This is a genomic window from Subtercola boreus (assembly GCF_006716115.1).
Classification (GTDB): Bacteria; Actinomycetota; Actinomycetes; order Actinomycetales; family Microbacteriaceae; genus Subtercola; species Subtercola boreus.
In genome coordinates, this window is sequence record NZ_VFOO01000001.1 from 2,514,311 (window position 1) to 2,571,322 (window position 57,012).

Genomic DNA, 57,012 nt, shown 5'->3' on the forward strand with positions numbered 1-57,012 from the left:
CGCCGCCGACGAAGGCGAAAGCCCCGAGCACGGCGAGAGCGCCGAGGGCCCGTCGGCCGAAACCGGACAAAGAGGTGTGGGCGCGCAGGGTCATCGTTTCTCAGCTCTCGTAGAGGTAGTGATCACCCTCAGATTAGCCAATAGTCGATAAAAACTCAAACATGACCGCACGGGTCAGACCGCGCGGTCCTCCAGCCCCCAGGGCTGGCCGTAGCCGCCCTCCTCGACCGGCAGCGCCATCAGCTCGAGGAACGGCAGCGCGTCGAACGCCTCCGGGCCGAGCACGCCCACCCCGCCCCACACCCCGAGCGACAGCAGCTCCAGCGCGATCACGGGGTTCAGCGCCGTCTGCCAGACGACGCACTGGGACTCGTATTCGCGCATCGTCCACTCATTGTCGGCCACGTGGTAGAGGTACACCTCCCGCGGGAACCCGTCGAGCCCCGTACCGGTGACCCAGACTCCCGCGCAGGTCTTGCCGGTCATCCGGGGACCGAGCGTTGCAGGGTCGGGCAGCCCGGCCGCCACGACGTCGCGTGGTGCAACTGCCACAGGGCCGGCAGCCGACCGCACCGTCAGCGGCGCGGTCTTGTCGAGGCCGAGCTGGTGCAGCGTCTTCAGGATGGAGATGAACTCGTTGCCGAGCCCGTACTTGAAGGTCACCCGCTTCGCGTCGACCCAGCGCGGCATCAGCAGCACCTCTTCGTGCTCCACGTTCACGCACTCGACGGGCCCGATGCCGTCGGGGAAGTCGAAGACCTCCGGTTCACTGAACGGCGCGGTCGTGAACCAGCCACGCTCCTTCTCCCACACCACGGGCGGGTTCAGGCACTCCTCGATGGTCGTCCAGATGCTGAACGAGGGCGCGAAGATCTCGGCTCCCGACTCGTCGCGCACAACGAGGTTGGCCCCGTCGCGGGTGCCGAGTTCGTCGATCTCACTGAACAGGTGGTCCGCGGCGTAGCGGGCGAACACATCGGAGAGCCCGGGCTCGACCCCCATGCCGACGAGCGCGAGCGTGCCCGCCTTCTCCCAGTCGGCGGCCTGGGCGAACTGGTCGTCGCCGAGCTTGATCCCGGTCTCCTCGTGGGGGTTGGTGGGATGCGGCTCGGAGAGGCTCATCGCCATGTCGAGGTAGTTGGCGCCGGCCGCGAGAGCCCCGGCGAAGATGGTGGGCACGAAGCGCGGCTCGACAGCGTTCATGACGTGGGTCGCGCCGTGCCGCCGTGCGACCTCCTCGACGCTTGCGGCGTCGGAGGCATCGATCCGGTCGGCGAGGAACCGGCGGGCGACCTCCGGGCCGTGCTTCGCCTGGATCCACGACACCGTGGACTCCGCCCTCGTGAGGTCGTAGTCCGTCACCACCACAACGTCGAAGAAGGTGCGGCGGGCCGCGATCTTCGCAATCGAATCCCCGACACCACCGGCACCCACGAGCAGAATCTTCATGGCGAGAGACTACCGCGAGCGGTGGATGCTCGGCAGCACCCCGCGTCAGAACACGGTGCCCGCGGGGTCGGCCAGCAGGTCGGCGAACACCAGTTCCGCCGCGCCCGTGGTCAGCAACCTCGACCGCAGCTGCGCGCGTTCGAGGCGAACCGGTTCGGCAAGCCCCGCGACCGAGGCTGCGTCGACGGAGGCGCGAAGCCGCGAAGGATCGGCCTCGTACAGCGACCCGAGGAATCCGCCCAGGATGATCGACTCCGGATTGAACACGCTGACGAAGGTGCCGATGGCGAGCGCCAGCACGTCGAGTTGGCGCTCGATCTCGGGGCGGGCATCCGGAACCGCGGCGATCAGCGCATCGACCTCGTCGAGCCCGGCCGTCTCACGCCCCAGCACTTCCAGCAGACGCCCGAGGTTGACCTCGGTCTCCAGGCAGCCGCGCTTGCCGCAGTGGCACCGGATGCCCGAGCTGTTCACCAGCGTGTGGCCGAGTTCTGCGGCGTACCCCTGGCGGCCGCGGAGCATCACTCCGCCCGCGAGAACCCCTCCCCCGATGCCGCTCGCACTGCCGTTGAGGTAGACGAGGTCCTGCACGCCGCGGCCGGCGCCGAAGAGGCTCTCGGCGACGGTCGCGAGCGCAGCGTCGTTGGCCACCGTGGCGGGGAGGCCGAGCGCGTCGGCGAACGGCCGGGCGACCGGTTCGTCCCGCCAGCCGAGGTGCGGGGCGAGCGCGACGACGCCTTCCCGGGAGTCGACGAGCCCGGGCACGGCGATCCCGACGCCCACCACCCGGTAGCCCGCGAGCTCGTCACGCAGACCGTCGAGCACCTCCTGCACGATCCGGATGCTCGCCCCGACCGTCGGTACGGCATCCGTCTCCCGGCGGACGAGATGGTGGAGCACACCGCCGAGCCCTACGACACCGACCGTGACCGCGTCGATGTCGGGGTTGACGGTGATCGCGACGACATTCGCGTTCGCGTTCACGATCGGGCTAGGCCGGCCCACCCGACCGGAGTCGGCCGGCTCCGTCTCGAAGGCGAGACCGAGCTCGGTGAGCTCGACGACGAGGGCGCCCGTGGTCGACCTGTTCAGGGCGGAGAGACCGGTGAGCTGCGCCCTGGCCTGGGGGCCGCCGTGGTGCAGGAAGGTCAGGATGGTCGAGAGGTTGTGGCGGCGGGTCTGGTCATTGCTGTTGCCGACGCCGGCGGACAGGCGCCGCGGTGTGTTCGCGAGAACCACGTGACCTCCCGGGATCGATGTCAGGAAAACAGTGTGCCAGCCCTTTGACAGAAGCCCTGCATCCGCAATATGTTGTCCGTGGTAACTTTTTATCACGGACGTCGACCGAACACCACGTCCGCCTCACCAACGATGCTGACTGGAGCACCCCTTATGTCCCTGACGCCCACCCGCGCTGACAAATTCTCTTTCGGACTCTGGACGATCGGCTACAACGGCTCCGACCCCTTCGGCGGCCCGACCCGGTCACACCTCGACGTCGTCGAGGCCGTCGAGCGCCTGAGTGAGCTCGGCGCCTACGGGCTCACGTTCCACGACGACGACCTGTTCGACTTCGGCTCGACCGACGCCGAGCGCCAGACCCAGATCGACCGATTGAAGGGCGCTCTCGCGAGCACCGGGCTCGAAGTGCCGATGGTCACCACGAACCTGTTCAGCGCGCCGGTCTTCAAAGACGGCGGTTTCACCTCGAACGACCGGGCCGTGCGCCGGTTCGCGCTCCGCAAGGTTTTGCGCAACCTCGACCTCGCCGCAGAGCTCGGCGCGAAGACGTTCGTCATGTGGGGCGGCCGTGAGGGCGCCGAGTACGACGCTGCGAAAGACATCCGCTCGGCGCTGGAACGTTACCGCGAGGCGGTGAACCTGCTGGGCGACTACGTCACCGACAAGGGCTACGACATCCGGTTCGCGATCGAGCCGAAGCCGAACGAGCCCCGCGGCGACATCCTGCTGCCGACGGTCGGCCACGCGATGGCGTTCATCCAGACCCTCGAGCGCCCCGAGCTCGTCGGCGTGAACCCCGAAGTCGGTCACGAGCAGATGGCCGGCCTGAACTTCGCCGCCGGCATCGCGCAGGCGCTCTACCAGGGCAAGCTCTTCCACATCGACCTCAACGGCCAGCGCGGCATCAAGTACGACCAGGACCTGGTGTTCGGCCACGGCGACCTCTACAACGCGTTCGCCCTGGTCGACCTGCTCGAGAACGGCTCGCCCGAAGGCGGCCCGGTCTACGACGGACCCCGCCACTTCGACTACAAGCCGTCGCGTACCGAAGACATCACGGGCGTCTGGGACTCGGCTGCGGCGAACATGCGCACCTACCTCCTGCTCAAGGAGCGGGCTGCGGCGTTCCGCGCCGACCCCGAGGTGCAGGAGGCCCTGGCCGCGTCCCGCGTGCCGGAACTGGCCGAGCCCACCCTCAACCCGGGTGAGACCTACACCGACCTCCTCGCCGACCGCAGCGCCTACGAGGACTTCGACCCGACGCCGTACTTCGACGGTAAGGGCTTCGGCTTCGTGCGCCTCAACCAGCTGGCGCTCGAGCACCTCACCGGCGCGCGCTGACCATGACGCTGGTCGCCGGGGTCGACTCGTCGACCCAGAGCTGCAAGATCGTCATCCGGGATGCCGAGACGGGCGCGTTCGTCCGAAGTGGGCGCGCCTCGCACCCCGACGGCACAGAGGTCGACCCGGCCGCGTGGTGGAACGCCCTTCTGGCGGCGATCCGTGACGCGGGCGGACTCGACGATGTCGCCGCGATCTCGATCGGCGGCCAGCAGCACGGCATGGTCGTTCTGGATGCCCGGGGCCGCGTCATCCGCGACGCCCTGCTCTGGAACGACACCCGGAGCGCCCAAGCCGCGATCGACCTGCTCGCCGAGGTCGGGGCCGATGGCCCCGACGGGTACGCCGCGCGCGTCGGCGCACTGCCGGTGGCCTCGTTCACCGCCACGAAACTGCGCTGGCTCCGCGATGCCGAACCCGCGAACGCGGAGCGCGTCGCCGCGGTCGCCCTGCCTCACGACTGGCTCACCTGGCGCCTGCTCGGCTACGGGCCGGCCGACGAGAGCCCGCTGGGCCCGGAGTTGGATGCCCTCGCCACCGATCGCTCGGATGCGAGCGGCACCTCGTACTGGAGCCCGGCGGCGGAAGCCTACGACCTCGACCTCTTCGAGCGGGCCCTCGGCCGTCCCGGGGTCGAGGCGGTCGGGGTGGCGGAGGCCGAGCTCGAGGAAGAACTGACCGAGGTGGTCGGTGAGGGCGGAACCAACTCCGACGCCGGCGATCCCGCACCCGGCGCGCCGGTCATCCTCCCTCGCGTCGTACCGACGGGACACATCGTCGGCACCACTGTGGCGCACGGCGGCGACGGGGCTTACGCCGACCCCGGGCATCCGGATACCACCGGGATCACGGGATCGATCCCCGCGGGCATCCTCGTGGGTGCGGGCATGGGCGACAACGCGGGTGCCGCACTCGGGCTCGACGCCCGGCCCGGCGACGTCGTGATCAGCATCGGAACCTCCGGCACCGCCTTCGCCGTCACCGATCATCCGGTCGCCGACCTGACCGGAACCGTGGCCGGCTTCGCCGATGCCGCCGGCGGTTACCTGCCGATCGTCGTGACACTGAACGCTGCACGGATCCTGTCTTCGATCAGCGAACTGCTGAGCGTCGACTACGACGAATTCGCCCGCCTCGCGCTGGCGGCGGCACCCGGGGCAGGAGGCGCCGTTCTCGTTCCCTACTTCGAAGGAGAGCGCACCCCCAACCTCCCCCACGCCACCGCCACGCTGGCCGGTCTCACGATCGCGTCGGCCAGTAGGGAGAACCTGGCGCGAGCCGCGATCGAAGGCATGCTCTGCGGTCTGGCCGACGGTGTCGGGGCGATCCGTTCACTGGGAGTCGAGACCGAGCGGCTGCTGCTTGTGGGCGGCGCGGCGCAGAACGCTGCCGTGCAGACGGTCGCGGCGCAGGTCTTCGACGTGCCGGTGTCGGTTCCGACACCGGGCGAGTACGTGGCCGACGGTGCCGCGCGCCAGGCCGCGTGGACGCTCACCGGTTCGCGGCCCACGTGGCCCGTGACCTTTGTCGCGGAACTCGCCGTCGACACTGTGCCGCAGATCAGTGAGCAGTACCGCCGGGCGCAGGCCCTCGGTTCGACCCCGCGCGCCTGACACGGGCGGCGGCGGCCGCGGTGCCGCCGCCGGGCCGTGGTGCCGCCGCCGGGCCGTGGTGCCGCCGCCGGGTTGGTGCGCAGCACTACGGCGGCGGCCGCGGTGCCGGGCCCCGGCGTCCACCCGTCGCCCTCCTCCCGCTCACCGAGCGTTCACCCCCGCGACACGCCTCGCTGTGACGATCGGATGCCCGCAGCATCCATCGACCGAAGAGGCCCCCCGTGACCCTGACCACCCGCGCCCGCCTCACGGGCACCCTGCTCTGCTCGGCCCTCGCCATCGCCCTCGTCGGCGCGGGCGCTCTCCCCGCGTCGGCTGCGACCCCCGTCTCCGACGGCGCGTACTACCTCTACGACTCCGGCACCGAGACCCGCTTCCCCGCGGGACACGTTGCGCTCTGGGACGACGACCTCGTCGCCTCCCCGAGCAGCCGCGACCCGCGCGCCCATTTCACCTGCGCCGCCGACGCCGAGAGCGTGCAGACGTTCATCAGTCCGGTCGGCACCGAGCGCACCCGGGCATCCTGGATCGCCTACGCCGACAGCGCCTTCTTCTTCGGCACCAAGGACGTGCTCGAACCGTCCGCGAATCTCGGCGCGCAAGTCCTGGGCTCTGCCGGCCAGGCCCGGGCCCGGGGTGGCGACTACAGCGTCGGACTGGCGTGCCTGAAGTTCAACGGCGTGCAGTTCGCGAGCGCAGGCCTCTGGTTCACGACAGTGCACGTCACCGCCGGCAGCGGTTCGTGGACCGCCGACCAGGCCCCCGACCCGCTCCTCCTCACCTCCCGGAACCCCACCGTCACCGGCTCGGCGGTTGTCGGCCAGACCCTCACGGGCAAGTCCGGCTCTTGGGGGCCCGCGCCCGTCACGCTCAGCTACCAGTGGAACCGCAACGACATTCCGATCACCGGCGCGACCAGCACCACCTACAAACTGGTGTCCGCCGATCTCGGCCGCGCCGTCTCCCTGACGGTTCGTGGCACGAAGTCGGGCTACGAAACCGCCACCACCACCAGCACAGCCACGAGCCCGGTGCTCGACCGGCTGACCGCGACGGCCACACCCACTATCGCCGGCACCACCACGGTGGGCTCGACCCTCACCGCCAAGACGGGCACCTGGTCGCCGTCACCCGTGACGTTCGCGTACCAGTGGAACCGCAACGGAGTGAAGATCTCCGGCGCGACGAAGTCGACTTACCTGCTCACCGCGGCGGATGCCCAGGCCGCCCTCACCGTCACGGTCACCGGCTCGAAGGCGGGGTACGGCTCCGTCGCGAAGACGAGTGCACCGACGGCCACCGTCGCCAAGGGCTCCCTCACGACGACCGTTCCGACGATCTCGGGTACGGCGAAGGTGGGCACGGTGCTGGCCGCAAAGCGAGGAACGTGGGGTCCCACGCCCATCACGTTCACCTACACCTGGAAGCGTTCCGGCACGGCGATCGCCGGCGCGACCGGTGCGACCTACACCCCGGTCGCCGCTGACGCCGGCAAGACCCTGATAGTGACCGTGACCGGCACCAAGTCGGGCTACGTCAGTGCGTCGAAGCAGAGCGCGGGCGTGATCGTTCTCGCGAAGTAGGCCGCGGGTCCCGCCGCGGCCGGCCGATCACGCTCCGGTGGCGGCGGGCCTCTCGGTGTTCGACCACGCCGACCACGAGCCCGGGAAGACGCGCGGCTCGAAGCCCGCGATCGTCAGCGCGACCGCGTCGGCGGCGGCCGTGACACCCGATCCGCAGTACACGCCCACCGGGGCATCCGCCTCGGCACCGACCGCCTCGAACCGCGCGCGGAGTTCCGCCGGGCCGAGGAACCGCCCATCGGGGCCGACATTTCCGGTTGCCGGAGCGTTGCGTGCCCCCGGGATGTGGCCGGCGCGCGGGTCGATGGGCTCGACCTCGCCGCGGAAGCGCTCGGGAGCCCGCGCATCGAGCAGCACTCCGTTCTGGCCGAGATCGGCTGCGGCGTCGATGTCGAGCCACGGGAGGGCGCCGTATTCGAGCGTCACGCCGCCGGGTTCGGCCGGCTGCGGTTCGCCGGATTCGAGCGCGAATCCCGCATCGACCCACGCACGGAGCGCCCCGTCGAGAAGGCGCACATCGGTGAGTCCGGCACTCTTCAGCAGCCACCACGCGCGGGCCGACGACAGATTGCTCAGGTCGTCATAGACCACGACGGTGTCTCCGTCATCGATCCCCCATGAACGTGCGGCGCTCTGCAGGTCGTCGATGACCGGCACCGGATGCCGGCCCTCCGCCTTATCGCCGTGCCGCGCCAATTCGGTGTCGAGGTCGACGTAGCGCGCTCCCGGTATGTGGCCCTCGAGGTAGAGCGGATGCCCGGGCGGGCCTCCGAGCTTCCAGCGCACGTCGAGCACCCGCACCCGGTCGCCGCCCTCGCCCGCAAGGAGCGCAGCCAGCTCGTGCGGGTCGACCAGCACGCCGTCGGAGGCCGTCACGACGTCGACGTCGACGTCTTCGCGCCGCCGTTCGCCAAAGCCCGCCCGGCAGCCCAGAGAAACGACACCGGATTCTCCATTGCAGCCCCCGGGCTCCCGGCGAGCTCACTGAGCGAGACCGAGGCCGCGAACTCCTCCGGATCGGCCTCGATACTGCCCGCGACCAGCAGCGGAAACGTCCCATGCTTCTCGGCGAGCCCGACGACGAACGACGGCACCTTCCCTGCGGCGGACTGGCTGTCGAACCGCCCCTCGCCCGTGATGACCACATCGGCCTCACGGATCTGCCGCTCCAGGCCGACAGCCGTCGCCACCGTCTCAGCTCCGCTCCGAATGACCGCTCCCCAGAGCGCCAGGCCGTACCCTGTTCCACCGGCGGCACCGGAGCCGGGTGCCTCGGGGTCGGCCAGGCGAGCGGCCTCCCTCGGCCGCGTGGTCACCGCCGTCTGCCCGACGATTCGGACCAGCCCGGCGAGCGACCGGTCGAGTGCGGCGACCTGGTGCATGTCCGCACCCTTCTGCGGGCCGAAGACCGCTGCGGCGCCGTCCACCGCGAGCAGGGGGTTGGTCACATCGGTGATGATCTCAGCGCCACCCTCGGGCAGCGCCCGCAGACCGCTGAAGTCGACGGTGACGAGGTCCGCGAGCCCCGCGCCGCCCGGCAGGATCGGGTTGCCCTGTGGGTCGAGGAACCGGGCGCCCAGGGCGGTCAGCGCGCCGACTCCGCCATCCGTGGAGGCGCTTCCGCCGATGGCGAGCAACAGCTTCTCGACGCCGTGGTCGAGCGCGGCGACGATGGCCTCGCCGAAACCGGAGGTCTGGGCATCCATCGGAGCAAGCGTCGACAGCAGCGTGATGCCGCTCGTGTTCGCGAGCTCGACAACGCCCGTTGTGCCGATGCTCTCCTCGCCGGGGATCAGCAGCCATTCGGCCTCGACCGGTTCACCGACGGGGCCGGTGACGGTGATCGGCATGCGCTTCGAGCCGGGAATGGCCAGCGCCAGCGCATCGATGGTGCCTTCGCCGCCGTCCGCCATCGGTGCCAGCACCACGGTGTCGCCCGGGCGAGCCTCGCTCCAGCCCCCACCGATCGCCGAGGCGACCTCGACCGCGGTCGCGCTTCCCTTGAACGAGTCGGGCGCGACGACAACCTGCAGCGTGGGGCTCATGTTCCCATCCTGCCCCACCCGGGCTCCCCGCCCCCAGCTTCGCCCGCGCACATTTCACGCGGAGCGCCCCACCACGTCACATCCCGGCGCGCTCCGAGTCCCGGCGACGCACTACATTCGGCGCAGCGCGCCTCCCGTCGACGCACGCCACCCGTCGCCGCACGAGTCCAGGCAACGCACTCCACCCGTCGCCGCACGCGTCCAGATGTGGCGCGCCCAGCCAGCCATCATCGACGCTGCGCTGCAGCAGCGGCGGCGCAGCCAAAAAACACAGTCCCCTTGGGACTTCTAGCGCGCCGCTGCGCGGCGCCCTAGAAGTCCCAGTCCTCGTCTTCCGTGTTCACGGCCTTGCCGATCACGTAGGAGGAACCCGATCCGCTGAAGAAGTCGTGGTTCTCGTCGGCGTTGGGTGACAGGGCCGACAGGATCGCCGGGTTCACGTCGGTGACGCTCTTCGGGAACATCGGCTCGTAGCCCAGGTTCATCAGCGCCTTGTTGGCGTTGTAGTGCAGGAACTTCTTGACGTCTTCGGTGAGCCCGACCTCGTCGTACAGGTCCTGCGTGTACTGAGTCTCGTTCTCGTAGAGGTCGTAGACGAGGGAGAACGTGTAGTCCTTGATCTCGTCGCGCTTGGCCTGGTCGACCTTCTCGAGCCCCTTCTGGAACTTGTAGCCGATGTAGTACCCGTGCACGGCCTCGTCGCGGATGATCAGGCGGATGAGGTCAGCCGTGTTCGTGAGCTTCGCCCGCGACGACCAGTACATCGGCAGGTAGAACCCTGAGTAGAAGAGGAACGACTCGAGGAGGGTCGACGCGACCTTCCGTTTGAGCGGATCGTTGCCGTGGTAGTCGTCGAGAACGATGTCTGCCTTCTTCTGCAGGTTCGGGTTCTCGGTCGACCAGCGGAACGCCTCGTCGATGTCCTTCGTGTTCGACAGCGTCGAGAAGATCGACGAGTACGACTTGGCGTGCACCGACTCCATGAACGCGATGTTCGTGTAGACCGCCTCTTCGTGCGGGGTCACGGCGTCGGGGATGAGCGAGACCGCGCCGACGGTGCCCTGGATCGTGTCGAGCAGGGTCAGCCCGGTGAACACCCGCATCGTCAGCTGCTGCTCAGCCGGTGTGAGCGTGTTCCACGACTGCACGTCGTTCGAGAGCGGAACCTTCTCGGGCAACCAGAAGTTGTTAACGAGGCGGTTCCACACCTCGACGTCTTTGTCGTCCTGGATCTTGTTCCAGTTGATCGCCTGCACGTGTCGGGCGAGCTTCAGTTGTTCAGGCACGGTCTTCTTTTCTACTCATTACAAACGAAAGGCGAACGGATGCTCGAACCTCACAAAGTGCAGCTGACACAGCCCTCTACCTCGGTGCCCTCCAGCGCCATCTGGCGCAGGCGGATGTAGTAGATCGTCTTGATGCCCTTGCGCCAGGCGTAGATCTGCGCCTTGTTGATGTCGCGGGTGGTGGCGGTGTCGCGGAAGAACAGCGTGAGCGAGAGACCCTGGTCGACGTGCTGCGTCGCGGCGGCGTACGTGTCGATGACCTTCTCGGCACCGATCTCGTAGGCGTCCTGGTAGTACTCCAGGTTGTCGTTCGTCAGGAACGGCGCGGGGTAGTAGACCCGGCCGATCTTGCCTTCCTTACGGATCTCGATCTTCGACGCGATCGGGTGGATGGATGCCGTCGAGTTGTTGATGTACGAGATCGAGCCGGTCGGGGGTACCGCCTGCAGGTTCTGGTTGTAGATGCCGTGCTCCATGACCGATGCCCGAAGCTCGGCCCAGTCGGCCTGCGTCGGGATGTGGATCGACGCGTTGTCGAACAGCGAAGCGACCTTGACGGTCGACGGGGTCCACGAGGCATCCGTGTACTTGTCGAAGAAGGAACCCGATGCGTAGGTCGAGTCGGCGAAACCGTCGAACACCTCGCCACGCTCGATCGCGATGCGGTTGGAAGCCCGCAGCGCGTGGAACAGCACCGTGTAGAAGTAGATGTTCGTGAAGTCGATGCCCTCTTCAGAGCCGTAGAAGACGCGCTCACGAGCGAGGTAGCCGTGCAGGTTCATCTGCCCGAGGCCGATGGCGTGCGACCGGTCGTTGCCCGACTCGATCGAGCGCACCGAGGTGATGTGGCTCTGGTTCGACACCGAGGTCAGGCCGCGGATGGCCGTCTCGACGGTGAGGCCGAAGTCGGGCGAGTCCATGGTCAGCGCGATGTTCAGCGACCCCAGGTTGCAGGAGATGTCCTTGCCGATGTTGTCGTATGACAGGTCTTCGTTGTAGGTCGTCGGCGTGTTGACCTGCAGGATCTCCGAGCAGAGGTTCGACATGTTGATGCGACCCTTGATCGGGTTCGCCTTGTTCACGGTGTCTTCGTACATGATGTACGGGTAACCGGACTCGAACTGGATCTCGGCAAGTGTCTGGAAGAACTCGCGCGCCTTGATCTTGGTCTTGTGGATGCGCGGGTCGTCGACCATCGCACGGTACTCCTCAGACACCGAGATGTCGCCGAAGGGTACGCCGTAGACGCGCTCGACGTCGTAGGGCGAGAACAGGTACATGTCCTCGTCGTTCTTGGCGAGTTCGAACGTGATGTCGGGCACCACGACGCCGAGCGAGAGCGTCTTGATGCGGATCTTCTCGTCCGCGTTCTCCCGCTTCGTGTCGAGGAAGCGCATGATGTCGGGGTGGTGAGCCGAGAGGTACACCGCACCCGCACCCTGGCGGGCACCGAGCTGGTTGGCGTAGCTGAAGGAGTCTTCGAGCAGCTTCATGACGGGGATGATGCCCGACGACTGGTTCTCGATCTGCTTGATGGGCGCACCCGATTCACGGATGTTCGACAGCAGCAGCGCGACACCGCCGCCGCGCTTGGAGAGCTGCAGCGACGAGTTGATGGCGCGGGAGATCGACTCCATGTTGTCTTCGATGCGCAGCAGGAAGCACGAGACGAGCTCCCCGCGCTGGGCCTTGCCCGTGTTGAGGAACGTCGGTGTCGCCGGCTGGAACCGGCCGCCGATGATCTCCTCGACGAGGTTGATCGCAAGCGCCTCGTCACCGTCGGCGAGGCCGAGGGCGGTCATGACCACGCGGTCCTCGAAACGCTCGAGGTAGCGCTTGCCGTCGAACGTCTTCAGCGTGTACGAGGTGTAGTACTTGAATGCACCGAGGAACGTCTCGAAACGGAACTTCTTCGAGTAGGCGAGGTCGTTGAGCTTCTGGATGAACTCGAACGAGTAGCTCTCGATGAGGGCACCCTCGTAGTACTCCTTCTCGACCAGGTAGTCGAGGCGCTCACGCAGGTTGTGGAAGAAGACGGTGTTCTGGTTGACATGCTGCAGGAAGTACTGCTTCGCCGCCTCTTTGTCTTTGTCGAACTGGATGTTGCCGTCGGTGTCGTAGAGGTTCAGCATCGCGTTCAGCGAGTGGTAGTCGAGCCCCGTCGCCGCACTCGGCGCCTCGATCAGTGTGCTTTCCAAAATTCTTCCAATCCTGTTGTGACGGCCTCGACATCGTCGGGCGTACCGAATACTTCAAAGCGGTAGAGGGCGGGCACTTTGCACTTCGCAGCGATGATGTCGCCGGCGAGGCCATAGCCTTCCCCGAAATTCGTGTTGCCTGCAGCGATCACGCCTCTGATCAACGACCTGTTGTGCGCATCGTTCAGAAAGTGGATGACTTGCTTGGGTACTGCTCCCCCGGATGTTCCGCCGCCGTACGTCGGCAGCACGAGAACGTAGGGCTCGTCGACCCGGAGCGCCGGATCTTTTGCATAGAGAGGGATTCGGTGAGCGGGTTTCCCCAGCCGCTCAATGAATCGGTGGGTGTTGCCTGAGACGCTCGAGAAATAGACGAGGTCTGCCATAGGAAACGGGTCAGGCCACGCGCGCAGCGAGTTCGGCGATCTTGTCGGGGCGGAATCCCGACCAGTGGTCGTCGTCGGTGATGACGACGGGAGCCTGGAGGTACCCCAGTTCCTTGACGGCTGCGAGCGCCTTCTCATCGACCGACACGTCGAAGATCTCGTACTCGAGACCCTTGTTCTCGAGGGCGCGGTAGGTGGCGGTGCACTGGACGCAGGAGGGCTTCGTGTAGACCGTGATTGCCATGGGGAGCGCCTTTCTCTTCAAACTCTGTGGTCGGGAGTACAACACTACATCTAGTTGTCAGCTTCAGAACAGACCCCTAGATGAAGTAGTTACACGCGTGTAATTATCCACAGGTTGTGCGGAGTTTCCACACCTTCTCAACACCCTGAGTGCACAGGCCATTCCGCGGATTCAGGCCTGTCGCGAGCGTTCTGTGGATAACCGCGACCCGTTGGTCTGAGGATAACTTCGACCACCGACATCCGAGCCGCCCGGCGTGTCGCGGCCAGCCCCGATCAGGAGCGTGCGCGACCGCTCACAGCGAGCGCCACAAGCGCGAGAACGGCAGCCAGCAGAAAGCACTCGGTGAACGAGAATGCGCTGACAGCTCCCGCCGTGGCGAAGATCGCCGCCGTCAGAGCGAGCGACGACGCGGCACCGATCGAGTCGGAGATCGCCAGCGCCGAAGAGTTGAAACCCTGGCTCGTGACGCTCGAGAGTCGCAGCATGGCCACCGAGAGCCGAGGGTACATCGCGCCCATGCCCGCCCCCGCGAACAGCCAGCCCACGATCGCCAGCACCGGGGAGAGAGCGAAGACCGAACACGCGAGCACCACAGCCAGAGCGAACAGCACCAGCAGGATGCCCGCCCGGATGCTCGAAACATCGCTGATGCGATCGGAGTACCTGCCCTGCAACCAGGATGCCCCAGCCCACGAGAGCCCCGCGAACGACAGCGCGAGCCCCGCCAGAGCCGGTGTCAGCTGATACTGGCTCGTGAAGAAATAGGGCAGGTACGTCTCCGCCGCGAAGTACGCCCCCGACACGAGTCCACGCAGCAGGATGACCGTCGGGAGTCCCCGGCGAGCCAGCAGGGCGCCCGGAGGGAGCAGCGTGCGGAGCGAGACGACGGCGACCACGATCGCGGCCAGCGCGAGCATCCAGACGACCGTGCCATTCAGTCGGTCGGCGAGCTGCCCCGACAGGCTGGCAACCAGCACCGCGCCTGCCGCCACGACCGACCAGACGATGCGCGAGAGCTTCCACGGTTCGCCGGTGGTCACCGCCTCGAAGCCGCGCATGACCGGAACGACCATCCCCATCGCAAGGACCACCAGCACCACCACGCCGAGGAACACCCAGCGCCACCCCACGGTCTCTGCCACCAGACCGGCGACGAGCGGCCCGACGAGGGAGGGAATGACCCAGGCGGCGGCGAACGCGGCGAAGACCTTGGGGTGCAGCCGCTCGGGGAACACCCGGGCGACCAGCACGAACAGCGCGACCGTGAGCCCGCCGCCGCCGAGCCCGGAGACCAGCCTGCCGAAAACGAGGAGCTCCATGTTCGTCGCGAGCCCGGCGACCAGCAGCCCGCCGGCGAAGAAGATCACCGAGGCGAAGAGTGGGCGACGGGGGCCGGTGCGGTCCGACCAGTTTCCGGCCACGACCATGCCCACGACACCGACGGCGAGCGGGCCGGAGAACGCCAGCGCGTAGAGCGATCCCCCGTCGAACTCGGCGCTGATCGTCGGCATCACGGTCGTGACGGCGAGCGCCTCGAACGCCGAGAGCAGGATCATCGCGAGCATCCCGACGGTCACCCAGCGATACGGTCGCCCGAGGATGCCCGCACCCGAGTCGCTCGGCCGGGCATCCTGACCCGTCGCTGACCCTGTGCTCACTTCACAAGAGTACGTCGAGCGACCGACAGGCTCAGCGTGCGGCGTCGACCGTCGCGAACGCCCGCACCGGGAACGTGCCGAACCCGGCCACCTTCGGCGGAACCGCCGTGAAGCGGGCCCCGCGGAACGGCAGCGAGCCGAGGTTCGTGAGGTGCTCGACGACGTGGATGCCCGCATCCAGCAGCAGCGTGTGCGCGGGACGCTCGCCGCCCGATTCGGTGTCGTCGATGTTGAGCGAGTCGATTCCGACCAGCGCGACCTCGCGTTCGACCAGCAGGCGCGCGCCGTCCTCTGTCAGGAACGGCGCCCCGCTGGCGTAGGACGGGGTGCCGAACAGCGCGTCCCAGCCCGTCGAGAGAAGCACGGCAGCGCCGCGCAGGTCTTCGGAGCCGAACGCGTCGGCGGTGATGCCACGGCCGTCGAAACCCGGTTCGGACTGGTCTTCGGGCGAGGGCCCGTCGGTCTCGTCGCCAGCAATCCCGGGAAATGAGAACACAACCGCGGGCAGCTCGGCGAGGGTCTCGAGGCTGAGGGTCGAGAGATCGCCGCCGTCGGCGTACCGGTGGAACGGGCTGTCGAGGTAGGTGCCCGTGTTGCCGATCATCGTGATGATGTCCATTGCGAACTCGGTGCCGGGCGCGTACATCGTCTTCGAGCGCTCACGGGTGAGGTGCGGGGTGAACACCGGCGCCGGCAGGCCGGGGTAGGTGACGAGACCCTCGGTGATCGTGTGGCTGAGGTCGACGAAACGGCGGCTCATGCGGGGCCTTCCTTGTTGGCGGGGGCGTCGTCCCGGCACGGCTCGCTGAAGGCCACGCGGGATGCGACATGACCAGAATGGCACGCCGGCCGCAATCGCGGGAATGGCAGAGATGACATGCTGTGGATGATTCCTGCCACTCTTCTCGCAGCCGGTAGAGTCGAGGCGTGACCGACGACGCTCCCTCTCCGCTCGCCAACGTCGCCGACATCGGCGGCAGCCACATCACCGCCGCTGTCGTCGGGATGTCCGGCGGCACCGCCCGTGTGATCAGCTCGGCCGGAGCCGACACCGACCCGCACGGGGCGGGCGACGAGATCCTCGACCTGTGGGCGTCCGCATGCCTCGCCGCCGTCGCCGGAGCAGGCTCGGAATCAGGCGCGCGCGCCGATGCGACCTGGGCGATCGCCATGCCCGACCCCTTCGACTACGAACGCGGAACAGGCACCTTCGACAACGTCGGAAAGTTCGAGAACCTCTCGGGGGTCGACATCCGCGGCGAGCTCGCAGCGCGTCTCGGCGCCGAACCCTCGGCCGTGCGATTCCTGCACGACGCAAGCGCGTACGGCATCGGCGAGTGGATGTTCGGGGCGGCCTCCGGCCACGATCGCGCCGTCTGCATCACCCTCGGCACCGGCGTCGGCAGCACCTTCCTCGACCACGGCACCCCCGTCAAGCACCGTGCAGACGTGCCGACGAACGGCACGGTGCACCTGCTCGAGGTCGACGGTGGACCGCTGGAGGACACCGTCTCCACCCGCGCGATCGTCGCCGCGTTCGCCCGGTCGACCGGCGAAACGACGACCGTCAAGGACATAGCCGGGCGCGTGCGCTCCGGCGACACGGCGGCCGCGGCGGTGCTCGGCCACGCCTCGAACGCCCTGGGGCGCTGCCTCGGCCCCTGGCTGGCCGCCTTCGAGGCGACCGTCATGGTCGCGGGCGGCTCCATCTCACGCTCCTGGGACCTGTTCGAGCCCGGCTTCCGCGCCGGCGTCGCCGAGGCCGACCCCGCCTACGCCCGCACGCTGGAGCTCGCCGCGTCGCGGCTGCTCGACGAGGCCCCCCTGCTCGGCGCGGCGGCCTGGCTCACCCGCCCCGCCTGACCCCCGCCCGCCGCGCCCGCCCCGCCCGCCGCCCGCCCGCCTGCGCCACCCGCCTCCCCTGTCGGCTGACTCCACGCGCGGCGGCGTCCACCCGCGCCGCGCGCCACCCGCGCCGGGTACCCCGCCGCGCGCCACCCCTCACGCCACCCGCCGCCCCCCGCGGCTCACCTCCGTTCGCGCCCCGTTTTGTCGCTTCCGCGGCTGCGCGCGCACGCGCGGATGCGACAAAGGGGCGCGGATGCGGATCCGTGCTGGCGCGCGAGGGGCGACCCGGGGGCGCGCAAGGGGGACGGGCCGGGGCGCCAGGGGACGGCGCGGCGCGCGGGGTGCGAGCGCGCGCGGGGGTTGCCTGACGCCGCCGCCCGCCCTACCGTGGAGTACCCCCCACAAAGGAGACACACCATGGGCGACATCCCCGGCTTCCTCGCAAGCGAGTTCCCCGACGACGCACGCCACGTGCCCGGCCAGGAGGCCTTCACGGCGCGGAAGCAGGCCGAGGAGGAAGAGGAACAGGCCGCCGACGGCACCGCCGATCCGGTCGACGAGAAGCAGATCTTCTACAAGCAGGACGAGTCGCACCTCGAGGACGAGGCCTCCGACACCGAGTCCACCGGCCGGAACGCCGACGAGTCGACCTACGGCGAAGCCGACCTCTGAGCATCAGCCCCCGCCAGGTGACGATCTGTCTCTGCGACGACGAGGTGCCGGGCAGAACTGCCGGGCGCCCGGCTTACCCAGGCGCCCGCGACCTCAGCGCCGGGGCAGTGCCCGGTCGAGGTCGTCGATCAGGTCATCCACGTTCTCGATGCCGACGGACAGCCGGATGATGTTGTCGGGCACTTCGAGCGCGGTTCCCTTGACCGAGGCGTGCGTCATCTCGCTCGGGTAGCCGATCAGCGATTCGACCCCGCCGAGCGACTCGGCGAGCTGGAAGACCTTCGTCGACTCGGCGAACTTGCGCGCCGCCTTCGGGCCCGCCTTCAGCCCGAGCGAGATCATGCCGCCGAAGCCCGACATCTGGGTCTTCGCGAGCTCGTGGCCCGGGTGGGACTCGAGGCCCGGGTAGTAGATGCGGTCGAGGGCCGGATGCCCGACCAGGTGTTCGGCGATGGCCTGCGCATTGGCACTGTGCCTGTCCATCCGCACCGCGAGCGTCTTGATTCCGCGCACCGTCAGCCAGGCATCCATCGGCCCTGACACGGCTCCGGCGGCGAACTGCTGGAAGCCGACCTTCGACGCCAGCTCCGCGTCGTTCAGCACCACGGCTCCGCCCAGCACGTCGGAGTGGCCGCCGAGGTACTTCGTGGTCGAATGCACGACCACATCGGCTGCGAGGGAGAGCGGCTTCTGCAGGTACGGCGAGGCGAAGGTGTTGTCGACCACGACGATCGCGCCGGCTGCGTGGCCGATCTCGGCGAGCTCACCGATGTCGCTGATCTTCATCAGCGGGTTGCTCGGCGTCTCGAGCCAGAGGATCTTCGTCTTTCCGGGCACCACCGCCTTCTGCACGGCGTGAAGGTCCATCATCTCGACGGTGTCGTTCAGGATGCCCGACTTCGAGTGGATCTTGTCGATCAGTCGGTGCGTTCCCCCGTAGACGTCGTTGCCGAGCACCACGTGGTCACCGGGTTCGAGCGCCGCCCTCAGCAGGGCATCCTCGGCAGCAAGGCCGGACGAGAACGAGAAGGCGTGCTTTCCGCCTTCGAGCGCAGCGAGCAGAGTCTCCAGCGACGTGCGCGTGGGATTGCCGCCGCGGGCGTACTCGTAGCCGCCGCGGAAGCCGCCGATCCCGTCCTGCACGAACGTGGATGTCTGGTAGATCGGCGGGATGATGGACCCGGTACTGGGGTCGAACTCCTGCCCGGCGTGGATGGCGGTGGTCTCGAAGTGCTGTTTGCGTGGCATGCGGTTCCTAACGCTCGATGGAGCGCGATTATTCGGCGGGGCTCAGGGTTCGGTCAGGCTCGGGTGGTGGCCCGGCTCGGTCGGCGGTCGCTTTCAGGCACTCAGGAAGGTGAGCAGGTCCTGGCGGGTGATCACGGCGACCGGCTTTCCCTCATCCGTCACCATGAGGGCCGGCGCCGAGCCGAGGAACTGGCGCGCCGAGGCGACGGACTCGTTGATGCCGATCAGCGGGAACGACGCGCCCTGGAAGGTACCGACCTTGTCGCCCATCGACGCCTTGCCGCTGAAGAGGTGCTCGAGCAGCGCCTCCTCGTTCAGGGAACCGACGACCTCGCCCATCACAACGGGTGGTTCGGCGCTCAGCACCGGCATCTGCGAAACCCCGTAGGTCTTCATGATCTCGATGGCGTCGTGCACGGTGTCGGACGGATGCGCGTGCACGAGCGCGGGCAGGGAGCCGTCTTTCGCGCCGATCAGGTCGCGCACGGTGCTCTCGCTCGACTCGTCGGTGAACCCGTAGGAGCGCATCCACTTGTCGTTGAAGATCTTGCCGAGGTAGCCCCGGCCGCCGTCGGGCAGCAGCACGACGACCACCGCGTCAGCGGGCAGGTCGCGGGCCGCCTTGAGCGCGACGGAGACCGCCAGCCCGCTCGACCCGCCGACGAGCAGGCCCTCTTCGCGCGCGAGGCGGCGGGTCAGCTCGAACGACTCGGCGTCGCTGGAGGCGATGATCGTGTCCACGACGCTCGGGTCGTAGGCGGTCGGCCAGAAGTCCTCGCCGACACCCTCGGTGAGGTAGGGCCGGCCGGTGCCGCCCGAGTAGACCGAACCCTCGGGGTCGGCGCCGATGATCTGCACGCGGCCGCCTGAGACCTCCTTGAGATACTTTCCGACTCCGCTGATGGTCCCGCCGGTTCCGACGCCCGCGACAAAGTGTGTCACGGCGCCTTCCGTGTCGCGCCAGATCTCGGGACCCGTGGTCTCGTAGTGGCTCAGCGGACCATTCGGGTTGGAGTACTGGTTCGGCTTGAACGCGCCGGGGATCTCACGCGCCAGCCGGTCGCTCACCGAGTAGTAGGACTCGGGGTCTTCGGGCGCGACAGCCGTCGGCGTGACGACGATCTCGGCGCCGTAGGCCAGGAGAACGTTGCGCTTGTCTTCGCCCACCTTGTCGGGCAGCACGAAGACGCAGCGGTACCCGCGCTGCTGCGCGACGAGCGCCAGGCCGATTCCGGTGTTGCCGGAGGTGGGCTCCACGATGGTTCCGCCGGGCTTCAGGAGCCCCTCGCGTTCGGCCGCATCGATGATGCGTGTGGCGATGCGGTCTTTCGACGAACCGCCGGGGTTCAGATATTCGACCTTCGCGAGCACCGTTGCCGCGATGCCGTCTGTGACCTTGTTGAGGCGCACCAGCGGCGTGTTTCCGACCAGGTCGAGGACTGTCTCTGCGTATTTCACCCGTTCAACCTACCAGCGCCGTCTGACCTGTTACCGGGCCCTGTTCCTCGCCCCCCGCACCGCGCTCAGAACGACCCCGCCGAGACCTGCTCGCTGTACAGGTTCGAGTAGGCGCCGCCCCGGGCCAGGAGGTCGGCGTGCGTGCCGTGCTCCACGATCACCCCGTCTTCGACAACGAAGATGACGTCGGCCTTCACGACGGTCGACAGCCGGTGCGCGATGGCGATCGTCGTGCGGCCCCGAGAGGCCGTGTCGAGGGCGTTCTGCACCACCCGTTCCGAGATGGAGTCGAGGGCGCTGGTCGCCTCGTCGAGGATGAGCACGGCCGGGTTCTTCAGCAGAACGCGCGCGATCGCGATGCGCTGCTTCTCCCCGCCCGACAACCGGTAGCCCCGCTCGCCGACCATCGTCTCGTAGCCGTCGTCGAAACTCATGATGCGGTCGTGGATGTTCGCCAGCACCGCCGCGGCCTCCAACTCCTGCTGGGTGGCCGTGGGCTTCGCGTACCGGAGGTTCTCGGCGATCGTCGCATGGAAGAGGTAGGTCTCCTGGCTCACGATGCCGAGATGCGCGATCAGGGACTCCTGCGTCAGGTCGCGCACGTCGGTGCCGTCGAAGAGCACCCGCCCTGCGGTCGCCTCGTAGAACCGCGGGATGAGGTAGGACACGGTGGTCTTCCCCGCCCCCGACGGGCCGACGAAGGCCGCGAACTGCCCGGGCCGGATGTCGAAGGAGACGCCGCCGAGCGTCGGCCGCGACTCGGGCGAGGCGTCGGCGTACCGGAAGACGACATCGTCGAACTGCACGCGCCCTGCCACGCGGGCGTCGGGAAGCGCGAGCGCGCCGGGCCGGTCGGCGATGGAGGGCTTCAGGTCGAGGTATTCGAAGATGCGCGCGAACAGCGCACCGGAGGTCTGCAGGTCGAGCGCGACCCGCAGCAGCCCCAGCAGCGGGAACAGCAGCCGCGCCTGCACCGTCGTGAAGGCGACGATCGTTCCCGCCGTGATGTCGGTGGCCCCGTTCCCGAGCAGGAAGCCGGCGGCGAGGTACACGATGGCCGGGATGCTCGAGAGGAAGATGCTCACCATCGCGAAGAACCACTGGCCGCTCATCTGCTGGCGCACCTGCAGGAAGACCTGGTTGTCGTTCTCGGCCGAGTACCGCCCGATCTCGGCCTGCTGCTGGTTGAAGCTCTTCGCCAGCAGGATGCCGGAGACGCTCAGCGTCTCCTGGGTGATCGCCGTCATGTCGCTCAGCGACTCCTGCGTCTTGGTGGCGATGCGGGCCCGCACCTGGCCCACCCGTCGCTGAGCGATGACGAGGATCGGCATCAGCACGACCGCGATGATCGTCAGCTGCCAGTTGAGCAGGATCAGTGCGACGAACGCGGCGATGACGGTCACGGTGTTGCCGAGCACGCTCGAGATGGTGTTGGTGAGAACGGCAGCGACACCGCCCACATCGTTCTGCAGGCGCGACTGGATGACACCGGTCTTGGTCTTGGTGAAGAAGCTCAGCTCCATACGCTGCAGGTGGGTGAAGAGCCGCACCCGCATCGAACCCATCACCCGGTTGCCGACCGTCGCCGTGAGGTAGGCCTGCCAGACCCCGATCAGGCTCGTTGCGACGTAGAGCACGATCATCAGCCCGACGATCTCGGCGAGTACGGGCACGTTCGGGCCCGAACCCGGCGGGAAGAGACCGCGGTCGAACGCCTGCTGAGTGAGGAGCGGCGGGATCACAGAGAGGGCGGCGGACACCAGCACGAGGATGACCGTCAGGATGATCGGCCGCCGGTAGGGCCGGAACAGGTCCACGATGCGCCCGAACAGGTTCTCGACCTTCGGCGCGTCGGCGTTGCGAGCGCGCTGCGCGTCGGCATCACCGCCACCCATCATCGGGCGACCGCCCCCACCTCGTGCTCCTACACCGCTCATGTTCCCACTGTACGTGCGCGGAAAACACGAAAGCCCCCACCCGCACAAGCTGTGCAGAAAGGGGCCGACGTGTCCGTTGTGGAGGAGAGGGCGGATCAGCCCTTCGTCGCTCCCGCCAGCAGGCCGCGCACGAAGAAGCGCTGCAGGGCGAAGAACACGATGAGCGGAACCAGGATGGAAATGAACGCCCCGGCTGTGAGCAGCTCCCACGACTGCCCGAACGAACCCGAAAGGTCCTGCAGCGCCTTGGTGATCGGCAGGTTGCCTCCCGAGGTGAAGATGGTCGCCACCAGCAGGTCGTTCCACACCCAGAGGAACTGGAAGATCGCGAACGAGGCGATGGCCGGCATGGCCAGCGGCACGATCATCCGGAAGAAGACCTGGCCGTGGCCGGCACCGTCGACGCGGGCGGCTTCGATGACCTCAGACGGAATCTCCGAGATGAAGTTGTGCAGGAGGAAGATCGCGAGGGGCAGGGCGAAGATCGCGTGCGCGATCCACACCTTCGCGAAGCTGTCGGGCACACCGTTCAGGTTGAGGCCCGGCAGCACGTAGAAACCGCCGATCTTCACTCCGTCGGAGAACAGCGTCAACAGGGGCACGAGTGCCATCTGGATAGGGACGATCTGCAGCGCGAAAACGCCGATGAAGATCGCGTTCTTGAACTTGAAGTCGATCCACGCGAACGCGTAGGCCGCCAGACTCGCCACGATGATCGGGATGATCGTGGCCGGCAGGGTGATCACCAGCGAGTTCAGGAACGCCTGCCCGAGAGACAGGGCGTTGCCCGCACCGATCGCCGCCGCATAGTTGTCGAGAGTGAACGCCGGGTTGGTGAAGATCGTCCACCAGCCGGAGGTCTTGATGTCGGCGCCCGGGCGGAACGAGGAGATGAACAGGCCGAGGGTCGGGATGGTCCAGACGATCGCGATGATGAGCGCTGCAGTCGTCGCGCCCCGCGACGTCATCCGCTTCTTCGCCCGGCGGCTGGTCGTCTCGATGACGGCTTCGCCGCGGGCCAGCTGGCGACTGGTCGACTTGTCGAACGGAATATCAATCGGAGCTACGGCGCTCATCGGATCTCCCTCTGGTTCTTGATCTGGCGTGCATTGAACACGATGATCGGCAGTACGAGCAGGAACAGCACGACGGCGAGAGCCGAGCTGTAGCCGTCGCGGCTGCCGAGCTGGAACTGGCGCACCATCTCGAAGCCGAGCACGGTGGTGTCATTGCGGCCACCGGTCATGGCGCTCACGATGTCGTAGACCTTGAGCGATGCGATCGAGATCGTGGTCAGCACGACGATGAGCGATGAGCGGATGCCCGGGACCGTCACGTTGATGAAGGCCTGCCAGGCGTTGGTGCCGTCGATCGATGCAGCCTCGTTCTGTTCCTGCGGAACACCCTTGATCGCAGCGGAGAGAACGACCATCGCGAATCCGGTCTGGGTCCAGATGAGCACGACGACGAGGAACAGCGTGTTCCACGGCTGGGCGCCCAGCCAGTCGACGGGCTGGCCTCCGAACCAGATGACGATCTGGTTGAGCAGACCGATCTGCGAGTCGCCCTGGCGCACGTCGTAGAAGAAACGGAAGATGATCGACGCGCCGACGAACGAGATCGCCATCGGCATGAACACGAGCACCTTGAAGAACTTCTCGCCGCGGCTCTTGTCGATGAAGTAGGCGTAGGCGAGACCGAAGATCGTCGAGGCGATCGGCGCGATCAGCACCCAGACGATCGTGTTCAGGAAGGCCGTGAGCCCGTCTGCGCTGGAGAACAGCCAGGCGAAGTTGTTCAAGCCGACGAATGAGGTTCCATCGTTGCTCATGAAGGCAGCGCCAGCCGTCTTGATCGTCGGATACACGAGCCCGATGATCAGCAGGATGAACGCGGGAGCCATGAACGCGATGAGCTGGAAGAGGTAGCCCGCGCCCTGGCGCGATCGGTAGTCGATCAGGAAGAAGACCCCGCCGAGAACGGCGGCGACTGCCGCGATCCAGATTGCCGAGTTGTAGATGCCGAAGAAGACGAGCGCACCGAACGGCACGAGCACGCAGACGGCGAGACGGATGATCGTATAGCGGAGGCCACGTCGCGGCGCTATCTCGACCAGGAAGAGCACGATCGCGATGACCGCGAGGAAGGCGAGGATGATGATGGGGATCTGGGCGAGAGGCGGCAGCCCTGCCAGCCACCGGAAGAAACCGGACATGCGAACCCTTTCAGGAATGGGGACGGATCGAGGGGGAGCAAGAGGGCCACGCCGACGGTGTTGTCGACGTGACCCTCTTGCTGAACCGGGGTGACCTAGGAGGTGTATCCGGCCTGGATCTCAGTCAGCACGTCATCCGTGCTCTTACCGTCGATCCAGTCGACCATGCCCTTCCAGAAGCTGTCCGATCCGACGGCCTTCGGCATGAGGTCGGAGGCGTCGAAGCGGAACGTGGTGGCCGGGTCCTGGAGGATCTGGATCGAGGCCTTCAGGATGTCGCTCGAAGCGTTGGCCGGGTCGAGACCCTTGTTGGCGCTGATCACACCGCCGAGCTTGACACGGCTGTTCGCCCAGTCGGAGCTCGCGAGGTACTCCTGCACCTTCTGGGTGTCTGCGTCGTTCGAGAACGCGCCGACCATCTCGCCACCACCGGTGACCGCTTCGCCCTTGGAGGCGTCGACGGGCGGGGTGAGGAAGGCCCAGACGTCACCGTCGGGAGCGACCGTCGCGGTGTTGCCCGCGGCGTTCTTCACGCCGGTGATGAAGCCGTCGAAGAACGAGGCCTGGTGGGTCATCGCGCAGGTGCCGTTCGCCACGGGAGTGGCGACGTCACCGAATGCGGTGGAGTTGATCGACTTGACGTCGCCGTAGCCGGCGTTCACGAGGGTCGGGTCGAGGAGGATCTTGCCGACCTCGTCGAACGCGCTCTTGATGGCCGGGTCGGTGAACTTGGTGTCGCCCTTGACCCAGCTGTCGTAGACGTCGGTGCCGCCCTGGCGGAGCACGAGGTCTTCGATCCAGTCGGTGCCCGGCCAGCCGGAGGCGTCGCCCGAGTTGAAGCCAGCGCAGAACGAGGGCTGCCCGGTCTTCTGCTGGATGGTCTTGGCGAGGGCGACGAGGTCGTCGTAGGTCTTCGGAACCGTGACACCCCACTCGGCGAACTTCGCCGGCGAGTACCAGATGTAGCCCTTCACGCTGGCCATCAGCGGAGCTGCGTACTGCGTGCCGTCGACAGCGCCGTAGTTGGCCCAGTCCTCGGACCAGTTCTTCTTGATGATCGCCGTCAGCGAGTCGGTCGCCTTCTGCACCTTGCCCGACTTGATGGTGTCGTCGAGCAGGCCGGGCTGCGGGAAGATGGCCAGGTCGGGCAGGTCGTTGCCCTGTACCTTGATGCCGATGTTCTTCTCGAAGTCCTTGTCACCGGTGTAGTTGATGGTGATGTTGTTGGCCTTCTCCCAGTCGGCCCACGAGGCCTGGAGCTTGGTGGCCTCGTCGCCGACGATGGTGCCGGTGATGTTCACGACGCCGTCGGCGGTGCCGACGACAGCTGCTGTCGACGCTCCACCGGCATTCGGGTCGTTGGGGTCGCTCGACGAGCAACCCGTGAGCGCCAGTCCGGTGACGGCCAGGACGGCGAGCGGGATGGTGACCCGACGGTTCAGGGCAAGCCTCATTTTTTCTCCTCATTGAGTGCTGTGACGGCACGTACTGTTCTCGCGACGAGACATAGCAAGCGCTTCCAGTGACAAACACTAGGCGGCGCAATCGCTCGAGGCAAGCTGGTGGAGAGGATTCTTCACCGCAGTTGCACAATCGTTATGAGAACTCTGCCACAAAAATGAGAGCGCGACCATCCGCATGAACAAAGGGCACCCCGGCCGAAGCCGGAATGCCCTTTGTGTAAAGCCTGAACGAGAGTTACTTGAGGGTAACCGTCGCCCCGGCAGCCTTCAGCTGCTCCACTGCCTTGTCGGCAGCTTCCTTGTTGACGCCTTCGAGAACCGGCTTCGGTGCACCGTCGACGAGAGCCTTCGCCTCACCGAGGCCGAGGCTGGTGATCGAACGCACCTCCTTGATGACCTGGATCTTCTTCTCGCCGGCCGACTCGAGGATGACGTCGAACGACGTCTTCTCCTCGACCTCTTCGGCGGGGGCGGCGGGGCCAGCGGCACCGGCAGCGGCGACGGGGGCCGCAGCGGTGACCTCGAAGACCTCTTCGAACTTCTTCACGAACTCGCTGAGCTCAATGAGCGTGAGCTCCTTGAAGGCGTCGATGAGCTCGTCGTTTGACAGCTTTGCCATTGTTTACTCTCCTTGTGTAGATACTTTTTCGCGCAGTGCCTCGACCGTGCGAACGGCCTTCGACATCGGCGCGGTGAACAGGTAGGCGGCACCGAACAGCGAAGCCTTGGCGGCACCGGCGAACTTCGCCAGCAGCACCTCCCGGCTTTCGAGGTCGGCGAGCTTGTTGACCTCTTCGGCGGTCAGCGGGTTACCGTCGAAGTAACCGCCCTTCACCGTCAGAAGAGGGTTTGCCTTGGCAAAGTCGCGCAGAGCCTTTGCGACGCTCACGGGGTCACCGTGAACGAAAGCGAGTGCGGAAGGACCAACCAGCTCGTCGTCAAACGAACTGATACCGGCCTTGTTGGCCGCAATCTTGGTCAGCGTGTTCTTTACCACGGCGTAGGTGGCGTGCTCACTGATGGAACGACGCAGGCTTGTCAGCTGCGCAACAGTGAGACCGCGGTACTCAGTAAGCAGTACGGCCGTCGAGCTCTCAAACAGGTCTGAGAGTTCGGCAACCGTGGCTTCTTTGTTCGCCATGGCGCTCCTTGTGGATACTAATACTGCAAAAATTTGCTGGCAGCCCCGGAAAAACCCACAAAAAAAGCTCCGGCACAGGAGTGCGGAGCTGGAAACCCGGGACGAATCACGGGTTGAACTTCGAACACCTGCGCGGGCTTCGCGTGAGCGAAACTTCGATCGATGCATTCCCACGAGTGGGCGCACACCGATGACCAGCGGTCTTTGGCTTCGACAACAGTATCACAGGCGGGTCGGCTTGCCGAACACCGTGTCCACGCCAGGCGAGAAGAGCACCGAGTCCGGCGGCCGGTTCGCGACGCCCGGCAGGCCCGCGCGAGTGAGGAGGGTGTCGGAGAAGTCGAGAAGTTCAGCCTCCTGGAGCGCCCACGGCTGATGCCGGTTCGGCATGTACAGGGTCTGGCCGAGGTGACGCGAGAACAGCGCCCACCGGGCGGTGAGGAAGTCGGCCAGGGCATCCGGATGCTCGATCCTCGCCCCGGGGCGCACCGACACCGCCGAATCCACCTCACCCCTGGGCGTGGTGTGCCGCCTCGACGTGTAGACGAGTGTGCCAGCCGTCTTCCGCACGCGCATGTGCGACCAGACGTAGGGGATGCCGAAGGCCACCCGGGCACCCAGGACGGCTGCCAGACGCTCGGCTTCGAGCGAGAGGAACACGACACCCGGACGCCCCTCGGCGTCTTTCGCGTACAGCCGCACGTTCGTCTCGTGGAAGGTTCCGACGTAGGGCGCCGCCGGGGACGGCCCGAACCGCGTGTTGCGAAGGGTGAAGGGTACGAGGCCCACCCAGGAACTGCCGTCGAACTCGTCGGGCACGACGCCCGGCGGCATCAGTGACGCCGCGTCGGCGGTCGAGATGCGCCAGTGCAGGAACGTGACGTTCCGCCACTGCTGGCTGAGGATGGGCTTTGGGATCTGGTGCGGAGAAAAACTCACTCCCCCATCGTCGCACCTCTGGCTGGGCGTCGGGCGCGCTGGCACGTCCGACCTCAGTGCAGGAGGCCGCCCGAAGCGTTCAGAACGTTCTTCTCCCCCGCCTCGACCGGCACCGTGAAACGGTTCTCCAGCGGCGGCATCGGGCAGTTGAAGTGGTACGAGAACGCGCAGGGCGGAAGGTACGCGCGGTTGAAGTCGAGCGTCACTGTGCCCGGTCCGCTGCCGTCGGGGCGAGCATCCGGAACCAGCTTCATGAAGCGCCCCACGCCGTAGGTCGTGTCGCCGCTGGTCGCGTCGCTGTAGACCAGCAGCAGATTCCCGTTGTCTTCGAACGCTGTGAGCGAGAAGTCGACACCGTCTTTTGTGAAAGTGATCTCGGCTGGAACCACTCGTTCGCGAGTCACGCCGTGGTCCTTCAGATGCTCGACGCCGATGGCCCGGCCACCCTCGATCGGCGTGAAGGCCGCTTCGATCACCCAGTCGGGGTCGAAAGCGAAGGCGTCGATGCTGCCGAAGTCACGGTTGCCCTCCGACTCGGCATCCCACACCCGGAGGGCGTAGGTGCCCTCCTCGCTCGCGATCACGAAGCCCGTCACCGTGTCGCTGAAACGCACATCGGATGCCCGTTCCGAATCCTGGCCCCGCACGACGACGCTCCCGTCGACGAGTGAGCCGTCGACCAGGATGCCGTCCGCCGCCGTCGCCTCGAGCCGGAGCCCGGACTCACCGGCGGGCAGCGGGAACCAGAGGCCGGGAACGCCGAACGCCCGCTGACCCTCGGCGGGGTCACCGAGGATCCACTCAGTGTTCACGAGCGCGAGATTGCCCTGCGGGCCGGTGACGAACCGGCGCCGGGCCTCCCGGTACGTCTCGAGTCGGGCGGCGGCATCCTGGATCACATCGGTCATGGACTGCTCAACCGAGCCGCGCGCGCATTTATGCCGGGGTGCCGGCGGATGCCGGCGGCAGGTCCGGAAGCGCGGCCTGCCCGGGCGGCGGCAGAGCCGACCCTGCCTGCCCGGTCGGCACTCCGGCCACCGGCAGCAGAATGCGGAACGCCGTGCGGCCGGGCGCGCTCTCGACCGTCACCGAGCCGCCGTGCGCCTCCGCCACCGCGTAGACGATGGCCAGGCCGAGGCCGGTGCTGCCCGCGTGCCGCGAGCGCGACACGTCGCCCCGCACGAAACGCTCGAACAGGGTCGGCATCAGCGACGGGTCGATCCCGGGCCCGTCATCAGTCACGCTGATGACCGCGAACGCACGGCCGTCGACCGTGATCGACTCGAGCCCCGCTGTCACATGGGTGCCCGGCGGGGTGTGCACCCTCGCGTTCGCCAGCAGGTTCGCCGTGATCTGGTAGATCCGGGGGCCGTCGCCGACGATCTCGAGCGGCTCCTCCGGAAGGTCTAGGATCCAGTCGTGGTCCCGTCCGGCCACGTGCGCGTCGCTCACCGCGTCGACGAGGGTGAGCGTCAGGTCGACGGTCTCATGCGCAATGTCGGGGCGGGAGTCGAGGCGCGCCAGCAGCAGCAGGTCTTCGACGAGGCTCGTCATGCGCTTCGCCTCGGACTCGATGCGGCCGAGCGAGTGCGTCACGTCGTCGGGAAGGTCATGGCTTCCGCGGCGGGTCAGCTCGGCGTAGCCCCTGATCGACGCCAGCGGTGTGCGGAGTTCGTGGCTGGCATCGGCGACGAACTGCCGCACTTTGTCCTCGCTCTGCTGCCGCGAGGTCAGCGCCGAGGCGACATGTTCGAGCATCCGGTTCAGGGCGGAGCCCACCCGGCCCACCTCGGTCTTCGGGTTGGTGTCGCGGTCGGGCACCCGCACAGCGAGCGCGACCTCGCCGCGATCGAGCGGCAGCTCTGCCACGTGGGCGGCAGTCTCGGCGACCCGCTGCAGCGGACGCAGGGCGAACCGGATGATCAGTCCTCCGATCGCGACGGCGAGCAGCAGCCCCACAACGGTGATGATCACGGTGATCAGGGCCTGCTGCGCGATCGTGGCCTGCACGGAAGCGAGGGACGTGCCGATCACCACGGACAGACCCGTCGTCGTCACCAACGAGACCACCCGGTACTGCCCCAGACCATTCCCCAGATCGACGGTGACAGGCACGGCCGATGTGGGCAGGGCGGCGAGCTGGGCTATCTGGGAGCTGGAGAGCGCGGCGATCGACGTATCGGCAAAACCGCCTCCCCTCGACGTGCCGGAGGACACGACGGCACCCGACGAGAAGACCACGCTGCCCGAACTGAGCAGCCCGACGGTGCCGATCGGCTGGCGATCGAGAAAAGTCGAGGGGTCGTTGTTGAACAACGGGAGGTTGTAACCGGTGCTGGGTGCAGCATCAGCACCCCTGCCTCCGCCACCGGGCAGCTGGGCATCCACTCGGCTGACCAGCACACCGTTCAACGTGAGCGTCGACACCAGCCCGATCGCCAGGCCCAGCACGGCGATCAGGGCAGCGACGCTCAGGATCAGGCGACGGCGGAGGGTCACGGAGCGGTCTTCAGCATGTAGCCGGCACCGCGCACGGTGTGGATCATGGGCGACTTGCCCGCGTCGATCTTCTTGCGGAGGTAGGAGATGTAGATCTCGACGACGCTCGATCGCCCCCCGAAGTCGTAGCTCCACACCCGGTCGAGGATCTGCGCCTTGCTCAACACGCGGCGGGGGTTCCGCATGAGGAAGCGCAGCAGCTCGAACTCGGTGGCGGTGAGCTCGATCTCGTCGTCGCCGCGACGCACCTCGTGGCTGTCCTCGTTCAGCACGAGGTCGCCGACGACGACCTCAGGGTCGACGGCATCGGTGACCAGCACGGTCGATCGGCGAAGCAAGCCCCGGAGCCTCGCGACGAGCTCCTCCAGGCTGAACGGCTTCGTGACGTAGTCGTCGCCGCCCGCGGTGAGGCCGGCGATGCGGTCGTCCAATGAGTCCTTCGCGGTGAGGAACAGCACGGGCACCTCGGCGCCGTCGGCCCGCACCCGGTTCAGCACGGCGAGACCGTCGATGTCGGGGAGCATGACGTCGAGAACGATGACGTCGGGCTTGAACTCGCGCGCCATGGTCACTGCGCTCCGACCGTCGCTGGCCGTCTTCACATCCCAGCCCTCATAGCGGAGCGCCATCGAGAGCAGGTCGGTGAGCGTCGGCTCGTCGTCGACGACCAGCGCACGAACCGGCGACCCGTCGGCGCGCGACAGTCGCGGCCGCGGGGCGGTCGACGCGGACGGACTGGACGGGAGCCTTGAGTTTTCTATGGTCACACCCACAAGTATTCTCAGGTTCCTATGACAAAGCTATGAACGGTCTAGGTCAACCCTGTGAGTTGTCGCGCCAGCTGTGCTGTGGGTCGTAGCCGAGTACCCGGCGGGCCTTCGTGATGGAGAGCAGTGTGGTGTTCTCGCCCAGCTCGCCCCGCACCGGGGTGTCGGGAAAGACCTCGGCGACCAGCTCCGCATTGCTGCGGGTCATCACGGTGTCGGCCGCGGCGATGATGAAGCGCTCAAAACCTTTGCCGTCCCAATCGAGAGCCTTCTGCACGGCCTGAGCGCCGTCACGGGAGTCGATATAGCCCCAGAGGTTCCATTTGCGAAGCCGGGCATCCGCATCGAACGACGGGAACTCTGCATAGTCGGCCGGGTACATCACGTTCGAGAACCGCAGAGCGACGATCTTCAGCTGGTCATCCCACCGCGTCAGCTCGATCGCGAGCTGCTCCTCGAGGTGTTTAGTGAGCGAATAGACGGTCTCGGGGCGTGCCGGGTACTCCTCATCGACAGGAATGTAGGGCGGTGGGGTGTCGAACGGAAGGCCGAGCACGGTCTCGCTCGACGCCGTGACGATGTTCCTGATGCCGGCCCGTTTCGCCGCGTGCAGTACGTGGAAGGTCGACAACATGTTGTTGTCGAAGGTCGCAACATCACTCAGGATGCCCGGGGCCGGGATCGCGGCAAGGTGCACCAGAGCATCCAGACCCGCGTGCCGGTCGTTGACACCGAGCAGTGCGTCGAGCGTCTGCCCGAAGTCGGTGAAGTCGACGCGGATGCTCGTGTCGCGGTCGCCCGCCACGTCGAGGTTGAACACCTCATGCCCATCGGCTCTCAACTGTTCGACCACGGTGCGGCCGAGTTTTCCCGAACCGCCGGTTACTGCAATGCGCATGGAGCTCCCTCGCTGTGTTGGTTCCATCCTCGCAGCAGAACGGGAGGACAATGGAAGAGTGACGACCGCCTTGACACTGACCTTCCCCTGGGAGGAAGACGAGCCGGTCGCTGCCCCCCGCCCCGCTCACCTGTCGCGGATCGTCGCGGACTCGAACGACCGGGTGGCGTGGATCCGGGCCCGCAGTCGTGGAGTCACGGCGACGGATGCTGCGCGCCTCACCACGCGCAAGTCGGTCGAGAACACCGCCTACGACAAACTGAACGGCAACAACTTCGGCGGAAACGTCTACACCGACCACGGCCGCGTGCGGGAGCCCGTGCTCGCCGGCTGGGTGCGCCGGCACTACGGCATCGAGCCGTCGACGACCCTGTTCCACGCGCACGGCAGACCCCTGCACCTCGCGACGCCCGACGGGATCGCGGTCAACCCCGGCACCGGTGACACCGAACTCGCCGAGATCAAGACCACCAACAAGGCGTGGCGCTCGATTCCCCGCCACTACCTCCGCCAGGTCTGGTGGCAGCAGTACGTGCTCGGCGCAGAGCGCACCCTCGTGGTCTGGGAGCAGCACTCGGCGTTCGTGCCCGTCGCACCCGAGCCCGAATGCCGCTGGGTCGACCGCGACGACAACGAGATCGAGCAGCTCGTGCGCCTGGCCGACCAGTTGCTCGACCTGATGCAGCGCCGCTGACCCCCTGCATTCCTGGAACTCAATACTTCTGGAACGCCTCCTTGAGGCACGTGTCGAAGGCCTCCGGGTTCGCCTGCTGTTTGCCGTTCGCAGGCTTCCATGGATTCCGCACCCCGACCCCCTGCCCGGCCGGAGCTGTGCCCATCGTGACTCCCGGACCTGCCTCGAAGGTGTCGTCGAACTGGAAGACATGGGCGATCTCGTGAGCGACATCTCTCGCATTCAACCAATCCATGTCCCGGGTCAGTTCGATCGACCCCGTCACCCAGCGGCGCAGACCGTCACGCCCCGTGTCCGAAGTGTCGACGAACGATCCGCCCGGGTCGTCGCCCATTTCCGGATCGGTGCTCCCGTCTGTGAAGGTGATGGTGGGCGGGTTCGGATCCCCCGGAGTTCGCTGCACCAGATCAGGCATGCGCGGCCCTCTGGCCGTGCCGAACTGAACGAGAGCATCCAGCACCACCGCTCTCTGCTCCGGGGTCAAATCGGGGCCGAGTTCGTAGGTGTATTGTCCCGTCGGCCCTCCTGCCAGCGGTACAGGGGCCAGCCAGGCGTCACCTGCTCGTATCTGCTCGTCTGAGAAGAGGGGAGGGATGACCGAACAGGCGTCCGCGGGAGTCACTCCCCGCCGCTGTTCGAGCGTGCGGGCCTTCGGCGTGATCGCCTGCTGGGCATACTGCGCCTAGGCGGTCGCGTCGGTGAGGTGCGTGGTGTCGGGGAAGAGTTCGTTCGCCTTCCGGAAGCTGTACTCCGTCGAGAACGGGTCGAGACCGCCATACGCCGAATAGTCGAACGCCAGACCGCGTGGCTCGAAGACAACCGTCTTCTGCTCCTCCCAGTAGTACGACGCCTCCGCCGGCCAGTCCGGGTGGAGCGCGCAGTCCTCCAACGGCGCCCTCGGCGCTCCCGGCGTCGTCGGCTGCACATCGAAGTCGTACCAGATGCACTTCCCCGTCGAGGTCGCCTGCGCCGACAAGGGCACAGCACAGACCGCCACAAAAGAGGCCGCGAGGATGCCCGCGGCGAGCATTCGGCGACTACTCGGGCGCTGCAGCAGCATCGATGCCCACCTTCGTGCAGGCATCGGCCTTGCCGTTGATCGGGAGAACGGGATCGGCCCCCCACAGCCCCCTCTTCAGATAATCCGGGGAGGGAAGTTCCCCTGACATCACCTGGGGGTTCACGGCTGGTGCGAGGTGCCCGAAGCCATAAACATGAAGGATCTCGTGCATGACGGTCCACAGAGAGAGGGATCCCGGCTTGTCGTTGAGTTCGATATTCCCGTTGAACCAGCGGGGAAGCCCATCCCGTCCGTTGTCGTTGCTGACCGATATCGCCCGTGCCATCAAGTCTGGGTCATCGAATCCCCCCGGAGCATTCGTGAAGGTGATCACCGGAGGGTTGAGGTCGCCGCTCACCCATTCGACCAACCGCGGTTGCCTGCTGCCGTCGATCGCATCCGCAAAGGCGACCAGCCCGGCCGAGACGACAGAGCGCTGCTCGGCGGTCAGCGTGGTGGAGAAGCTGTAGGTGTAGGTACCCGTCTTTCCGTCCGGCCGAGGGCTGGGAGGGAGCAGTCCGACAGCTTCCCAGTCTCTGATCTCGCTGTCTGACCACAGCGTCGGCACGACCTGGCAGGCGTCGGCAGCGGTCACTCCCCGCCGCTGTTCGAGCGCGCGTGCTTTCGCGGTGAGAGACATCTGCGCATACTCCATCACAATCCGGACATACGCCTCGTCCGACCTGTCGGGAAAGAGTTCGTTCGCCTTGCGAAGGCTGTAGCCGTCACCGGTGAAGGGGTTCAGCTGGCTGAACGCGGAGTAGTCGAACTGCTGCGTCCACGGCTCGAAGACCACCGTCTTCTGCTTATCCCAGTAGTACGACGCCTCCGCCGGCCAGTCCGGGTGGAGCGCGCAGTCCTCCAACGGCGCCCTCGGCGCTCCCGGCGTCGTCGGCTGCACATCGAAGTCGTACCAGATGCACTTCCCCGTCGAGGTCGCCTGCGCCGACAAGGGCACAGCACACACCGCCACAAAAGAGGCCGCGAGGATGCCCGCGGCGAGCATCCGGCGGCGGGAGGTTCTAGTTGACATCGATTGTCACCGTTCCTGTGGTCGAAACGCCCGCATCGCGGGCCTGGGTCTGGTAGCGGAAGGTCACCTGGCCGGTGAACCCGGGCTCGGGAGTGAAGGTGAGTGCACCGGTGTCATCGTTGATGACGACCGTGCCGTGCGCGGGCGGGTAGCCCTCGTTGATGCGCCAGGGCGAGGCCTGCGTCGGGAACACGTCGTTCGAGAGCAGCCCGTGCGCGGCATCCACCGCCAGCACAGTACCGGCGGCAGTGCGGAAGTGGTCGTCGACCGCCAGAGCTGGGGCGCCGACCGTCACCGTGATTGTGGCGGGCAGACTTCGCCGGCCGGAGGCGTCGGTCGCCACGACGCTGATCGTCGAGTCACCGCGGTATGCGGCATCCGGGGTGTAGGTCGTGATGCCCACCGGGCTGATGCTCACCGCACCGTGGTCGGCTGCCACCGTCACGGTCGCACCGGGCGCCAGACACTGCGCATCGCGGATGACCGTCGCGAGGCCTGCGACGACCACCTGGCGAACGGGCGGCGTCTGGCAGGAGGGCGCCGTCGGTCGCACGTCTGCCGAGGCCACCGTGCGCGAGCCGTTCACGTCGGCCTGCACCGAGGCCGTGGGCGCCCTGGCCGCGTCGTTCTGCTTCAGATGAAGGGAGAAGTCCGCGGTGTCTCCCGTCGAGAGGTGGGTGTTCGTGTAGGTGAGAGTGTGGGCGACGTCATCCTTGGCCCGCTTCCAGCCGGTCGGCACGCTGGCTTCGCTTTCGAGGTCGAGATTGTCGAAACCGAGCATCACCACCGCGCTGCCCGCACTCGACGCAGTGATGCTCAGCCCGTAGACGACTCCGGCGGCACCGCTCGTGACCGTCGCCGGGGCGAGGAAGCTGTGCGCCGTGGCGACGGCAGGCTGCTCGCTCAAGGCGGGAAGAACCGAGTGCCGGGTCTCGTAGTCGACGCGGACGTCCGGGTGCGCCTGCAGTGCGGCGCGCACCGAGGCCGGCACAAGCAGCTTCGTCGCGAACGCCGAGGTGTCCGTCAGGAACATCCGCACCCGCGGTTCGGAGCTTCCGGGGTAACCGCCGTCGAGATAGTGCGGGACGCTGAACAGCTGCCCCATCCGCGGATCCGGCCCACCGAGAGGATCGTATGGTTTCTGGGGTGCGAACGTCATGTCGCCGGCCAGCACGAGCCGGGTGGAGTCCCAGCCGCGCAGGTTGTCCGCCAGCGAACCGAACACCGCGGTGCGTCCATCCGCGCTGAGCGGCGTCGACCCGTCGGCGATCGAATCGCCCTCCCCGGTGCTCGATCCCAGGGTGAAAGGCATCGAGCGAGCATCCGTCGTCCAGTCCTGCGTATTGCGGCGAACGGAGACCGGCTGCATGTCCTCCGGCCGACCATCCGCGCCCAGCGAGACCCTGTACACGTCGAGCGCGTCGTTGTCGTCGGTGAACTTCTGGCAGCTGCGGCACTCACCGTCGATCCAGACGAGTGGGCTGATCGACGTGAGCAGGGCGCTGCGCCCGTCGGCAGACACCGCGATTCTGGATGCTCCACCCACCGCCTCGCGCCAGTACCGCGTTCGCATGGTCGAGGGCGTCACCCCGGTCGAGTCGGCCTTGTCCGGTGCGGCGACGTCGTTCAACATGAGCGACACGCGGTGCGTCTGGCCGGTCGAAATGTCGCGCGTGTAGGCATCGGACAGATGGGTCGTCTTTGCCATCTCGCCACCAGGAACGAGGTTCGTCGCGTCCGAGATGAACCCGACCACCGTGCCGTCGGCCGAGAGGGAGGGCAGGTACGAATGGCCGTCGGTCTTCGTGAAGTCGGCCAGAGTGTCCGCCGCGGAGACACTCACCAGTTTCTTCGTGCCTGTCGCGCGGTCGAGGCGGTAGACGTGGTTCAGCCGTGCGCCCGGGGTGGCCGTCGGCGCGGGTGTCGTGGCCGCGACCCCGATGTTGTCGGCGTCGGAGGTGAAGACGACGAATCGCCCGTCTGCGGACAGGGCCGGTTGGCCGCTCGATCCGTGGGCGGCGACGAGCGCGCCTGCGTCGGTGATTCCGGATGTCACGTTCGTGACATCCTTCGTGGCGACGTCGTAGAGCTCCACATTGCCGACCCCTGTGGTCGGCCCGCCGAGGGTGTTGACGCCCGGAACGGAGGACACGAACGCGACATGCTGCCCGTCGGCCGAGATGACCGCGGACGAACTGCTGCCGTTCCGCACCGCCTCCTTGTCCGCCTCCGCGGAACTCCGGTGCGACGACACCCAGGTCAGTGCGCCCGTGTCCATGTCTTTGAGCACGACCTGCGTGGCCCCGCCGGGATCTGCCGGCAACACGTTGCGGTCGGTGGTGACGAACGTCACGAACCGACCGTCGGCGGAGACGGACGCTCCGAACGATGCACCGTCGGCACCATCCGTTCGCGAGTGCGTCGAGACGAGGTGGATCGAGCCGTCCGACGTGCTGCGGCGGTAGACGTGCTTCTGGTCACCAGTCGCATCGGCCGTGAGCTTGTCGACCGAGTCGAAGACCGTGAAGCGACCGTCACCGGAGATCGAGACGCCGGTGCCGGAACCGGCGAATGTCGGGCCGGCATACTCCTGCGCGTCGTAGTATGTCCGATCGCCCGGCAACGCGAGGGCAGTGGATGTGGAGAATGCGACAGGCGCGACGACGAGCAGTGTGGCGCACACGGCGGTCGCGATCAGGGGAGTTCGGGTGGGGAGCAAGACGGTCCTTCATGGCGGGCACGGTATTCATGGCGGGCACGGTGCCCTCGTCAAGAAGAGAGACAGAAAGAGCGGATTCATTACGGCCACATCTCCCCCCAGAACGGGTGTCGCCGACGGAGCGGCCGAAAATTCACCCTTCTTCTGATTTGTGCAAGAAGTAGAGATCTTGCGCTTGCCGGGGCGGACCGGTTGCCCCGCGCGCGCGACAGGATGAACGCATGCTCGATTCCCTGACCGTCGGTAGACGGATCCGCCAGCTCCGTTCCGACCGTGGACTCACGCTCGACGCCCTCGGTTCCGCCATCGGCCGAGCTGCGTCGCAGGTCTCGGTCATCGAGAACGGCAAGCGGGAACTGAAGCTCGGCGAGATGCAGCGCTTCGCCACGGCGCTGAACGTCACGGTCGACGAACTGCTCAGCGAGGAGGCCCCGAGCCAGCGCGCCGCCCTCGAGATCGCGCTGGAGCGCATCCAGCGCGGGAAGCTCTACGCCTCTCTCGGCCTGCCCACGGTCGCCGTGCGGAAGGCGCTCAGTGACGAGGCCATCGAGACCATCCTGGGCCTCCACGGAGAGCTCGAACGCCTGCACCGGGAACGTGCGGCCACGCCCGAGGAGGCGAGGCGGGCGAATGCCGAGCTCCGCCGCGAGATGCGCGCCTGCCACAACTACTTCGGCGGGCTCGAAGCGATCGCGCAGGGGCTGCTCGACGCGGTGGGCCACGAGGGCGGCCCGCTCTCCCAGCGTGTGGCGGCCGACCTGGCGTCGCACCTCGGGTTCACGCTCCACCATGTGCCCGACCTGCCCGGATCCACCCGGTCGATCACCGACCTCGAGAACGGCCGCATCTACATCCCGCGCGGGCAGAATCCTGACGCCGACCCGCGAACCGTTCTGCTGCAGGCGCTCGCCAGCCACGTGCTCGGCCATGAGGAACCCGGCGACTACAGCGACTTCCTGCGGCAGCGGGTGGAGACGAACTACCTCACCGGCGCGCTTCTCGTTCCCGAGTCCGTCGCGGTCGGGTTCCTGCAGCGGGCAAAGGCCCAGCGCGAACTCTCGGTCGAGGATCTGCGCGACCAGTTCGGAGTCACGTACGAGACGGCGGCCCACCGGTTCACGAACCTGGCGACCGAGCACCTCGGCCTGCCCGTGCACTTCCTGAAGGTGCACGAGAGCGGAACCGTGGTGAAGGCGTACGCGAACGATGACGTCGTGCTGCCGACGGACGTTCTCGGCGCGGTGGAGGGCCAGACGGTCTGCCGCTTCTGGAGCGCCCGGCAGGTCTTCGACGCCGAGGACCGGTTCAGCCCGTACCACCAGTACACCGACAAGCCGACGGGCACGTTCTGGTGCACGTCGCGCATCCAGTCCACCTCCCGCGGGCATTTCTCGGTGAGCGTCGGTACCCCGTTCGCCGACGCGCGCTGGTTCCGCGGCAGGGACACCGTCAATCGCCATGCGTCGAGCTGCCCCGATCCGTCGTGCTGCCGGAAGCCCCCAGCCGGCCTCACCACCAAGTGGGCCCAGAAGTCCTGGCCGAGCGCACGACTGAACACGTCGCTGCTCGCCGTGATGCCGACGGGGGCGTTCCCCGGCGTCGACAGCACAGAGGTGTACGAGTTCCTCGAGCGTCACGCGCCCGCTGGGGAGGCCATCCTGTGACCGGCCCCAGCGACGAGCTCACCCTGCGCTTCCTGGCCTCACCCACCGACGTCGCCAGCATGGGCGGGAAAGTGCACGCCGGCAAAGTCCTCGAATGGATCGACAAGGCGGCGTACGCCTGCGCGGTCGGCTGGAGCCAGAGCTACTGCGTGACCGCCTATGTCGGCAGCGTCAGTTTCGTCGCTCCGATCGAGTCGGGAAACCTCGTGGAGGTGCACGCCAAACTGATCTACACCGGAACGTCGAGCATGCACATCCGGGTGAACGTGTCGTCGGCCGACCCGCGAGTCGGCCTCTACGTGACGTCGACCGACTGCGTGGTGATCTTCGTGGCCGTGGGTCTGGATGCCCGCCCCACCCCGGTACCCGCGTGGACGCCGCAGAGCGCCGCCGACGTCGAGCTGCACACCGACGCCCTGAACCGCATCGGCGTCAGGGCACGGATCGCGGAGGCGATGAAGGGCCAGGTCTACTCGGATGTCGGCACGGCCGAACGCATCACGCTCCGGTTCCCTGCCGCACCGACCGACGTCAACTGGGGCGGCAAGACGCACGGCGGAACGGTCATGCGCTGGATCGACGAGGCGACGATCGCCTGCGCCTCGACGTGGAGCGGCCTCGACGCGATCACGGTGTACTCCGGCGGCATCCGTTTCTACCGGCCGATCCCGATCGGCCACCTGGTCGAGGTCGAAGCCCGCCTCGTGCACACCGGACGGTCGGCGATGCACATCAGCACGCATGTGCGTTCCCGGGACCCGAAGAACCGTGAGTTCGAGTTGACCACCCACTGCCTCACCATCGTGGCCGGCCTCGACGACAGGGGCCACACGACCGAGGTTCCCCCGTGGCATCCGGTCTCCGATGAGGATCACGCCCTCGACCGCCACGCCCGCGAGCTCTCGGACCTGCGGCAGGGCTCCACGAGGCTGCCACCCCTCACCCACGCGTGAGGGTTTGTTAGCAACAAGGTGACACCCTCGTAACATCTTCGTATCAATCGGGCAGCACACTGGGACAGGGGCCCCAGAACTGGGGACGACAGGCACCTTCGATACCTCGCGATCACCAGCGAAGTTGATCCTCACCGCAAAGGAGAGCTACCGATGACGCAGCACATGACCGGAGTGAGCGACTTGTCCAATCCACGGGCCGACATCCAGCGGCCCGGCGGGCTGCCCACGAGCATGCGCGCCGCGGTCATCGACGAGACCGGCTGCCCCGAGGTGCTGCACGTGAGTGAGGTCGACCTGCCGATCCGGATCAACGCCGAAGTGCTCGTGCGCGTCGCCGGCGCCGGCGTGAACCCCCTCGACGTCAAGACACGTTCGGGCCGGGGCGTCTCCGCTGCGATCGTCTCCTACCCGTGCATCCTCGGCCAGGACTTCAGCGGCACCGTCGTCGAGACACCCTACGAGGGGCACCCGCTGAAGGCCGGCGACGAGGTCTACGGCATGCTCAGCGCGCCCCGCGGCCAGGGCTCCTACGCCGAGTACGCCGCCGTTCCCGCGATGCAGCTCTGCAAGAAGCCGGGCCGGCTCTCGCTGCTGGAGGCTGCCGGGGTTCCGCTCGCCGCGCTGACCGCGTGGGGCATGGTGGTGGATGTCGCGAAGGCACACGAGGGCCAGCGCATCCTGATCCATGCCGCCGCGGGCGGGGTCGGCCACTTCGCGGTGCAGTTCGCCGCCTACTTCGGCGCCTACGTCATCGCCACGTCGTCGGCCCGCAACGCCAGCTGGCTGCGCGAGCTCGGAGCCGCCGAGGTCATCGACTACACCTCGACCCGTTTCGAGGACGCGGTCTCGCGCGTCGACGTGGTCATCGACCTGATCGGCAACGTGCACGACGACACAGGGACCCGCTCGCTCCAGACCCTCCGGCCCGGCGGCCTCCTCATCAACGCACCCACGGGGAGCTGGCCGGGTGTCATCGACGACGCCCACGCCCTGGGCCTCCGGGCGACGACCTACAAGGTCTCCCCCGACGCCTCCACCCTCACGATCATCACGCGCCTGATCAACTCCGGTGACGTGCACGTGCACATCGACGAGGTCTTCGAGCTGTCGGATGCCGCGGAGGCGCACCGTCGCATGGAGGAGGGCCACACCCGCGGCAAACTCGTGATCAACGTCGCCGAGCAGCTCTAGGGAGACTCTGCAGGGTCAGAGAGCCCTTTCGCGAACGAAGTCACTCTCCTGCTCGCCGCCCACGAAGAAGGACTTCGTGCCGACCACCCGGAAGCCGCTCTTCTCGTAGAACCGGTTGGCCCGGGCATTCTCGTTGTTCACTCCGAGCCAGATTCCGGATGCTCCCCTCTGCTTCACCGCGTCGACGGAGAGTCGCATCAGTTCGGCCGCGATGCCCTGCCCGTGCCGGCCGGCCACGACGTAGCACTTGCTGAGCTCCGCCGTCGGGCTGAGGGTCAGCGCGGCAGCGACCTCGGTGTCGGTGGGCGGGCCGAGGATGACCATGGTGTAGCCGACCGGGAGGCCCTCCGCTTCGGCGAGGAAAAGCATCCGCTGCTCGTCAGCAAGGTATTCGACGAACCGCTCCTCGGTGAGCGTGGCCGCAAGATGTTGTTGGATGCCGCCGGCTGTCGTGTGCGGCGGGCAGGCGAGCACGAAGGTGGCGGTGGCGACGAGAGAGAGGCGGGCGGCGTCGGCCGGGCCGGCCTGGCGATAGGTGACGGGCATCCGCCCAGCTTAAACGACGAAAGGGCCCGCCGAAGCGGACCCTTTCGTTTGTAACCTGATGCCTACGCGAGTGCGTTCACGTCGACGGGGATGCCCGGACCGAACGTGGTCGAGACGGTGCCCTTGGTGATGTAGCGGCCCTTCGAGGAGGACGGCTTCTGGCGCACGATCTCGTCGAGCGCAGCGCCGACGTTCTCACGCAGCTGGTCGGGGGTGAAGCTGACCTTGCCGGCGACGAAGTGCACGTTGGAGTGCTTGTCGACGCGGAACTCGATCTTTCCACCCTTGATCTCGGTGACAGCCTTCGCCACATCGGGCGTGACGGTGCCGGTCTTCGGGTTCGGCATGAGGCCACGCGGGCCGAGAACCTTACCGAGACGACCGACCTTGCCCATGAGCTCCGGGGTCGAGACGGCGGCGTCGAACGAGGTGTAGCCAGCGGCCACCTTCTCGATCAGCTCGTCGCCACCGACCTCGTCGGCGCCGGCAGCGATGGCTGCGTCGGCCGCGGGGCCCGTTGCGAACACGATGACGCGGGCGGTCTTGCCGGTGCCGTGGGGCAGGATGACGGTGCCGCGCACCATCTGGTCTGCCTTGCGGGGGTCGACGCCGAGCTTGAGGGCGACCTCAACGGTGCTGTCGAAGTTGGCCGAACCGGTCTCCTTCGCCAGCACGACGGCTTCGGCGGCGGTGTAGAGCTTGCCTTCTTCGACCTTCGCGGCAGCTGCGCGGTAGGCCTTTGATTTCTGTGCCATGAGAGCCTCCCTATGCCTCTACCGTGATGCCCATGGAACGGGCGGTACCGGCGATGATCTTCGCTGCCTGGTCGAGGTCGTTCGCGTTGAGGTCGACGAACTTCGCCTGGGCGATTTCGCGGACCTGCTCCTTGGTGAGCTTCGCGACCTTGACGGTGTGCGGCGTTCCGGAACCCTTGGCGACGCCGGCAGCCTTCTTGATGAGCTCGGCGGCGGGCGGGGTCTTCAGGATGAACGTGAACGAACGGTCTTCGTACACGGTGATCTCGACGGGGATGACGTTGCCACGCTGGTCTTCGGTTGCGGCGTTGTAGGCCTTGCAGAATTCCATGATGTTCACGCCGTGCTGTCCCAGCGCCGGCCCGATGGGCGGTGCGGGGTTGGCGGCGCCGGCCTTGATCTGAAGCTTGATCAGACCTGTGACCTTCTTTTTCGGTGCCATTTTCTTCTCTTCTCATTCGTGCCACCCGGATGGATGGCGCTCCCGAAAGCCGGGATCTTCCCGGAATCGGTGGTTTGTGGGGGGCGTTACCCGCGCCGCAGAGGCGGCGGCGCGGAATCAGCTCAGAGCTTGGTGACCTGGTCGAAGCTGAGCTCGACGGGGGTCTCACGCTCGAAGAGCGAGACGAGAACCGTGAGCTTGCCGCTCTCGGGCTTGATCTCGCTGATCGATCCGGGCAGGCCCGCGAAGGAACCCTCCTTGATCGTGATGGTCTCGCCGATCTCGAAGTCGATCTCGGCGGGGATGGAGCGGGAGACGGCCTTGCCGCCCTTGGCTCCGCCGGTCTTGGCCGCGGGGGCCTCGACGATCTCGACGAGGCTCTTCAGCATGTTGAAGGCCTCCTCGAAACGGAGCGGGGTGGGGTTGTGCGAGTTGCCGACGAAGCCCGTGACACCGGGGGTGTGGCGGACGACCGACCAGCTGTCCTCGTTGAGGTCCATGCGCACCAGCACGTAGCCGGGGATGCGCACACGGGTGACCAGCTTGCGCTGGCCGTTCTTGATCTCGACGACGTCTTCCATCGGGACCTCGACCTGGTAGACGTAGTCCTCCATGCCCATCGACGACTTGCGGCTCTCGATGTTCTGCTTGACGCGCTTCTCGAAGCCGGCGTAGGAGTGGATGACGTACCACTTGCCCGGCAGGAACCGGAGCTCGGCGCGGAAGGCGTCGTAAGGGTCGACCTCTTCGGGCTCAGCCTCAGCCTCGGCGGACTCGGCGTCAGCGGACTCGCCATCTGCCGCCGGGGCAGCTTCTGCGTCAGCCTCCAGCTCGGCGTCGAGTTCGAGGTCGCCCTCGCTGTCGGCGGAGACGACGGAGTCGGACACGAAGTCGTCGTCTTCGGCGTCGGTCAGGGCGCCGTCGATCTCTTCTTCGTCTTCGATCGCCTCGAGGGCGGCCTCGGTGTCGTCGGCGTCGTCGGAGGCGAGCGCCTCGTTCACTTCGGCGTCGGCCTCGGCATCGTCCACGTCGACCGTGTCGCCGTCGCCGTTCTCATCGATGACGTGCTCGTCGTCGGTTCCACCGTCGATGGCGCGCAGCAGTGCATCGAGGTCGCTGGGCGACTCGATCTCGGTGTGGTCGCCCTCTTGAGCCTCTTCGACCTCACTCGACTGCTCTTCAGCAGCCCCGAGGTCGAGATCGTCGCGGTGTGACTTTGGCACTGGAATACGTTCCGTTTCTTTAGCGTGATCGGTGGCGAGGTATGGCAGGGGTGCCTGCAGACCGGGGGGCTACAGACCCAGGGGGCTGGTTCCCGCATCGCCGAACACGAAGACCGCCGCCCAGCTGAACAGGAAGTCGAGACCCGAGACGAGAGCCATCATGATGACGACGAAGACGAGCACGACCAGCGTGTAGCTGATCAGTTCTTTGCGGGTCGGGGTGACGACCTTCTTGAGTTCTGCAATGACCTGCCTGATGAAAAGCACGATTCGGGAGAACGGGTTGCGCTTGGCTTCCCTGTCGCTCCTGGCGCGCTCGACGACGGCCTCGCTGGGTTCGTCGACTATCTTTCGTGCCACCGTCAGTACCTTTCACAAGCGATCGGAGCAGGCAACCGCCGACTCCGATTTGCAGGGCGGACAGGACTCGAACCTGCAACCTGCGGTTTTGGAGACCGCTGCTCTACCAATTGAGCCACCACCCTAAGAGTGAAATCACCGTCTCTCTCCCACCCTCGGCCACCCCGCGAACGAGGTGAAAAAGGGCATGAAAATGGATGGCAGATTTCAACTACCTCAACCCAGTGTAGGTCAGATCCGGAAGGACCGCAAAGAGCGGTCTAGGTTGGTCAGTATGAAGGCCGTGATCATCCAGCAGCCGGGCGACGCCTCCGTGCTGAAGCTCGCCGAGGTCGACGAACCGGTGGTGCAGCCGGGCGATGTCCTGGTGGGTATCGTGGCCGCCGGCGTGAACCGCGCCGACGTCAGCCAGCGCGAGGGCCACTACCCTCCGCCACCCGGTGCACCGGAATGGCCGGGCCTCGAGGTCTCCGGTCTGGTGTTGCAGCTCGGCGAGGGCGTGACCGGTCTCCAGGTGGGGGATCGCGTCGCGGCCCTGCTCTCGGGCGGCGGGTACGCCGAACGGGTGAGCGTGCCGGCCGGCCAGGTGCTGAAGCTCCCGTCGAACATCGATCTCGTCGACGGAGCGGCGCTGGTCGAGGTCGCGGCGACGGTCTGGTCGAACGTCTTCCTGCTGGGCGACCTGCGGGCCGGCGAGACGCTGCTCGTGCACGGCGGCTCGAGCGGGATCGGGACGATGGCCATCCAGCTCGCGAAGGCGCGCGGCGCCCGCGTGGCGGTCACCGCGGGATCGGCCGAGAAGCTCGCCGCCTGCAAGGAGCTGGGTGCAGACATCCTGATCAACTACAGGGACGAGGATTTCGCCGAGCGGCTGAGGGCCGACGGCGTGTCCGCCCACGTGATCCTCGACTCGATCGGTGGTTCTTACCTGGAGAAGAACATCAGCGTGCTGGCCATGGACGGCCACATCGTCAACATCGGGAACCTCAGCGGGGAGGCCGGTGCGCTGAACTTCGGCCGATTGATGATGAAGCGTGGCGCCATCCATGCGACCAGCCTGCGCGGGCGCTCGGCAGCCGGCAAGGCCGCAATCGTCGACAGCGTGCGGGAGAACGTCTGGCCGCTGGTCGCCGACGGCCGGGTGCGCCCGATCGTGGCGGCACGCTTCCCGCTGGCCGAGGCCGGAGCGGCCCACCGCCTGATGGAGGGCTCCACGCACATCGGCAAGATCCTGCTGGTCGTCTGAGACGGATCGCGCCTCCGCTGTCGAGGCACGGGCGGGATGACCTCGCGTGACGCCGAGACGCCGACGAAATCCCGGCGGACGTAGGCTTTCTCCGTGACTGATCCGCAGAAGACCTCCCCCGACGAGCATGCCGTGCTGAGCGAGAACAACATCGTCGCGCACCCGAGCGCGGAGACGGTGACCCCCGACCAGTTCAAGGCCGCCTTCCGCAACCACCCCGCGGGCGTCGCCGTGATCACGGCCGATGCCGGTGACGGGCCCGTCGCCCTCACCGCGACCTCGGTGTTCTCGGTGAGCGCGGAGCCCCCACTGCTGGTGTTCTCGATCTCCGAGCTGTCATCGAGCACCCCGACCATCCGTCGTGCCGACACCGTCGTGGTCCACCTGCTGGGCGCCGACCAGCTCGACATCGCCAAACTGGGTGCGACGAGCGGCATCGACCGCTTCGCGGACACCAGCATCTGGAAGCGGCTGCCGACGGGCGAACCGTACTTCCCCGCAGCGCACGCCTGGATCCGCGGGCGGATCGTCAACCGCATGGAGGCGGGCGGGTCGACCGTCGTCGCCGTGCAGGCTCTCGAGACGCATGCGCCCGATCCGGGGGCCGCCGAGGCGGACGCTGCCCAGGCGCATCCGCTGGTGTACCACAACCGCACGTGGCACCGGCTGGACGAAGGCTCCAAGATCCAGTGACGCGGGCCTCCGATCGGTAGGCTTGCCGGGTGACCGAACGTACCCGCATCTCGCACCGCATCTCGTCCATTGCCGAATCGGCGACCCTCAAGGTCGACGCCAAGGCCAAGGCCCTGCAGGCAGCCGGCCGCCCGGTCATCAGCTTCGCCGCCGGCGAGCCCGACTTCGCCACGCCCGACTTCATCGTCGAGGCTGCGGTCGCCGCGGCGCGCGACCCGAAGAACCACCGATACACGCCCGCCGTGGGGCTGCCGGAGCTCCGCGAGGCCATCGCGGCCAAGACGCTCCGCGACAGCGGACTCGAAGTGTCGCCCGCGCAGATCATCGTCACCAACGGCGGCAAGCAGGCCGTCTACCAGTCGTTCGCCACCCTCCTAGACCCGGGCGACGAGGTGCTGGTGCCGACGCCCTACTGGACCACCTACCCCGAGGCGATCGCCCTCGCCGGCGGCGTGACCGTCGAGGTGTTCGCGGGCAGCGACCAGGGCTACCTCGTCACCGTCGACCAGCTCGAAGCCGCCCGCACCGAGCGCACCAAAGTGCTGCTCTTCGTGTCGCCGTCGAACCCCACCGGAGCCGTCTACTCGCCGTCCCAGACGAAGGAGATCGGCGAATGGGCCGAGGCGAACGGTATCTGGGTCATCTCCGACGAGATCTACCAGAACCTCACCTACGACGGTGTCGTCGCCCAGTCGATCGTCGAAGCGGTGCCGGCGCTTGCCGACCGCACCATCCTCGTGAACGGTGTCGCGAAGACCTACGCGATGACGGGATGGCGGGTCGGCTGGATGGTCGGGCCGGCCGATGCCATCAAGGGGGCCGCGAACCTGCAGTCGCACCTCTCGTCGAACGTGTCGAACATCTCGCAGCGCGCTGCGATCGCGGCGCTGACCGGCCCGCAGGACGCTGTCGCGTCGATGCGTGAGGCCTTCGACCGCCGCCGCAAGGCCATCGTGAGCGGGCTGAACCAGATCCAGGGGCTCCACGCCCCCACGCCGGAGGGCGCGTTCTACGTCTACCCCGACGTGAGCGGGCTGCTGAACCGCACCTGGGGCGGCGTCACGCCGACGACGTCGCTCGAGCTGGCCGACCTCATCCTCGAACAGGCCGAGGTCGCGGTCATCCCCGGCGAGGCATTCGGGCCGAGCGGCTACATCCGCATGTCGTACGCCCTCGGCGACGACGCCCTCGCCGAGGGTGTGGCGCGCATGCAGCGCCTCTTCTCCGTCTGACCGTCGCCCTCTCCTAACCGGCCGGCGGGGTTCTGACCGTCTGGGTCTGCGGAAGCCCCTCATCCATCAGGCGGAACATCACGTCGTTGTCGTTGGTGGCCTGGAAATGGTAGGCCGAGTGCATCGCGAACGAGTGCGCGCGGGTCTCCTTGAGGAACCCTGCCGTGTCGATCGGGTATCCGGCCTGCTCCTCCAACTGCGCGGCGTACTGCCAGAGTGCCCTGAGATTGCCGTCCCGGAAAGGATGGATGACGTTGAGTTCACCCCCGTGCTCAGCGACGAGGTCGAAGAAGCGCTTGCGGCCGAGATCTGAACGGGTCACGAGATGGCTGAGCTGGGCGCACTGCACCGACACAGCCTCGGCGATCTCCGACCCGCTGAAGTAGCTGTACTTCGTCATCGGTGCGGCAGGATCGCCTGGCGCATGGTTGACGGCGTCGGGTGCGAACCTGATCATCGCGGTCTCGGGACCCACCCGCTCCGCACCGGCCCAGAAGAAGATGTCGCCGAACATACGGCGGTGCACCTGTTTCAGGTGGTCGTAGTCGAACTGTCCGCGCACCGGCGAGATCTCCAACTCGACGATGCGCAACCGCGAGATCTGGCGGTCGAGCAGGGACAACAGCTCCGGATCGTCGATTCCCTCGGGATGGAGCTCGTCGACCAGCCGGTTGCGGAGGACGAAGCTGCCGGGGATCAGGTAGTCGTCGAAGGAGCGGATGGTCGGGGCACCGCGTGAGTCGATGCTGAGACCGTGCTGTTCGACCGTGTGCTGCACTGCCTGCGCCGCCGACAGTCTTTCGGTGGCGACACCCTCGACGAGAGCGCGGTGGCGCGAATCACCCGGCCCGACATTCACGAATGCCAGGGCAGCATCGGCCGCATCCAGCCGGCGTTGGAACTCCGATCGCATCAGGTCCTCCTCTCAGCGCTGACCGAGGCGGGCCGGCTGGCGGCCGTCGCCCTGGCTGAGGGCGTCGTCGAGGGTGGCTTCGTAGCCGTCGAGCAGCGACGTCGCCTGGTTCTGGTAGCGCGCGTGCACGATGCGGTCGCGAAGCGGGTTCCCCTTCAGGAAGTTGGCCGGGTCGGTCGGGTAGCCGACCGTCTCGAAGAATCTCATCGCGTAGACGAAGAGCGTGCGGCTGTGGCCGTCGCGGAACGCGTGGATCGTGTTCATCTCCCCGCCATGCTCGCCCATCCGGCTGATCATCTCCTCGCGTGGCATATCCCGCCGCTCGGCGAGGTCGACCAGCAGCGTGAACTGCATCTCGATCGCCTCGGTGATCTCCGGACCGGCGAAGTACTGGTACTTCACCGCGGGGGCGGCAGGGTCGCCGGGAGCGTAGTTCACGGCATCCGGTGCGAAGCGCACCATCGCGGTCTCCGGGCCGATGCGCTGCTCGCCCGCCCAGCTGTAGATGTCCTGGAACAGACGCCGATGCACGGTCCTGAAGAACGTGTAGTCGAGCGGCGCAGACACGGGGGCGATGGTCAGTTCGACGAGCCGGAATCTTGACAGCTGCTGCTCGACCGTGCGGAACAGCTCCGGGTCTTCGATGCCGAGCGGGTGGTCGGCGTCGATCAGGCGGCTCCGCAGGGCGGTCGTCCCCGGGATGAGGTAGTCCTCCCAGCTCCGGATGACCGGGCCGGGGTCGGTGCTGAGGCTTAGTCCGTACCGCCCACAGGTCAGCGCGACCGCCTCGGCCGGCGACACGTGCTCGGCGGCGACGGCCTGCACCAGATCCTGGTGGGCGTCGTCACCCGGATCGCCGTGCGCCAGCGCCAGTGCGGCGTTCGCGTAGTTCGTGCGGTAGCGGATCCGTTCCTCAGGGACTGGGAGCAACATCTCTTCACCTCTGCTCATTCGAGACTGAATTATTGACAAATTCTTACAGAATGAAGTCAGTGTAGGCCAGAGTTGCGAAAAGCTCGTGCTTTTGTGCCCGGCATCCACCGATTGGGGGATACCCGGGTCGACAGGGTGGAGGCTGTTGCTCTGGCGCGGCGCGGGCCACGATGGGTACATGACTTCCAGAGACACCGCCGTGAGCGTCACCGGGCTCACCAAGCGTTATGGCGACTTCGAGGCCCTCAAGGGCGTGACGTTCGACATCGAGCACGGCGAGACGTTCGCCCTGCTCGGCCCGAACGGGGCCGGCAAGAGCACCACCATCGAGATCCTGGAGGGCTACCGCGACCGCTCAGGCGGCGAGGCACGGGTGCTGGGAGTCGACCCCCAGCACGGCGGGCTGGAGTGGAAGGCGAAACTCGGGATCGTGCTGCAGTCCTCCGGGGAGAGCGGCAACGTGACCGTGCGGGAGCAGCTCACCCAGTTCGCGAACCTGTACCCGAACCCGCGCGCGGTCGACGAGGTGATCGCGGCTGTGGGGCTCGAACAGAAGGCGAACACCCGCATCAAGAACCTCTCCGGCGGGCAGCGCCGGCGAGTGGATGTCGCGCTCGGGGTCATCGGACGGCCCGAGTTGCTCTTCCTCGACGAACCGACCACCGGGTTCGACCCTGAGGCCCGCCGGGCGTTCTGGGAGCTCATCCGCGGGCTGAAGCGCGACGGCACGACCATCCTGCTCACAACCCACTACCTCGACGAAGCCGCCCAGCTGAGCGACCGGGCGGCCGTGGTGGCGGGCGGGGAACTCATCGACATCGGTCCGGTGCACAGCCTCGGGCCGGAGGAGGCGCGCATCCCGATCGTGCGGTGGACGGAGAACGGCGGGGTGCGCGAGCAGCGCACCCCGGATCCTGGGCGCACGGTCGCCGAACTCGTCGCACGCCTCGGCGAACCGGAGGCCCTCGAGATCGTGCGGCCGAGCCTCGAGGACATCTACCTCGACCTTGTCGGAAGTTACGAGAAAGACCAGGAGCAGGTGCCCGCATGACCGCCACCACTCAGAGCCCGGCCCGCACGGATGCCGGGTTCGGCATCCCCCGCACCCTCCGACTCGGCGCCAGCCGAGTCGCCTACGAGACGCGGATCTACTTCCGCCAGACCGACACGCTCTTCTTCACCTTCCTCTTCCCCGTTATCATGCTCACGATCTTCTCGGTCGCGTTCCAGGGCATGGGGAACGTCGGTACCAACCCTGACGGGTCGGGGGGCATCAGCCAGGCCGCGGCCTACCTGCCGGGGATGATCGCGGCGGGCATCCTGCTGTCGGGCGTGCAGAACCTGGGCGTCGACATCGCAAACGAACGGAGCGACGGCACCCTGAAACGGCTCGGCGGCACCCCCCTGCCGGTGCTCTCGTACTTCTTCGGCAAGATGGGTCAGGTCTTCGTGACCAGCGTGCTGCAGATCGGGTTGCTGCTGCTGGTGGCGAGTGTGGTCTTCGGGGTGGCACTCCCCACGGACGGCGGCAGCTGGATGACGTTCGCCTGGGTCTACGTGCTCGGCATCGCCACGTCGGCGGTACTCGGCATCGCCATCTCACGCCTGCCCCGGAGCGGCAAGAGCGCGACGGCGGTGATCATCCCGCCGATCCTCATCCTGCAGTTCATCTCGGGGGTGTACCTGCAGTTCTCGCTCCTGCCCGACTGGCTGCAGAATGTCGCCGGCATCTTCCCGCTGAAATGGATGGGCCAGGGGATGCGGGCGGTCTTCCTGCCCGAATCGTTCGCGACCGTCGAGCCCGGCGGCGCGTGGGACCTGGGCTCCGTCGCCGTCGCCCTGCTGATCTGGCTGGTCGCGGGGCTCGTGGTCTGCCGGCTGACCTTCCGCTGGATCCGGAAGGACAGCTGAGGTGACGCGGTTCAGCTGGTGGCACCTCGCGGTGGGGGTCACCGTGCTGGCACTGGCCCTCATCGTGCTCGCCGGCGCCCCGGAGTCACCGGGCGACGCGGTGGGCGCGTGGAGCTGTCTCGCCGTGCTGGCCATCGGCTACGCCGCGTTCGGCTGGCGGAGCCTCGACGTGCGCACCGGCCGGGCGACCGCGACCTCGCGTGCGGCGCTGGTCTTCCCGCTGCTCGCCATCGCCTGCACCGCCGTCGGCACGGCGTTCGACCCGTCGATGGCCACGCTCCAGGCCATCACCTTCCCCGTCATCTGGTTCTCCGTCGACCCGACCCGCCGGGCGATCGGGCTCAACATCGTGCTCGCTGTCGGCGTCGCGCTGGGCTTCCTCGTCTCCACCGGCACCTCGCCCGAGGCCGTCGGTCAGGCCGTGGGTGTCGAGGCGATCTCCCTCGTCTTCAGTCTCGCCCTCGGCATCTGGTTCAGTTTCGCGCTCCACCAGGGGCAGGAGAACACCCGCCTGCTCGAGGCGCTCCGTTCGACCCAGGCCGAGCTGGCCATCCGGAACCGCGACAGCGGCATCGTGAGCGAACGCGAACGGTTGGCGGGCGAGATCCACGACACCATCGCGCAGAGCCTCACCGGCCTGGTGATGGTCGCCGAGCGCACCCGCACAGCGCTGGTGGATGATCAGCCCGCCGTCAGGGCCGACCTGCAGTTGATCGAGGACATCGCGCGCGAAGCCCTCGTCGAGACCCGCGCTCTGGTCGCCGCGAGCGCCCCCGTCGACGTCGACGGGGGCCTCCTCCCGGCCCTCGAGAGGGTCATCGAGCGGTTCAGCCGGGAGACCGGGGTGCGGATCGTCTGCGACACCGCGGGATACCTGCCCGAGCCCAACGACATCGAGGTGGTGCTGCTGCGCTCGGCCCAGGAGGCGCTGGCGAACGTGCGGAAGCACTCGGGGGCCACCGGGGTGGCGGTTCGGCTGGCGACGGGGGCGGGCTCGGTGTGCCTCACCGTCTCCGACAACGGATCCGGCATCGTGGCCGACCAGCCCGTGGGTGCGGGCTTCGGGCTGGCCGGCATGCAGCAGCGCCTGTCGCTGCTCGGCGGAACGCTGGCCATCGGCACGGCACCCTCGGGTGGGGCAGAACTCACCGTGACGCTCCCGTCGCGCCGGCTCGCCGAGCCCGCCGGCGAGCCGGCGTCCGCCGGACGCGCCAACGGCGACCACGCCCTCCCCGCGGCGGTGCGCCCGTGATCCGCGTGCTGGTGGCCGACGACCACCCCATCGTGCGGGCCGGAATCGCGCAACTCCTCGACTCGGCCGACGACATCGACGTGGTCGGCCAGGCCGTCGACGGGCGTGAGGCGGTGCGACTGGCACGGGAGCTACGCCCCGACCTCGTGCTCATGGACCTGCGGATGCCCGGGGTCGGCGGTGCCGAAGCGACCGCGCAGATCGTGGCGGAGGGGTCGGGCATCCGTGTGCTCGTGCTCACCACCTACGACACCGACGACGACATCCTCGCGGCCGTCGAGGCCGGGGCGAGCGGATACCTCGTGAAGGCCGCACCGCAGGACGAGATCCTGGCGGGGGTGCGCTCCGTGGCCGGCGGCGAGACCGTGCTCGCCCCGAGGATCGCCTCGGTGCTGGTGCAGCGCATGCGGGACGAACGTCTCCGCGAGGAAGCCCCACCGGTGCCGCGCCTCAGCAGCCGCGAGTCCGACGTGCTCCGGCTCGTCGCCCTGGGCCAGAGCAACCCGCAGATCGCGAAGGCCCTGTTCATCGGCGACGCCACCGTGAAGACGCACCTCGGGCACATCTTCGAGAAGCTCGGCGTCACCGACCGCACGCGGGCGGTCACCCGGGCGATGGAGCTCGGCCTGCTCTAGTCAGCGGCGCAAACGGACGTCGCTGGGGCGACACGGCACCGCAGAGGAGGTCGTGCCGGCTGAGCGACGTCCGTCTGCGTCGCCGATGGCGCGACAGCCGACCTGCGCGGTGCCGCTCCTACTCGAACGAACCGACGAAGACGGGCTCGGGCGCAAGGTTCACGCCGAACTCGGCCTGCACGCGCCACTGGATGAAGCGCGCCAACTCCGCGATCTGCGACGCCGTCGCACCCCCGCGGTTCACAAGGGCGAGCGTGTGCTTGCCCGAGATGGCGGCGTTCGATCCGGGCAGGGAGAACCCGCGGCCGAGCCCTGCGTGTTCGATCAACCACGCGGCACTGAGTTTCACCGAGTAGACCTCGGGCGAATCATCCGTCGCCGGCTGCTCGGTCACCCAGCGCGGCGCCTCCGACGGGATCGTGCGGGCGAACTGCTCGCCCACGATCGGGTTCGTGAAGAACGAGCCGGCGCTCACCGAGTCGGGATCCGCGGGATCGAGCACCATGCCCTTCGATGCTCGCAGCCGCAGCACGGCCTCGCGCACGGCCCCGAGAGCGACCCGGTCGCCGAGCGCGACGCCGAGGGCGTTGGCAAGCTGGTCGTACTCGATCGGGGCACCGAGGGCGAGGGCATCCGTTCCGGCCCGGCCGAGACGCAGATCGATCGAGACCACGACGCCGCTCCTCCCCCGCTTCAACACGCTGGTTCGGTAACCGAAACCCAGGTCGTCGGCCGACAGCCACTCGAGCTCGCCGGTCTCGGCGTCGAGGAACGAGACCCCGGCCAGCACCGAAGCGACCTCCTGCCCGTACGCCCCGATGTTCTGCACGGGCGATGCGCCCGACGAGCCGGGGATGCCCGACAGCGCCTCGATGCCGCTGAGGCCGTTCGTGACGGCGTACGCGACGAGGTCGTCCCACGGTTCGCCCGCCTGCACCCGCACACGCACCGTACCCGGGGCATCGTCCGGGCCGGTTTCGAGCTGCTCGACTCCGCGGGTGGCGATCCGGATGACCGTGCCCTCGAACCCGTCGTCGGAGACCACCACGTTCGAACCGCCGCCGAGCACCAGCCACGGCTCCTCATCGGCCCAGGCAGCCAGGCACACGTCGACCAGCTCGCGGGGGTCGGACACCGTCACGAGCCGCGCGGCCGGCCCGCCGACCTGCAGGGTGGTCAGCGGGGCGAGCAGGGCGGTGCGCTCCTGATCGGTCATGCGGAGGGCGCGGCGGGGGCAGCGGGTGCTGCTGCGGCAGCCGCAGCCGCAGGCGCGGCCGCAGGCGTTCGCACACGCACCTGCGCCTTGCCGAGCACGGTCTGTCCGTTGCCCGTCACGACGAGGTCGATCCTCGCCGTTCCTGCAGCGACGTCGAGCTGGCCGACCTTCGCGGCGACCTCGACCAGCGCTCCCGACTCGGCGTCGACGAACACCGGGCGGGTGAAGCGAACCTGGTAGTCCTCGACGAGGGAGGGATCGCCCACCCAGTCGAGCACCGGCTGCACGGCGAGGCCCATGGTGAGCATCCCGTGCGCGAGCACGCCGTCGAGCCCGACGGAGACCGCCACGTCGTCGCGGTAGTGGATCGGGTTGAAGTCGCCCGAGGCCCCCGCGTAGCGCACGAGCGTGTCGCGCGTGAGGGTGAAGGAGCGCGTCGCGACCACATCGCCGACGGCCAGGGAAGCGAGGTCGAGGGCGGCGCTCATTCGTCGCCCCGCACCACGAGCGTCGAGATGGCGGTGACCACGTGGGCCCCGGTCGCATCCAGAATCGACGACTCGCTCGTCACCATCGAGTGACCGCCGAGCTGCTTGACACTCGACACGGTCAGCGTCGCCGTGAGCTCGTCGCCCGCCACGATCGGGCGCGTGAAGGTGAAACGCTGGTCACCGTGGACGACGCGCGAGAAGTCGATCCCGGCGTCCGGAGCCTCGAGCAGCTGCTCGAGGGTGCGCTCCTGGATGACCACACCGAACGTCGGCGGGGCAACCAGGTCGGGGTAGCCGGCCGCCTGGGCCGCCTCGACGTCGAAGTTCAGCGGGCTCTGGGAGAGGACGGCGGCGGAGAATTCGCGGATCTTCTCCCGCCCCACGAGGTACGGGGATGTCTCGGGGAAGACGCGCCCCTGGAGGTCTGGGTTCACTGGCACCCGTCAAGTCTACGTAAGCGGAGCGACTCACCGCGGGGTCGAGGTGACGCCGAACGATCCGTCCGCATTCCAGAAGACGACGTCTTCGGCCGGGGAGGCGGTCGGCACGGGCGCACCGGCTGCGGGGATGTGCAGGCTGGTGATGCGGAGCTGGATGCCCATCGCGGCGAACTCCTGCTTCGTGACGCAGGTGGCGCTCTGGGTGCCGTCGCGGTAGACCGCGAGCAGGCAGGGCTGGTCGATGCGGTTCTCGACGGCGTAGACCGTCAGCTCCGAGGCGGCGACGCCCAGCAACCGCAGCGACTCCGGTTTGTAGTAGGGGTCGATGTTCTGGGGAGGGATACTCGGGGCCAGAGTCGGATCCTCGAAGATGGTGAGGCCCTCGGCGAGGGACGGTGAGGCGGTCGCCGTTCCTGCGGCCGCGCCCGCTGCGCCTGCGCCTGCGCCTGCGGACGCCAGGAACGGCCCGGATCCCAGCTGCGCCGCCACGAACAGGCCGACCGCGACGAGCAGCAGGAGGCCGACGGCGATGGAGGTGCCCATCCAGACCAGGGAGCGGCGACGCCAGGTCTCGGCGGAGACGGTGGCGGGCGCGTGCTCCGGCTCCGACCCGGGCGCGGGCTCGGCCGGTCCGTCGGTTTCGCCCGACGACTGCTCCGGCGGCACGGCGGAGACAGAACCGGTCTCTGGGCTGCCCCCGCCGATCGACCCGGGCCCGGCCGCCGCCGCGCGGCGTGCCTCGGCGGCCTCGAGGGCAGGGCGAGCATCCAGAATCGCGTGTTCGAGCTGACGGGCGTCGTCCCGCAGGCGCGCCTCGAACGCGAAGAGCCCGCCGAGCGCCTCACCGTCGGCCGTCCGCGAGAAGGCCTGCGCCTTCAAACCGGGCAGAGCGGCTGCGGGGTCGGTCCGCCCGCCGGGCGTCGGTGTCAGCGGATGCTCCCGCCACCAGACAGCGTCGAGCACGTCATGCGGGCCCCGGTAGGCCGCGGCGAGCGCCGCCCTCGCCCCGGAGTCGGCGGAGACGAGCGCGAACAGGCCGGACGAATCATCCGTGCCCGCGGGGTGCGTCGACGTTGACGACATGCTGCTCCTTTGCTTCCCTCGCCATTCTGCTCTCTGACACGCCCGGGGCGGAGGGCTTGCCCCGACACCGGATGTTCGTCGCCGGCGCGAGAAGAGACGGGTCCGGGCACTGCCGGGTGCCCCGAAAGTGGGTCAAGGGCCTGCGCTGAACGCTCTCGCATGCCAGAGTTGAAGCAGACCACGTCACGAGG

General features: G+C 67.6%; 55 protein-coding genes and 1 tRNA gene (1 of these 56 running past the window's edge). 16 read left to right on the top strand and 40 right to left on the bottom strand.

What is annotated here, in order from left to right; genetic code table 11:
* From FB464_RS11670 to FB464_RS11680, 3 genes are all read right to left on the bottom strand, one after another.
* Positions 1–94: the 5' end (the start) of a hypothetical protein gene (locus FB464_RS11670; protein WP_116413710.1), read on the bottom strand. The gene continues 1,043 nt to the left of window position 1, outside the view; the window shows 94 of its 1,137 coding nt (coding positions 1–94); it begins with the start codon at positions 92–94; its stop codon lies beyond the left edge, outside the window.
* Positions 95–174: 80 nt separating this feature from the next.
* On the bottom strand, positions 175–1,449 hold the full coding sequence (locus FB464_RS11675) for a saccharopine dehydrogenase family protein (RefSeq protein ID WP_116413709.1): 1,275 nt from the start codon (positions 1,447–1,449) through the stop codon (positions 175–177).
* 45 nt (positions 1,450–1,494) lie between these two features.
* Positions 1,495–2,688 carry an ROK family protein gene (locus tag FB464_RS11680; RefSeq protein ID WP_246093036.1) on the bottom strand — a complete coding sequence of 398 codons (1,194 nt, stop codon included), beginning with the start codon at positions 2,686–2,688 and terminating at the stop codon, positions 1,495–1,497.
* Positions 2,689–2,841: 153 nt separating this feature from the next.
* Between FB464_RS11680 and xylA the strand changes: the two genes are divergently transcribed.
* The 3 genes from xylA (at position 2,842) to FB464_RS11695 (ending at position 7,228) form a co-directional block, all read left to right on the top strand.
* The gene (xylA, locus tag FB464_RS11685; protein ID WP_116413708.1) at positions 2,842–4,032 is read left to right on the top strand and encodes a xylose isomerase; all 1,191 of its coding nucleotides are present in this window, start codon (positions 2,842–2,844) and stop codon (positions 4,030–4,032) included.
* Between the two features lie 2 nt (positions 4,033–4,034).
* Positions 4,035–5,645, top strand: a complete 1,611-nt coding sequence (locus tag FB464_RS11690; protein WP_116413707.1) for an FGGY family carbohydrate kinase — start codon at positions 4,035–4,037, stop codon at positions 5,643–5,645.
* Between the two features lie 221 nt (positions 5,646–5,866).
* Positions 5,867–7,228 carry a hypothetical protein gene (locus FB464_RS11695; protein ID WP_116413706.1) on the top strand — a complete coding sequence of 454 codons (1,362 nt, stop codon included), beginning with the start codon at positions 5,867–5,869 and terminating at the stop codon, positions 7,226–7,228.
* Positions 7,229–7,255: 27 nt separating this feature from the next.
* Here FB464_RS11695 and FB464_RS11700 read toward each other — a convergent pair whose 3' ends face one another.
* From FB464_RS11700 to FB464_RS11735, 8 genes are all read right to left on the bottom strand, one after another.
* Positions 7,256–8,104: a sulfurtransferase gene (locus FB464_RS11700; protein WP_425472414.1), complete on the bottom strand. Its 849-nt coding sequence runs from the start codon at positions 8,102–8,104 to the stop codon at positions 7,256–7,258.
* Positions 8,101–9,273 carry a glycerate kinase gene (locus tag FB464_RS11705; RefSeq protein ID WP_116413705.1) on the bottom strand — a complete coding sequence of 391 codons (1,173 nt, stop codon included), beginning with the start codon at positions 9,271–9,273 and terminating at the stop codon, positions 8,101–8,103. The genes FB464_RS11700 and FB464_RS11705 overlap by 4 nt, the downstream gene beginning before the upstream one ends.
* A 311-nt stretch (positions 9,274–9,584) precedes the next feature.
* Positions 9,585–10,559: a class 1b ribonucleoside-diphosphate reductase subunit beta gene (gene nrdF / locus FB464_RS11710; protein WP_116413704.1), complete on the bottom strand. Its 975-nt coding sequence runs from the start codon at positions 10,557–10,559 to the stop codon at positions 9,585–9,587.
* 50 nt (positions 10,560–10,609) lie between these two features.
* A complete protein-coding gene (gene nrdE / locus FB464_RS11715; RefSeq protein WP_281279768.1) occupies positions 10,610–12,757 on the bottom strand; it encodes a class 1b ribonucleoside-diphosphate reductase subunit alpha in 2,148 nt (715 codons plus the stop codon).
* Positions 12,742–13,143, bottom strand: a complete 402-nt coding sequence (gene nrdI / locus FB464_RS11720; protein ID WP_116413702.1) for a class Ib ribonucleoside-diphosphate reductase assembly flavoprotein NrdI — start codon at positions 13,141–13,143, stop codon at positions 12,742–12,744. Before nrdI ends, nrdE begins: the two co-directional genes overlap by 16 nt.
* A 10-nt stretch (positions 13,144–13,153) precedes the next feature.
* Positions 13,154–13,387: a glutaredoxin-like protein NrdH gene (gene nrdH / locus FB464_RS11725; RefSeq protein ID WP_104245233.1), complete on the bottom strand. Its 234-nt coding sequence runs from the start codon at positions 13,385–13,387 to the stop codon at positions 13,154–13,156.
* Positions 13,388–13,662: 275 nt separating this feature from the next.
* Positions 13,663–15,048 carry an MFS transporter gene (locus FB464_RS11730; protein ID WP_246093037.1) on the bottom strand — a complete coding sequence of 462 codons (1,386 nt, stop codon included), beginning with the start codon at positions 15,046–15,048 and terminating at the stop codon, positions 13,663–13,665.
* Between the two features lie 31 nt (positions 15,049–15,079).
* Positions 15,080–15,808, bottom strand: a complete 729-nt coding sequence (locus tag FB464_RS11735; protein WP_116413700.1) for a cyclase family protein — start codon at positions 15,806–15,808, stop codon at positions 15,080–15,082.
* A 167-nt stretch (positions 15,809–15,975) separates the two neighbouring features.
* Between FB464_RS11735 and FB464_RS11740 the strand changes: the two genes are divergently transcribed.
* Complete coding sequence (locus tag FB464_RS11740) at positions 15,976–16,911, top strand: ROK family protein (protein WP_116413699.1); 936 nt, start codon at positions 15,976–15,978, stop codon at positions 16,909–16,911.
* Positions 16,912–17,313: 402 nt separating this feature from the next.
* On the top strand, positions 17,314–17,568 hold the full coding sequence (locus FB464_RS11745) for a hypothetical protein (protein ID WP_116413698.1): 255 nt from the start codon (positions 17,314–17,316) through the stop codon (positions 17,566–17,568).
* Between the two features lie 93 nt (positions 17,569–17,661).
* Here FB464_RS11745 and FB464_RS11750 read toward each other — a convergent pair whose 3' ends face one another.
* The 13 genes from FB464_RS11750 to FB464_RS11810 all read right to left on the bottom strand — a co-directional run bounded on the left by FB464_RS11750 (position 17,662) and on the right by FB464_RS11810 (position 32,133).
* Positions 17,662–18,816, bottom strand: coding sequence for a cystathionine gamma-synthase (locus tag FB464_RS11750; RefSeq protein ID WP_116413697.1), 1,155 nt, complete (start codon positions 18,814–18,816; stop codon positions 17,662–17,664).
* Between the two features lie 93 nt (positions 18,817–18,909).
* Positions 18,910–20,274 (bottom strand): cystathionine beta-synthase, encoded by a 1,365-nt coding sequence (locus FB464_RS11755; RefSeq protein WP_116413696.1) that lies wholly within the window; start codon positions 20,272–20,274, stop codon positions 18,910–18,912.
* A gap of 65 nt (positions 20,275–20,339) precedes the next feature.
* Positions 20,340–22,211: an ABC transporter ATP-binding protein gene (locus FB464_RS11760; protein ID WP_116413695.1), complete on the bottom strand. Its 1,872-nt coding sequence runs from the start codon at positions 22,209–22,211 to the stop codon at positions 20,340–20,342.
* A gap of 95 nt (positions 22,212–22,306) precedes the next feature.
* On the bottom strand, positions 22,307–23,287 hold the full coding sequence (locus FB464_RS11765) for a carbohydrate ABC transporter permease (RefSeq protein WP_116413694.1): 981 nt from the start codon (positions 23,285–23,287) through the stop codon (positions 22,307–22,309).
* Positions 23,284–24,426, bottom strand: a complete 1,143-nt coding sequence (locus FB464_RS11770; RefSeq protein WP_116413693.1) for a carbohydrate ABC transporter permease — start codon at positions 24,424–24,426, stop codon at positions 23,284–23,286. Before FB464_RS11770 ends, FB464_RS11765 begins: the two co-directional genes overlap by 4 nt.
* Positions 24,427–24,521: 95 nt before the next feature.
* Positions 24,522–25,880 carry an ABC transporter substrate-binding protein gene (locus tag FB464_RS11775; RefSeq protein ID WP_116413692.1) on the bottom strand — a complete coding sequence of 453 codons (1,359 nt, stop codon included), beginning with the start codon at positions 25,878–25,880 and terminating at the stop codon, positions 24,522–24,524.
* Positions 25,881–26,124: 244 nt separating this feature from the next.
* On the bottom strand, positions 26,125–26,508 hold the full coding sequence (gene rplL / locus FB464_RS11780) for a 50S ribosomal protein L7/L12 (RefSeq protein WP_116413691.1): 384 nt from the start codon (positions 26,506–26,508) through the stop codon (positions 26,125–26,127).
* 3 nt (positions 26,509–26,511) lie between these two features.
* Positions 26,512–27,030: a 50S ribosomal protein L10 gene (gene rplJ, locus FB464_RS11785; RefSeq protein ID WP_116281847.1), complete on the bottom strand. Its 519-nt coding sequence runs from the start codon at positions 27,028–27,030 to the stop codon at positions 26,512–26,514.
* 222 nt (positions 27,031–27,252) lie between these two features.
* Complete coding sequence (locus FB464_RS11790; protein ID WP_116413690.1) at positions 27,253–27,969, bottom strand: YqjF family protein; 717 nt, start codon at positions 27,967–27,969, stop codon at positions 27,253–27,255.
* Between the two features lie 53 nt (positions 27,970–28,022).
* Positions 28,023–28,877: a DUF1684 domain-containing protein gene (locus FB464_RS11795; protein ID WP_116413689.1), complete on the bottom strand. Its 855-nt coding sequence runs from the start codon at positions 28,875–28,877 to the stop codon at positions 28,023–28,025.
* 28 nt (positions 28,878–28,905) lie between these two features.
* Positions 28,906–30,468, bottom strand: a complete 1,563-nt coding sequence (locus FB464_RS11800) for a sensor histidine kinase (RefSeq protein ID WP_211327288.1) — start codon at positions 30,466–30,468, stop codon at positions 28,906–28,908.
* Positions 30,465–31,235 carry a response regulator transcription factor gene (locus FB464_RS11805; RefSeq protein WP_116416431.1) on the bottom strand — a complete coding sequence of 257 codons (771 nt, stop codon included), beginning with the start codon at positions 31,233–31,235 and terminating at the stop codon, positions 30,465–30,467. Before FB464_RS11805 ends, FB464_RS11800 begins: the two co-directional genes overlap by 4 nt.
* Before the next feature lie 49 nt (positions 31,236–31,284).
* A complete protein-coding gene (locus tag FB464_RS11810; protein WP_116413688.1) occupies positions 31,285–32,133 on the bottom strand; it encodes an NAD-dependent epimerase/dehydratase family protein in 849 nt (282 codons plus the stop codon).
* Between the two features lie 58 nt (positions 32,134–32,191).
* On the opposite strand from FB464_RS11810, the gene FB464_RS11815 reads away from it, so the two are divergent.
* Entirely contained in the window at positions 32,192–32,827 is a 636-nt protein-coding gene (locus FB464_RS11815; RefSeq protein WP_246093038.1) for a YqaJ viral recombinase family protein, read from the top strand.
* A gap of 19 nt (positions 32,828–32,846) precedes the next feature.
* On the opposite strand, the gene FB464_RS11820 is transcribed toward FB464_RS11815, so the two are convergent.
* The 4 genes from FB464_RS11820 to FB464_RS11835 all read right to left on the bottom strand — a co-directional run bounded on the left by FB464_RS11820 (position 32,847) and on the right by FB464_RS11835 (position 37,639).
* Positions 32,847–33,242, bottom strand: a complete 396-nt coding sequence (locus tag FB464_RS11820) for a hypothetical protein (RefSeq protein ID WP_142206682.1) — start codon at positions 33,240–33,242, stop codon at positions 32,847–32,849.
* A 267-nt stretch (positions 33,243–33,509) separates the two neighbouring features.
* On the bottom strand, positions 33,510–33,887 hold the full coding sequence (locus tag FB464_RS11825) for a hypothetical protein (RefSeq protein WP_116413685.1): 378 nt from the start codon (positions 33,885–33,887) through the stop codon (positions 33,510–33,512).
* A complete protein-coding gene (locus FB464_RS11830; RefSeq protein ID WP_116413684.1) occupies positions 33,865–34,893 on the bottom strand; it encodes a zinc metalloprotease in 1,029 nt (342 codons plus the stop codon). The genes FB464_RS11825 and FB464_RS11830 overlap by 23 nt, the downstream gene beginning before the upstream one ends.
* 16 nt (positions 34,894–34,909) lie before the next feature.
* On the bottom strand, positions 34,910–37,639 hold the full coding sequence (locus tag FB464_RS11835; RefSeq protein ID WP_116413683.1) for an Ig-like domain-containing protein: 2,730 nt from the start codon (positions 37,637–37,639) through the stop codon (positions 34,910–34,912).
* Positions 37,640–37,860: 221 nt separating this feature from the next.
* Here FB464_RS11835 and FB464_RS11840 point away from each other — a divergent pair, with 221 nt between their 5' ends.
* The 3 genes from FB464_RS11840 to FB464_RS11850 all read left to right on the top strand — a co-directional run bounded on the left by FB464_RS11840 (position 37,861) and on the right by FB464_RS11850 (position 41,450).
* Positions 37,861–39,303 (top strand): helix-turn-helix transcriptional regulator, encoded by a 1,443-nt coding sequence (locus FB464_RS11840; RefSeq protein WP_116413682.1) that lies wholly within the window; start codon positions 37,861–37,863, stop codon positions 39,301–39,303.
* Positions 39,300–40,256: an acyl-CoA thioesterase gene (locus FB464_RS11845; protein WP_246093039.1), complete on the top strand. Its 957-nt coding sequence runs from the start codon at positions 39,300–39,302 to the stop codon at positions 40,254–40,256. Before FB464_RS11840 ends, FB464_RS11845 begins: the two co-directional genes overlap by 4 nt.
* Positions 40,257–40,421: 165 nt before the next feature.
* Entirely contained in the window at positions 40,422–41,450 is a 1,029-nt protein-coding gene (locus FB464_RS11850; protein ID WP_425472446.1) for an NADP-dependent oxidoreductase, read from the top strand.
* A 15-nt stretch (positions 41,451–41,465) separates the two neighbouring features.
* Here the strand turns inward: FB464_RS11850 and FB464_RS11855 are convergent, their stop codons facing one another.
* The 6 genes from FB464_RS11855 to FB464_RS11880 all read right to left on the bottom strand — a co-directional run bounded on the left by FB464_RS11855 (position 41,466) and on the right by FB464_RS11880 (position 44,901).
* Complete coding sequence (locus tag FB464_RS11855; protein WP_116413681.1) at positions 41,466–41,996, bottom strand: GNAT family N-acetyltransferase; 531 nt, start codon at positions 41,994–41,996, stop codon at positions 41,466–41,468.
* 62 nt (positions 41,997–42,058) lie between these two features.
* Positions 42,059–42,751, bottom strand: coding sequence for a 50S ribosomal protein L1 (gene rplA, locus FB464_RS11860; RefSeq protein ID WP_116413680.1), 693 nt, complete (start codon positions 42,749–42,751; stop codon positions 42,059–42,061).
* A 10-nt stretch (positions 42,752–42,761) separates the two neighbouring features.
* Complete coding sequence (gene rplK, locus FB464_RS11865) at positions 42,762–43,193, bottom strand: 50S ribosomal protein L11 (RefSeq protein WP_116413679.1); 432 nt, start codon at positions 43,191–43,193, stop codon at positions 42,762–42,764.
* A 122-nt stretch (positions 43,194–43,315) separates the two neighbouring features.
* Positions 43,316–44,416 (bottom strand): transcription termination/antitermination protein NusG, encoded by a 1,101-nt coding sequence (gene nusG, locus FB464_RS11870; RefSeq protein WP_116413678.1) that lies wholly within the window; start codon positions 44,414–44,416, stop codon positions 43,316–43,318.
* Between the two features lie 69 nt (positions 44,417–44,485).
* On the bottom strand, positions 44,486–44,776 hold the full coding sequence (gene secE, locus FB464_RS11875) for a preprotein translocase subunit SecE (protein ID WP_116413677.1): 291 nt from the start codon (positions 44,774–44,776) through the stop codon (positions 44,486–44,488).
* A gap of 52 nt (positions 44,777–44,828) precedes the next feature.
* Positions 44,829–44,901 (bottom strand) — tRNA-Trp (locus FB464_RS11880).
* 149 nt (positions 44,902–45,050) lie between these two features.
* On the opposite strand from FB464_RS11880, the gene FB464_RS11885 reads away from it, so the two are divergent.
* From FB464_RS11885 to FB464_RS11895, 3 genes are all read left to right on the top strand, one after another.
* Positions 45,051–46,022 carry an NAD(P)H-quinone oxidoreductase gene (locus FB464_RS11885; protein WP_116413676.1) on the top strand — a complete coding sequence of 324 codons (972 nt, stop codon included), beginning with the start codon at positions 45,051–45,053 and terminating at the stop codon, positions 46,020–46,022.
* Between the two features lie 132 nt (positions 46,023–46,154).
* Positions 46,155–46,715, top strand: coding sequence for a flavin reductase family protein (locus tag FB464_RS11890; protein ID WP_211327438.1), 561 nt, complete (start codon positions 46,155–46,157; stop codon positions 46,713–46,715).
* A gap of 29 nt (positions 46,716–46,744) precedes the next feature.
* The gene (locus tag FB464_RS11895) at positions 46,745–47,947 is read left to right on the top strand and encodes a pyridoxal phosphate-dependent aminotransferase (RefSeq protein ID WP_116413675.1); all 1,203 of its coding nucleotides are present in this window, start codon (positions 46,745–46,747) and stop codon (positions 47,945–47,947) included.
* 13 nt (positions 47,948–47,960) lie between these two features.
* On the opposite strand, the gene FB464_RS11900 is transcribed toward FB464_RS11895, so the two are convergent.
* Together FB464_RS11900 and FB464_RS11905 are read right to left on the bottom strand one after the other, a co-directional pair.
* Complete coding sequence (locus FB464_RS11900) at positions 47,961–48,860, bottom strand: Fic/DOC family protein (protein WP_116413674.1); 900 nt, start codon at positions 48,858–48,860, stop codon at positions 47,961–47,963.
* 12 nt (positions 48,861–48,872) lie between these two features.
* The gene (locus FB464_RS11905) at positions 48,873–49,793 is read right to left on the bottom strand and encodes a Fic family protein (protein WP_170151848.1); all 921 of its coding nucleotides are present in this window, start codon (positions 49,791–49,793) and stop codon (positions 48,873–48,875) included.
* Positions 49,794–49,971: 178 nt separating this feature from the next.
* Between FB464_RS11905 and FB464_RS11910 the strand changes: the two genes are divergently transcribed.
* From FB464_RS11910 to FB464_RS11925, 4 genes are read left to right on the top strand one after another with little or no spacing between them, the layout of a single operon-like run.
* A complete protein-coding gene (locus tag FB464_RS11910; RefSeq protein WP_116416427.1) occupies positions 49,972–50,844 on the top strand; it encodes an ABC transporter ATP-binding protein in 873 nt (290 codons plus the stop codon).
* The gene (locus FB464_RS11915; protein ID WP_116413672.1) at positions 50,841–51,704 is read left to right on the top strand and encodes an ABC transporter permease; all 864 of its coding nucleotides are present in this window, start codon (positions 50,841–50,843) and stop codon (positions 51,702–51,704) included. Before FB464_RS11910 ends, FB464_RS11915 begins: the two co-directional genes overlap by 4 nt.
* A gap of 1 nt (position 51,705) precedes the next feature.
* Entirely contained in the window at positions 51,706–52,956 is a 1,251-nt protein-coding gene (locus FB464_RS11920) for a sensor histidine kinase (protein ID WP_116413671.1), read from the top strand.
* Positions 52,953–53,591, top strand: coding sequence for a response regulator (locus FB464_RS11925; RefSeq protein WP_116413670.1), 639 nt, complete (start codon positions 52,953–52,955; stop codon positions 53,589–53,591). Before FB464_RS11920 ends, FB464_RS11925 begins: the two co-directional genes overlap by 4 nt.
* A 118-nt stretch (positions 53,592–53,709) precedes the next feature.
* Here the strand turns inward: FB464_RS11925 and FB464_RS11930 are convergent, their stop codons facing one another.
* From FB464_RS11930 to FB464_RS11945, 4 genes are read right to left on the bottom strand one after another with little or no spacing between them, the layout of a single operon-like run.
* A complete protein-coding gene (locus FB464_RS11930; protein ID WP_116413669.1) occupies positions 53,710–54,807 on the bottom strand; it encodes a UDP-N-acetylmuramate dehydrogenase in 1,098 nt (365 codons plus the stop codon).
* On the bottom strand, positions 54,804–55,295 hold the full coding sequence (locus tag FB464_RS11935; RefSeq protein ID WP_116413668.1) for a MaoC/PaaZ C-terminal domain-containing protein: 492 nt from the start codon (positions 55,293–55,295) through the stop codon (positions 54,804–54,806). Before FB464_RS11935 ends, FB464_RS11930 begins: the two co-directional genes overlap by 4 nt.
* Positions 55,292–55,738, bottom strand: coding sequence for an FAS1-like dehydratase domain-containing protein (locus FB464_RS11940; RefSeq protein ID WP_116413667.1), 447 nt, complete (start codon positions 55,736–55,738; stop codon positions 55,292–55,294). The genes FB464_RS11935 and FB464_RS11940 overlap by 4 nt, the downstream gene beginning before the upstream one ends.
* Positions 55,739–55,765: 27 nt before the next feature.
* Positions 55,766–56,821, bottom strand: coding sequence for a hypothetical protein (locus FB464_RS11945; protein ID WP_116413666.1), 1,056 nt, complete (start codon positions 56,819–56,821; stop codon positions 55,766–55,768).
* Between the last annotated feature and the right edge of the window lie 191 nt (positions 56,822–57,012).

What these genes read in the sequence shown, in the direction of transcription:
- FB464_RS11675 (WP_116413709.1), bottom strand. Translation starts at nt 1,449, where the DNA reads ATGAAGATTCTGCTCGTGGGTGCCGGTGGTGTCGGGGATTCGATTGCG.
- xylA (WP_116413708.1), top strand. Translation starts at nt 2,842, where the DNA reads ATGTCCCTGACGCCCACCCGCGCTGACAAATTCTCTTTCGGACTCTGG.
- FB464_RS11690 (WP_116413707.1), top strand. Translation starts at nt 4,035, where the DNA reads ATGACGCTGGTCGCCGGGGTCGACTCGTCGACCCAGAGCTGCAAGATC.
- FB464_RS11705 (WP_116413705.1), bottom strand. Translation starts at nt 9,273, where the DNA reads ATGAGCCCCACGCTGCAGGTTGTCGTCGCGCCCGACTCGTTCAAGGGA.
- nrdI (WP_116413702.1), bottom strand. Translation starts at nt 13,143, where the DNA reads ATGGCAGACCTCGTCTATTTCTCGAGCGTCTCAGGCAACACCCACCGA.
- nrdH (WP_104245233.1), bottom strand. Translation starts at nt 13,387, where the DNA reads ATGGCAATCACGGTCTACACGAAGCCCTCCTGCGTCCAGTGCACCGCC.
- FB464_RS11735 (WP_116413700.1), bottom strand. Translation starts at nt 15,808, where the DNA reads ATGAGCCGCCGTTTCGTCGACCTCAGCCACACGATCACCGAGGGTCTC.
- FB464_RS11745 (WP_116413698.1), top strand. Translation starts at nt 17,314, where the DNA reads ATGGGCGACATCCCCGGCTTCCTCGCAAGCGAGTTCCCCGACGACGCA.
- FB464_RS11750 (WP_116413697.1), bottom strand. Translation starts at nt 18,816, where the DNA reads ATGCCACGCAAACAGCACTTCGAGACCACCGCCATCCACGCCGGGCAG.
- FB464_RS11760 (WP_116413695.1), bottom strand. Translation starts at nt 22,211, where the DNA reads ATGAGCGGTGTAGGAGCACGAGGTGGGGGCGGTCGCCCGATGATGGGT.
- FB464_RS11765 (WP_116413694.1), bottom strand. Translation starts at nt 23,287, where the DNA reads ATGAGCGCCGTAGCTCCGATTGATATTCCGTTCGACAAGTCGACCAGT.
- FB464_RS11770 (WP_116413693.1), bottom strand. Translation starts at nt 24,426, where the DNA reads ATGTCCGGTTTCTTCCGGTGGCTGGCAGGGCTGCCGCCTCTCGCCCAG.
- FB464_RS11775 (WP_116413692.1), bottom strand. Translation starts at nt 25,880, where the DNA reads ATGAGGCTTGCCCTGAACCGTCGGGTCACCATCCCGCTCGCCGTCCTG.
- rplL (WP_116413691.1), bottom strand. Translation starts at nt 26,508, where the DNA reads ATGGCAAAGCTGTCAAACGACGAGCTCATCGACGCCTTCAAGGAGCTC.
- rplJ (WP_116281847.1), bottom strand. Translation starts at nt 27,030, where the DNA reads ATGGCGAACAAAGAAGCCACGGTTGCCGAACTCTCAGACCTGTTTGAG.
- FB464_RS11795 (WP_116413689.1), bottom strand. Translation starts at nt 28,877, where the DNA reads ATGACCGATGTGATCCAGGATGCCGCCGCCCGACTCGAGACGTACCGG.
- FB464_RS11810 (WP_116413688.1), bottom strand. Translation starts at nt 32,133, where the DNA reads ATGCGCATTGCAGTAACCGGCGGTTCGGGAAAACTCGGCCGCACCGTG.
- FB464_RS11820 (WP_142206682.1), bottom strand. Translation starts at nt 33,242, where the DNA reads ATGCCTGATCTGGTGCAGCGAACTCCGGGGGATCCGAACCCGCCCACC.
- FB464_RS11825 (WP_116413685.1), bottom strand. Translation starts at nt 33,887, where the DNA reads ATGCTGCTGCAGCGCCCGAGTAGTCGCCGAATGCTCGCCGCGGGCATC.
- FB464_RS11830 (WP_116413684.1), bottom strand. Translation starts at nt 34,893, where the DNA reads ATGCTCGCCGCGGGCATCCTCGCGGCCTCTTTTGTGGCGGTGTGTGCT.
- FB464_RS11840 (WP_116413682.1), top strand. Translation starts at nt 37,861, where the DNA reads ATGCTCGATTCCCTGACCGTCGGTAGACGGATCCGCCAGCTCCGTTCC.
- FB464_RS11850 (WP_425472446.1), top strand. Translation starts at nt 40,422, where the DNA reads ATGACCGGAGTGAGCGACTTGTCCAATCCACGGGCCGACATCCAGCGG.
- FB464_RS11855 (WP_116413681.1), bottom strand. Translation starts at nt 41,996, where the DNA reads ATGCCCGTCACCTATCGCCAGGCCGGCCCGGCCGACGCCGCCCGCCTC.
- rplA (WP_116413680.1), bottom strand. Translation starts at nt 42,751, where the DNA reads ATGGCACAGAAATCAAAGGCCTACCGCGCAGCTGCCGCGAAGGTCGAA.
- rplK (WP_116413679.1), bottom strand. Translation starts at nt 43,193, where the DNA reads ATGGCACCGAAAAAGAAGGTCACAGGTCTGATCAAGCTTCAGATCAAG.
- FB464_RS11885 (WP_116413676.1), top strand. Translation starts at nt 45,051, where the DNA reads ATGAAGGCCGTGATCATCCAGCAGCCGGGCGACGCCTCCGTGCTGAAG.
- FB464_RS11900 (WP_116413674.1), bottom strand. Translation starts at nt 48,860, where the DNA reads ATGCGATCGGAGTTCCAACGCCGGCTGGATGCGGCCGATGCTGCCCTG.
- FB464_RS11905 (WP_170151848.1), bottom strand. Translation starts at nt 49,793, where the DNA reads ATGTTGCTCCCAGTCCCTGAGGAACGGATCCGCTACCGCACGAACTAC.
- FB464_RS11910 (WP_116416427.1), top strand. Translation starts at nt 49,972, where the DNA reads ATGACTTCCAGAGACACCGCCGTGAGCGTCACCGGGCTCACCAAGCGT.
- FB464_RS11915 (WP_116413672.1), top strand. Translation starts at nt 50,841, where the DNA reads ATGACCGCCACCACTCAGAGCCCGGCCCGCACGGATGCCGGGTTCGGC.
- FB464_RS11930 (WP_116413669.1), bottom strand. Translation starts at nt 54,807, where the DNA reads ATGACCGATCAGGAGCGCACCGCCCTGCTCGCCCCGCTGACCACCCTG.
- FB464_RS11935 (WP_116413668.1), bottom strand. Translation starts at nt 55,295, where the DNA reads ATGAGCGCCGCCCTCGACCTCGCTTCCCTGGCCGTCGGCGATGTGGTC.
- FB464_RS11945 (WP_116413666.1), bottom strand. Translation starts at nt 56,821, where the DNA reads ATGTCGTCAACGTCGACGCACCCCGCGGGCACGGATGATTCGTCCGGC.